Origin of the sequence: Tessaracoccus lubricantis (assembly GCF_039544535.1) — a bacterium.
Classification (GTDB): Bacteria; Actinomycetota; Actinomycetes; order Propionibacteriales; family Propionibacteriaceae; genus Arachnia; species Arachnia lubricantis.
This window is the reverse complement of the sequence record NZ_BAABLV010000031.1, coordinates 55,354-113,024: the sequence shown is the minus strand read 5'-3', so window position 1 is coordinate 113,024 and position 57,671 is coordinate 55,354. Positions and strand designations below refer to the sequence as shown.

Genomic DNA, 57,671 nt, shown 5'->3' with positions numbered 1-57,671 from the left:
CCTCACCGTCGGGCAGGCAGTCGTCCGATTCGTCGTCAACCAGTTCTCGGAATCCGACGGTCAGGAGCGCCGCCTGATCGCCGGCGCGTTCGGCATCTTCGGTCACGGCAACGTGGCCGGCCTGGGCCAGGCGATGCTGCAGAACGACCTCGACCCCGAGCCCGACGGCGGCGAGCTGCCCTACATCATGCCCCGCAACGAGCAGGGCATGGTCAACGCGGCTGCGGCGTTCGCGAAGTCGACCAACCGGACGCAGACGTGGATGTGCACCTCGTCCATCGGCCCCGGAGCGCTCAACATGGTCACCGGTGCCGCCGTCGCCACCACCAATCGGCTGCCGGTGCTGCTGTTCCCCTCGGACCAGTTCGCCACCCGCACGCCCGACCCGGTGCTGCAACAGGTGGAGGACCCCACCTCGCCGCTGACCGCCGCCACCGACGCGTTCCGCCCGGTGTCGCGGTTCTTCGACCGCATCGAGCGCCCCGAGCAGCTCATCCCCTCTCTGATGCAGGCCATGCGCGTGCTGACCGACCCCGCCGACACCGGCGCGGTCACCATCGCGCTGCCGCAGGACGTGCAGGCCGAGGCGTACGACTTCCCGGTGGAGTTCTTCGCCAGGCGCGTGTGGCGCATCCGTCGGCCCGCGCCCGAGGCGGCGGCGATCGAGCGGGCAGCGGGGATGATCCGCGGCGCCAAGCGGCCGTTGATCGTCTCCGGCGGCGGCACCATCTACTCCGGGGCCAGCGAAGCGCTGCGCCGGTTCGCGTCGGCCACCGGCATCCCCGTGTCCGACACTCAGGCCGGCAAGGGCGCGGTCGACGCCGACCACGAGTGCGCCGTCGGTGGCGTCGGCTCGACCGGCGCGGAGTCGGCCAACGCCCTGGCGCGCGAGGCCGACGTCGTCATCGGCATCGGCACCCGCTACTCCGACTTCACCACCGCGTCGCACACCGCGTTCCGCAACCCGGACGTGCGCTTCGTCAACATCAACGTCGGCGCGTTCGACGCGGCCAAGCACGCGGCCGAGATGGTCGTGGCCGACGCACGCGAGGCGCTGGTCGCGCTCGGTGCGGCGCTCGAGGGGTACCGCGTCGACGACGCGTACTCCGCCGAGATCACCCGCCTGCGCGACGAGTGGGCCCGGGTCACCGACGAGTGCTACCACGTCGGCAACGAGCCCAAGCCCGCGCAGATCGAGGTCTTCGGAGCGCTGAACGAGCTCATGGGCGAGAACGACGTCGTGATCAACGCGGCTGGTTCGATGCCGGGCGACCTGCAGTCGCTGTGGCGCGCGAAGACGCCGGTGCAGTACCACGTGGAATACGCGTTCAGCTGCATGGGCTACGAGATCCCGGCGGCGATGGGCGTGAAGTTGGCGCTGCCCGACAGCGAGGTGGTGGCCATCGTCGGCGACGGCACGTACCAGATGCTGCCGATGGAACTGGCCACGATCGTGCAGGAGGGGCTCAAGGTCATCTTCGTGCTGCTGCAGAACCACGGCTTCGCCTCCATCGGCGCGCTGTCGGAGTCGCACGGCTCGCAGCGCTTCGGCACGCGCTACCGCAAGGGCTCCGTCCCGCACAACCAGGACGGGGACCTGCTCCCAGTCGACATCGCCGCCAACGCGGAGAGCTGGGGCCTCACGGTGCTGCGCGTCAGCACGATGGAGGAGTTCCGGCAGGCCTACCGCCAGGCCGAGGCGATGGACCGCGCCGTCATGATCCACATCGAGACGGCGCTCATCGGCCCCAACCCGCCCAGCAGCAGCTGGTGGGACGTGCCGATCGCCGAGGTGTCGCGCATCTCGTCGACGCAGGAGGCCCGCGCCCGCTACGACGAGAAGAAGAAGGCGCAGCGTCACTACCTCTGACGCGACGACCACCCGCCCTTCGACCAGCCGCCGGGGGCGGCTGGCTCAGGGAACGAACAACCAACGACAAGGAAAAAACCATGAAGATCGCCGGTGCGCCCATCAGCTGGGGCGTGTGCGAAGTCCCCGGCTGGGGCTACCAGATGAGCCCCGAGCGGGTGCTCACCGAGATGAAGGAGATCGGCCTCACGGCCACCGAGTTCGGCCCGCAGGGCTGGCTGCCGATCGATGCCGAGGAGCGCGCCGCCGCCGTGCGCGAGTTCGACCTCAAGCCCGTCGGCTCGTTCTTCCTTGCGGTCATGCACGACCCCGGGTTCGACCCCATCCCGCAGGTGGAGAAGGAACTCGAGGCCTTCGAGGCCGCCGGCGGCGACTTCCTCATCCTCGCCGCCGACTCCGGCCGCGACGGCTACGACGACCGCCCGGTGCTCGATGAGGCAGGGTGGCAGACGCTGTTCACCAACCTGTCGCGCATCACGGAGGTGTGCGCCGCCCGCGGCGTGACCGCCTGCATCCACCCCCACTGGGGCACCATGGTGCAGAACCTCGACGAGGTGGAGCGCGTGCTCGACAACTCGACGGTGGGCCTGTGCCTCGACACCGGCCACCTCAGCGCCGGCGGTGCCGACGTCGTCGACCTGGTGCGCAAGTACGCCAGCCGGGTCGACATCGTGCACGCCAAGGACATCCGCAAGGACCTCACCGACAAGCTGCTCACCGGTGAGCTGAACTGGAGCGAGGGCATCAAGGCCGGCATGTTCACGCCGATCGGCCAGGGCGACATCGACTTCGCCACCATCGTGAAGCTGCTCGACGACGCGGGCTTCGACGGGTACTACGTGCTCGAGCAGGACATCATGCTCGACGAGGAGCCCCCGGCCGACGGCGGCCCGGTCGCCAACGCGAAGGCCTCGCTGGACGCACTCTCGGCGCTCGCGTGACGATTGTCCGTCCATGAAACCGCTGGGGCAACGCTCACTGAGTGTTGCCCCAGTTCGTTCCCGATGTTATTGTTAGAACAAATAGCGACGTGGCTACGAAATGGAAGGTTGAGCCATGACTGAGACCATCACCCACTGGATCGGCGGTGCTCCGTACGAGGGCTCGCCCACCCATCGCATCCCGGTCGAGAACCCCGCCAGCGGCAAGGTGACCGGCGAACTGCTGGCCGCCTCGCGCGAGGACATCGACCACGCCGTCGAGGTGGCCCGCGCAGCGCAGAAGGAGTGGGCCGCGACGTCGCTGGCCAAGCGCACCGCGATCATGTTCAAGATGCGTGAGCTCGTGCTCGCCAACCAGGACGAGCTGGCCAAGGCCATCGTCAACGAGCACGGCAAGGACTACGGCGACGCGATCGGCGAGATCCAGCGCGGCCGCGAGACGCTCGACTTCGCCTGCGGCATCAACACCGCGCTCAAGGGCGACCACAGTTACGACATCTCCTCCGGCGTCGACATCCACACCATCCGCCAGCCCGTCGGCGTCGTCGCCGGCGTGTGCCCCTTCAACTTCCCGGTCATGGTGCCGATGTGGATGCACCCCATCGCCATCGCCACCGGCAACGCGTTCATCCTGAAGCCCGCCACGCCCACGCCCACCGCGTCGCTGATCATCGCGCGGCTCTACAAGGAGGCGGGCCTGCCCGACGGCATCTTCAACGTCGTCGCGGGCGACGTCGAGACCGTCACCGGCCTGCTCGAGCACCCCGGCATCAACGCCATCTCGTTCGTCGGCTCCACCCCCGTCGCGCACATCATCCAGGAGAAGGCGACCCTGGCCGGCAAGCGCGTCCAGGCGCTCGGCGGTGCCAACAACCACGCCATCGTGATGCCCGATGCCGACCTCGAGTTCGCCGCGCAGCACATCGCCGCCGCCGCATTCGGTGCCGCGGGAGAGCGCTGCATGGCGCTGCCGGTCGTCGTCGCCGTCGGAGGCGTCCAGGACAAGCTCGCCGAACTGGTCAAGGCCAACGGCGCCAGGATCAAGGTGGGCTACGGGCTCGACGAGGGCGTCCAGATGGGCCCGGTCATCACCCGCGCCGCGCAGGAGCGCATCAAGGGCCTCATCACCGACGCCGAGGAGCGCGGTGCCGAGGTCGTCCTCGACGGCCGCGACCTCACCGTCGAGGGCTACGACGAGGGCTTCTGGGTGGGCCCCACCGTCCTCAAGAACGTCCCGCTCGACGCGCCCGCCTACCACCAGGAGATCTTCGGCCCCGTGCTGACGATCGTGACGGCCGACAGCTACCACGAGGCCATCGACATCGTGAACGCCTCGCCGTTCGGCAACGGTGCCGCCGTCTTCACCAACGACGGTGGCGTCGCCCGCCGCTTCGAGCTCGACGTGCAGGCGGGCATGGTCGGCATCAACGTGCCGATCCCCACCCCGGTGGCGTACTACTCGTTCGGCGGCTGGAAGGACTCGCTGCTCGGCGACCACCACATCCACGGCCCCGAGGGCGTCAGCTTCTACACGCGCCTGAAGGCGATCACGAGCCGCTGGCCCTCCGAGCGCACCTTCGAGGCGACCATGTCGTTCAAGCGCGAAGAGTGACGCTGGTCCACCACAGATGAGGCGAGAGCCCGGTCCGCTGGCCCGGGCTCTCGTGCTGAAGAATCCCACCACCGACATCAAGGAGGATGTCCATGACCATTTCCGTAGCGGTCATCGGGGCAGGCATGGCCGGCAAGGCCCATGCGGCCGCGTATCGCGTGGCGCCGACCCTGTACCAGTCGACGCTGCCACCGATGAGGTACAAGGCGATCGCCGACATCAATGCCGAACTCGGCGCCGCCACCGCGCGTCGCTACGGCTACGAGGAGGCGGTCACCGACTGGCGCGCCATCGCCGAGGATCCAGACATCGACGTGGTGAGCGTCGTGATCGCCAACAGCCTCCACCTCGAGGTCGTCCGCGGGCTGCTCGACGCCGGCAAGCACGTGCTCTGCGAGAAGCCCCTCAGCGACACCCTCGAGGCAGGTCGCGAGATGGCTCGGCTGGCCCGCGAGGCCAGCACCGTCGCCCGGATCGGGCTGACCTACCGGCGCACCCCCGGCGTCGCGGCCATCCAGCGGTGGATCGCCGACGGCACCCTGGGCCGGCCCCTGCACTTCAGCGGCCGTTACTGGTGCGACTACGCCTGCTCGCCCGATGCGTCCATGACGTGGCGCTACAGGGGCCCGATGGGCTCGGGGGCGCTCGCCGACGTCGGCAGCCACCTGACCTACATCGCCGAGTTCCTGGGCGGGCCGGTCAAGGCCGTGTCCGGTGGCGCGATGAGCACGGTCATCCCCGAGCGCCCGCTCCCGCTGGGAGCCACCGTCGGCCACGAGCGCGCCGCCGTCTCCGAGGAGACCGCGCGCGTCGAGAACGACGACTACGCCAAGTTCACCGCGCACCTGCGCGACTGCGACGCCAGCCTCGAGGTCTCGAGGGTGGCGGCCGGGTATCCGAACGGCCTCAACTTCGAGGTGTTCTGCGAGAACGGGGCCGCCAGCTTCCACCAGGACACGCCGTCGCAGGTCAGGCTGTACCTGCACGACGACCACCCGGCCACCAACGGGTACCGCACCGTGAACCTGGGCTCCGACCACCCCTACGTCCAGGGCGGCCTCCCCATGGACGTCGCAGGTGTCGGCTTCGGCCAGAACGAGGGCTTCGCCTACCAGGCGCGCGCCTTCCTCGAGGAGGTGGCGGGCTTCCCCGAGGAGGACTCGCTGCCCCGCAACGCCACGTTCGACGACGGCCTCCGCAACATGGAGATCCTCGAGGCCGTGGCCCGCTCCGCCGAGTTCAACGGGAAGAAGGTGACGCCGTGAAGCTCGGTGTCTACAACGCCATCCTGCACGACCGTCCGCTCCGCGCCGCGCTCGACGTGATCGCGTCCTGCGGCCTGGAGGGGATCGAGGTGAACTCCGGCGGCTTCCTGCCCCCGGTGCACATCCCCGACATCGCCGAGATCGCCGTCGACCGGGACGCCGCCCGCCGCTACCTCGCTCAGTTCGACGGCACCGGCGTCACGCTGGCCGGCCTCAACTGCAACGGCAACCCGCTGCACCCCAACCCCGTGATCGGGGAGAAGCACGCCGAGGACATCCGCACGTCGATCCGGGCCGCGGAGGCGTTGGGCCAGAATCGCGTCGTGACCATGTCGGGCCTGCCCGGCGGCGAACCGGGCGCCACGCGACCCAACTGGATCGTCAACGCGTGGAACTCGGCGGCGCTGGACGTGCTCGACCACCAGTGGGAGGTCGCGGCGCCGTTCTGGGCCGAGATCGACGCGCTCGCCGGCAACCATGGCGTGAAGGTGGCGCTGGAACTGCACCCGCAGAACCTGGTGTTCAACGCACGCGACGTGCGCAAGCTCGTCGACCTGATCGGCGCGAGGAACATCGGCGTCGAACTCGACGCGTCGCACCTGTTCTGGCAGCAGGCCGACCCCATCGCGGTGGCGCGTGACCTCGGCCCGCTGGTCTACCACGCGGCTGCGAAGGACGTCCGGATCAACCACGAGCACGCCCGCCTCAACGGCGTGCTCGACAACGGCTTCCGGCGCCTGCGCGAGGACGAGGACCGGACGAACCTGGGCGGCGACGAGTGGGCCAACGAGTGGCCCAAGGACTCGTCCTGGGACTTCGTGGCGCTCGGCAAGGGCCACGACGTCGACTACTGGGCCGAGTTCATCGCGGCGCTGCAGGATATCGATCCCGACATGTGGCTCAACATCGAGCACGAGGACGTCGAACTGGGCCGCGTCGAGGGCTTGGAGATCGCCGCCGAGGTGCTCCTCGAGGCGAACGCCCGCAACGGCCGCTGAACCGGAGCACCAAGAAGGGCCGCCCCACGCGGGGCGGCCCTTCTTCGTGGTCGACGTCAGCGGTTCTTGCGCTCGTCGATGATGATCGCGATCACGATGATCGCGCCCTTGACCACCATCTGCATGAACGGCGAGACGTTCATCAGGTCGAGGCCGTTGTTGATGACGCCGATGATCAGCGCACCCACGATCACGCCCCAGACGGTGCCGACGCCGCCGGAGAACGACGTGCCGCCGATGACGGTGGCCGTGATGGCGTCCAGCTCGATCGAGGTGCCCAGCTGCGGGTTGCCCGAGCCGATGCGGGCCGCGAGGATCAGGCCGGCCAGGCCGGACAGCGTGCCGATGAGCGCGTAGATGTAGAACTGCGCCTTGTCGATGTTGATGCCGGAGACGCGCGCGGCCTGGTCGTTGCCGCCGATGGCGTAGACGTGGCGGCCGAAGCGGGTGCGGTTCAGGATCACCCAGATGATGCCTGCGCACAGCAGGAGCAGGTACACGGGGATCGGGATGCCGAGGAAGTCACCCTGGCCGAGCCAGTTGAACCCGGGGGCCAACTGGGAGATCGGGCGCCCGCCGGTGTAGATGAGCGCGACGCCGCGCGCCGCGGTCATCATGCCGAGGGTGGCGATGAACGGCGGGATCCGGAAGATCGCCACCAGGCCGCCGGTGATGGCGCCCACCAGGGTGCCGACGACGAGCCCCACCAGGATCGGGATGATGACGGGCAGCGCGGGCAGGTTCTCGAAGAACGGCAGCGCCGCGGTGCGCTCCTGCGCCAGCGACGCGGCGATGACGGCCGACAGGCCGACGATCGCGCCGACGGACAGGTCGATGCCCTTGGTGATGATCGCGAACATCATGCCCAGCGCGATGATGCCGATGGGCGCCACCTGGACGACGACGTTGAGGAGGTTGTCGACACGCATGAACCTGCCACTGGTGATGATGGCGAGCACGGTCACGAATCCGACGAGGATCAGGAGGATCGCGTACGTGTTGAGGAATCCCTTGGCGTCGAACGTGCGCTTCGACGTGGATACTTCTGAGGACATGCTCAAGGGTCCTTTCTAGGCGGCTGCGTTGCCGCCGGTGGCGAGGTGCATGATGGATTCTTGGGTTGCCTCGTCGCGGCTCAGTTCGCCGGAGAGACGGCCCTCGTGCATGACGAGGATTCGATCGCTCATCCCGAGGATCTCGGGCAGCTCGGACGAGACCATGATCACTGCCTTGCCCTGCTGCGCGAGCAGCGACATGAGGCGGTGGATCTCGCTCTTGGCACCAACGTCGATGCCCCGGGTGGGTTCGTCGATCATGAGGATGTCGGGCTGCGTCAGCAGCCAGCGCGAGATCAGCGCCTTCTGCTGGTTGCCGCCCGACAGGTTCTGGATCTTCTGGTTCAGCGACGGCGTCTTCACCGCCAGCTTCTCGCGTTGCTCCTGGCACGCCTTCTGCAGCCGGCCCACCTGGATGAAGCCGTTGGGGGAGAAGGTCTTCAGCGCGGCGACGGCCATGTTGTCGCGCACGGACAGGACGCCCATGATGCCGTTGAGCTTGCGGTCCTCCGTGAGGAGGCCGATGTTGGCCCGGATGGCGTCCTCGGGCTGGCGGATGCGTACCGGCTTGCCGTGGACGAGGATCTCGCCGCTCTCGGCGGGGTCGATGCCGAAGATGGTCTCCAGCACCTCGGTGCGGCCGGCGCCCATGAGCCCCGCGATGCCGAGGATCTCGCCGCGCCGCAGCTCGAACGAGACGTCGCGCACCAGGTGGCCGCGGTTCAGGTTGCGCACCTCGAGGACCACTTCGCCGACGTCGCTGTCGAGCTTGGGGAAGAGGTTCGTCAGTTCGCGGCCCACCATCATCGTGATCAGCTGGTCGCGGTCGAGGTCGGAGGCGGCCCTGGTCGCGACGTGCTTGCCGTCGCGGAAGACCGTGATGTCGTCGGAGATCTTGAAGACCTCGTCCATCTTGTGCGTGATGTAGATGATCGCGACGCCGGATGCCCGCAGGCGGTTGATCATGCCGTGGAGGTGCTCGACCTCACGTTCCGGGATGGCCGAGGTGGGCTCGTCCATGATGATGATCTGGGCGTCGTAGCTGATCGCCTTGGCGATCTCCACCATCTGCTGCCGGGCGACGGTCAGCTTCTTCATGCGCGTGGTCGGCGGGATCGCGATGTCCCACTCGTCGAACAGCGCCTGCGTCTGGCGCACCATCTGCTTCGGGTCCACCAGGCCCAGCTTGTTGCGGGGCTCGCGCCCCAGCCAGATGTTCTCCGCGACCGTCATCTCGGGCACCGGCGAGAGTTCCTGGTGGATCATGGAGATGCCGTTGGCCAGCCCGTCGCGGGTGGAGCCGAACTCCTTGGGCTCGCCGTCGATCTTCACGGTGCCGGCGTCACGCTGGTACATGCCGATGAGCACCTTCATCAGGGTGGACTTGCCAGCACCGTTCTCGCCCATCAGGGAATGGACGGTGCCGCGGCGTACCACCAGGCCCACGTCGTCGAGTGCGACGACACCCGGGAACGTCTTGCGGATGCCCTCCATCTCGAGGATCACGTCATTGGTCATTTCTTGTCCTGCCCTCGTTGGCTTGTGGGGGAATGGAGGTGGGGGCCGCCGATGCCGACGTCCCCCACCATCTCGAGATCACTTGAACTCGTCGATGTTCTCCGGAGTCACGAGGAGGTACGGCACGTCGATGACCGACGGCACGGGGTCGCCGTTGTGGAGCTTGATCGCGGTGTCCACGCCGCCGGCGCCCTGGCCCTTGGCGTCCTGGAAGACGGTCACCTCGAGTTCGCCGGCCTCCATCGCGACGAGCGCGTCGCTGGTCGCGTCGACGCCGCCGATGAGGACGTCCTCGAGCTGCCCCGCGGCCTTGAGGGCCTGGATCGCGCCCAGCGCCATCTCGTCGTTGTTCGAGCAGATGATGTCGATCTTGTCACCGGACTGGATCCAGTTCTCGGTGATGGCCAGGCCGCGGTCGCGGTACCAGTTGCCGGCCTGCTCGCGGATGAGGTTGAGGCCCTCGTGCTCCTCGATGATGTCCTTGCAGCCCTGGGTGCGCATCTGGGCCGCCTCCTGCGACGGGTCGCCCTGGAGGATGGCCACGTTGCCCTCCCAGCCCGCGAGTTCACCGAGGGCCTCCATCTGGAGGTGGCCGGCGATCAGCGAGTCCGAGCCCACGTACGGGACCTCCGGCGGCAGGGCCGCCGGACGACGGTTGACGTAGACCAGCGGGATGTCGGCGGCGGTCACGGCCGACGTGATGGGGTCGGTGGCGTCGGTGTCCTGGGGCAGGACGATGATGGCGTCCATGCCCTGGCTGATGAAGTTCTCGATCTGGCTCAACTGGACGTCGGCGCGTTCCTGGGCCGACACGACGACGAGCTCGACGCCGGCCTCGTCGGCACGGGCCTGCATGCCGTCGGCGACGGTCTGGAGGAACTGGTCGAGGATGGGGAACGCCGCACCGATCTTCAGCTTCTTGCCGTCCTTGGGGGTGACGACGTCGCCGGGCTCGTATTCCTCGGTGGCGCCGGCTGCCGGCGCTTCGCTGCCGCCGGCCTGGGTGGTGGTGCCGCCGTCGGCGGGGGTTTCCTCGGGGGTGCCGGCGGTCGTACCGCAGGCGGTCAGGGTGAACGCCACAGCGGCGGCGATGCCCACCTTGAGAAGTCGCGTCATTGCTCTCCTACTTTCGCTCGGGACGCTTCGTTGCGCCCGGACCTGGTGTGCCACGAGCTGTGTCGTGGCCTGGATGTAAGCCTGCTTGACTGAAAACTTTTTGTCAAGACAATTATGATGGTTGTTATGAACAAGTGATGAAAAGGAGGCTTCAGCCGGGGAACTCGGCCTCGAGGCGCTCACGCATCCGGACGTGGATGGCGTCGGCGTCCTCCTCCCAGCCGAACACGCACACCGACAGCGCATCGTCGTAGCCCATGTCGCGCAGGTGGCCGAAGGCGTCGTCCCAGGGGACCTCGCCGTTGCCGATCTCGTTGTGCTGGTGGATGCGGGCGTCGACGCCCGGCGGGTTCACGATGTACCGGTTGCCCACGTTGGCCCTGTGGTTGAACACGTCGGCGACGTGCACGTGGCCCAGCTTGTCGCCGGCGTAGTCCAGCATCGGTCGCACGTCGGTGGCCCCGCCGCCCAGGTGGAACATGTGGGCGAAGCAGAACTGGTAGGTGAACCAGGGCTTGTTCACCCCGCGCACCACCTGGACCGCACGGTCGTTGGTCTCGACGAAGTCGTAGGGATGGGCCTCCACGGAGCACTGCAGGCCCCGCTTCTCGAAGAAGGGGACGAGTTCCTCCATCGAACGGTAGAACTGGCCCTCGCTGATGACCGGCTGGTTGGGGTCGCCAGAGAACTCGGTGGCGATCAGCGGCACCTCGAGTTCCTCGGCGATCTCGAGCAGCCGCTTCCAGTTGCGCACCTGGTGCTGGCGTTCCATCTCGTTGGGGGAGGCCCAGTTGAACACCGGGTTGAACGACCAGATCTGCACGCCGGTCTCCTTCATGGCCGACTTCACCCGGGCGATCTCCGCGTCGTCGACCTTCGGGTAGTGGTGCCACTCGTGGAAGTCGGCGCGGGGCGACAGCTCGAGGTACTGGTAGCCCAGGTCTGCCGCCTTGCGGAGCTCCTCCGCGACGGTGAGCTGGGGGTGGTACATCGACGGGTCGAGCAGGATCTTCACCATGGACGCCTCCTCAGGCGTAGAACTCGGGCTTGGGCATCATCTCGACGGCGACCTCACCGTCGGCGGTGAGCGCCTGCACGCCGGCGTCGCACACCACTGCTGCGGCGTAGCCGTCCCAGCTGGTGGAGCCGGTGTGACGGTCGTTGGCCACGGCGGTGATCCACTCCTGGACCTCCGTGGTGAACGCGGCGCCGAAGCGCTGGTTGTGGTCCATCGTCAGGCGGTTGCGCCGCCCGTGAGCGTCGGCCCGCTGCACCAGTTCCTGGTCGCCCAGGCGCACGACGCCGGTCTCGCCGACGAGTTCGCACTGGATGTCGTAGCCGTACTGGCAGTTCACGAACACCTCGTCGTCGACGCGCACGCCGGATTCCGTGGTGAGGATCAACACCAGAGGGTCCTGGAGGTGTTCGAAGCGCAGCGAGGTCTTCCTGGGCTTGTCCACGCGGACGGAGACGAACTCCTCGCCCAGCAGCCACCGCATGGTGTCGATCTCGTGGATCGCCGTGTCGTTGATGGCCATGTCCCACGTGTAGAAGTCGGGCACCGTGGGGTTGCGGTGCGCGCAGTGGACCATCAGGGCCTCGCCCACCTCACCGTCGTCGAGGATCCGCTTCATCTCTCGGTAGGAGGCGTCGAAGCGGCGCATGAAGCCCACCGTGACCAGCTTCTTGCCTGCCTCCTGCTCCGCCTGCATGATCTCGACGCACTCGTCTGCAGTGGGGGCCAGGGGCTTCTCGCAGAAGACGTACTTGCCCGCGCGGATGGCCGCGATCACGTCCGGCTTGTGGGCCGGGCCGTGGCTGGTGATCATCACCGCGTCGACGTCGGGGGAGTCGATCAGCTCCTGGGACGAGGCGTGGGCGGTGCCGCTGATCTGGTCTGCGACCGCCCTGGCGTTGTCCGCGTTGACGTCGGAGACGGCGACGACCCTGCCGCCCGAGATGACGGAGTGGATGCGCTCGATGTGGGCCCGGCCCATGCCGCCGGGGCCGATCATGCCGATGCGTACGGTCATGTCAGTCTCACTTCTGGCCGAGGCCGATGGAGGCCAGGTACTCGCGCACCTTGATGGCGTTGGGCAGGGGATAGGCGGGATCGCAGCCGTACATGTCCTGTTCGCAGATCACGTACAGCTCCTTGTCGAGGTCTGCCAGCGCCTCGACGAGGGTGGGCATGTCGGGCTCGCCCTCGGGCGGGGGCACGGAGCACCCGGCCTTGACGGCCTTGACGAAGGGCCAGTCCTCGTCGTGGGCCTGCTTCACGATCTTCGGGTCCATGGCCTTGATGTGCACGTACTGGATGCGGTCGGGGTAGGTCCTGATGAGGTCGATGTTGTCGGCCATGCCGTAGACGACGTGGCCGGTGTCGAGGCAGAAGCCGACGTAGGCGGGGTCGGTGGCCTGGAAGATGCGGTCGATGTCCTCGCGCGTCTCGATGTGCGAGTCGCCGTGGGGGTGCAGCACCATCTTCAGGCCGTAGTCCTCCTTCATGATGCGGCCGAGGCGGTTGGCGTTGGTGACGTACAGGTCCCACGCCGCGCCGTCGAGGTGGCGCACGTCGGTGAACGCGCCGGTGTGCTCGTCACGGAACATCGGGGGCAGGTGCACCACGTACTCGGCGCCCACGGCGGCGTGGGTCTCGCCGATGGCGCGGAACGTCGCCTCGGTGTCCTTCCACGCCTCCTCCTGGTGGAGGATGCCCCACCCGGTGCCGGCGACCACCTTGAAGCCGCGCTTGCCCATCTCGTCGGCGAGGCGCTTGGGGTCGGTGGGGAAGTAGCCGAACGGGCCGGTCTCCATGATCGAGAACCCGGCCTCGGCCATCTCGTCGAGGGCCTTCTCCCATGGGATCTGAAGCGGGTCCTCGGGGAACCAGACGCCCCACTGGTCGGGGCACACGCCGATGGCGAGCTTGGAGTATCGGGGGTCGGTGTTGCGGGCCTTGGATTGCGTTTCCACGGCGGTCCTTTCGGGGGCGGCACTACATTGGGCTCACCGTCACCCTAAAGAACTTCCTATGTACTGTCAATAACGACCAGCACGGAATTGCCGTGGGCCCTTTGCGCTCGCTCACTGCCCTGATATGTTACGACAACACGCGGATTGCCCCGCTCTGGGGCACGTTTGAGAGAGGGCGAGCCAATGACGGATCGCAACATCGGTGTCGGCGTCGTCAGCCTCGGGTGGATGGGGCGGCTCCACGCCCGCAGCTACCGGGCGTTGGCGGAGAAGTTCCCGGACCTGGGTGCGACGGTGCGCCTGGTCAGCGCATGTGACCCACAGCCCGAGACCCGCGCGGCCGCCGTGGCCGCCATGGGCTTCGAGCGCGCGGTGGAGGACTTCCGCGAGCTGATCGCCGACCCCGAGGTGGACGTCGTGTCCATCTGTTCCCCCAACTTCCTGCACCGGGAGGTGGCGCTGGCGGCCGCGGAGGCGGGCAAGCCGTTCTGGATCGAGAAGCCCATGGGGACGCACGTGGGCCAGTCGCGCGACATCGCCGCGGCCGCGCGAGCCGCGGGCGTGGTCACCGCCGTCGGGTTCAACTACCGCCACACCCCGGCCGTCGAACGTGCCCGCGACCTCGTCCGCAGCGGCCGGCTGGGGCGCATCACCAACGTGCGCTGCTGGCTGATCGCGGACTACGCGTCCTCGCCGGACGGGCCGCTCACGTGGCGCGACAGCCGCGAGCGCGGGGGCAGCGGCGTGATCGGCGACCTGATGAGCCACGGGGCCGACCTGGTGCAGTACCTGACCGGCCGCATCGAGTCGGTCACGGCGGCGACCGGCCAGTTCATCACCGAGCGGCCCATCCCCCTGCGGAGCGGTGTCGGGCACAGCGGGTGGGAGGTCTCCGACGAGAAGGGCCCGGTGGAGAACGAGGACTGGATCGCGATGATCGCCCGCCTCGAGGGCGGGGCCTTTGCCACGCTCGAGGCCAGTAGGGTCGCGACGGGGCCGCGTGCCGAGTACGTCGTCGAGGTGTACGGCTCCGAGGGTTCCGTCCGGTGGAACTTCGAACACTTCAACCATCTCCAGGTGGCAGTCGGCCGCGGCAACGAGTTCGCCGGGTACACGCAGGTGATGGCCGGTCACGACTTCCCGCGCTTCTCGAACTTCCAGCCGAGCCCCGGCACGTCGATGGGTTTCGACGACATGAAGGTGGTCGAGGCGGCGCAGTTCATCGAGTCGGTGCTCACCGGCCGGCAGTTGGCGCCCTCGGTGTTCGACGGACTCTCGGCCGCCGAGATCGACGAGGCCGCCATGGCGTCGGCCGCCGACGGCCGGTGGCACGACGTGCCCACTGTCGAGGGCGTCACGTACGACGACTGAGCGCACGACGCGCTCGAACCCCACAGCGCTGGCGGCCTGGAGACGGGCCGCCAGCGCTGTGTGTTGCCCTCTGTTGCACGGAGGGCTCACTTCCCCCTGGCACAACCCATGTGCATACATTAAAATTCGCGCGCCCGACGACCCACATCGCGTCGAATCGCGCTGACAAGGCCCATCACGTTCTGAGAGCGTTAACTATTTTGTCTTGACCTACGTTAACATTGAACTTACAATTGAGAACCGAGGGGTGCCAGGGTCAACGCAGGCCTGCACGAAGCCCCCCCAACCCATTCAAAGGAGAAGGGCTTAACTCATGAACATTCGCCGAGCCACTGCCATCGCGGCCACCGCCGCGCTCGCTCTGGGGCTCGCCGCCTGCGGCGGCGATTCCGGAAGCGCCGAGGGGGACGCGGGCGACCGCGCCAACCAGATGTACACCTGGGTGTCGAACGAGTCCGACCGCGAACAGTGGGAGACCTTCATCGCCGGCGTCCAGGAGGGCGGCGAGGGCGACTTCGACATCACGCTCGACGGCCCGTCGTTCCAGGAGTACTGGACCCTGGTCAAGACCCGCATGGCCGCGTCCGACGCGCCGTGCATCATCACCACCCAGGCGGCACGCGCCCAGGAGCTCGGCAGCCTGCTCGCCCCGCTGGACGACCTCGCCGCCGACGCCGGCCTGGACCTCGGCCAGTACAACGAGGCGATGATGCAGGGCCTCACCGTCGACGGCACGGTCCGCGCCATCCCCTACGACGCAGAGCCCATGCTGCTGTTCTACAACAAGGAACTCTTCGAGGCCGCCGGCCTGGAACTGCCCGGCGCGAACTACTCGCGTGACCAGTTCCTCTCCGACGCCAAGGCCCTCACCACCGACGGCAAGTACGGCTTCGCCGTGTCCTCCGACATCGGCTACCCGCCCCTGGCGCTGAGCTTCGCCAACGGCGTCGTCCCCACCGAGGGTGCCGAGCTCAACCTCACCAACCCGGCGCTGGTCGAGGACATCCAGTGGACCTTCGACCTGGTCAACAAGGAGCAGGTGGCCGCCGCCCCCAACCCGGGTGACACCGACGAGGTCGGCCGCCAGGCGTTCATGGCTGGCAACGTGGCCATGTTCATCGACGGCCCCTGGTTCTACTCCACCTACCAGGACGGCTCCGACTTCGAGGTCGGCATCGCCGCACCCCCGTCGAACGACGGCACCCCCGGCGGCATGATCCAGGGCTCTGGCTTCGGCATCGCCGATTCCTGCCCCGACAAGGCCGCCGCCTTCGCCAACATCGTCAAGATGACCACCCCCGAGGTGGTCGCCTACGTCGGTCAGCACCGCGGCACCGTCCCGTCCATCGACTCCGCCATCGACGGCTGGGCCGAGGGCAAGCCCGAGGCCGACGTCGAGGTCGTCAAGGCCCTCCTCGACTCCGGCCAGCCGCTGGTCACCACCCCCACCTGGAACCAGGTCGTGACGCAGTTCTCGCAGTACTCGTCCGACGGCTACCGTGGCAACAAGACCGCTGAGGACATCCTCACCCAGATCTCCCAGGGCGTCGGCTGATCATGGTCTCCTCGGCAGCTTCGACCGAAGCGCGCCCGGCCGTGGACGTGGAGAGGGTCGGCAAGCCCGGCTTCAACCAGCGCTTGCTGGCCCTCATCCACCTCACCCCCGGGATGGCGGGCTTCTTCATCTTCATCGTGGTGCCGCTGATCGCCTCCCTGGTGATCAGTCTCTACAACTGGCCTCTCTACGGCGAGCGTGAGTTCGTGGGCCTGCAGAACTACGTGCAGCTTCTGTCGGGCGCCGACCCCGTGTTCTTCAAGGTCCTGGGCAACACCGCGATCTTCGCGATCGGGTACACCATCGCCAACCTGGTCATCTGCACCGGCATCGCGGTGTGGCTCCACTCGCTGCCCGAATGGGGCGGCTTCTTCCGCATCCTGTTCTTCATCCCCGTCGTCACGCCGATGGTGGCCAACGCACTCGTGTGGCGCCTCATGCTGCAGGACAACGGCCTGGTCAACACCCTGCTGGGCGGCGTCGGCATCACCGGCCCGTCGTGGCTGGGCGACGGCAACTGGGCGCTGGTCTCGCTGGTCATGATGTCGCTGTGGCAGGGCGTCGGCTACAACATCGTGGTGCTGGCCGCGGGCCTCAACAACATCAACCCGTCCGTGATGGAGGCGGCCCGGATCGACGGCACCAACGCGTGGAACCGCTTCTGGCGGGTCACGTTCCCGATGCTGTCGCCGTCGCTGTTCTTCGCCTCGGTCATGACCGTCATCGGCGGCTTCAAGGTGTTCACGCAGCCCTACATGCTCACCAAGGGTGGGCCGGGCGACTCCACCAACACCATCGTCCTGTACCTGTACCGGGCCGGTTTCTCCTACGACCGCCTCGGCTTCGCGTCGTCGATGGCCTGGATCCTGTTCGTGATCATCATGCTGTTCACCGCCCTGCAGTTCCTCGGCCAGAAGAAGTGGGTGAGCTACGATGCCTGACACCCTGACAAGGCAGTCGGCCCGGTCGCGGGTCCGTCCCGCCAGGATCATCAGCAAGGTCCTGCTGGCGCTGTTCGGGTTCGTCTTCTTCGTCCCGTTCATCTGGATGTTCGTCAGCTCCATCAAGCCCAGCCAGGAGGTGCTGCTCAGCGGTGCCGACATCGTCGGGTCCGAGGTGCGCTGGAGCAACTACGCCGAGGTGTTCACCGCCATCCCGTTCGGCCGGATCCTGCTCAACACGTTCTTCATCGCAGGCATGGGCGCACTCATCGCCGTGACGGTGTCGGTGCTCAGCGCCTACGCGTTCGCGCGACTGGAGTTCCCCGGCCGCAACAAGCTGTTCGCCGTGTTCATCGCCACGCTGATGTTGCCCATCGAGGTGCTGGTCATCCCGCTGTTCATCGGCGCCAACGAGTTCGGCGCGGTCAACACCTACTCGATGGTCATCCTGCCGTTCGCCTTCGGCGCCTTCGGCACGTTCCTGCTGCGCCAGTTCCTGCTGTCGCTGCCGCCCGACTACGAGGAGGCGGCCCGCATCGACGGCGCCGGCCAGCTCAAGCTGCTGTGGCACGTGATCGTGCCGCTGTTGCGCGGCCCCATCGCGATCGTCGCCGCGTTCGCGTTCATCGACTACTGGAACGCGTTCCTGTGGCCGCTGATCATCATCACGGACCCGGCCAAGGCGCCCCTGCAGCTCGGCCTGTCCATGTTCTCGGGCGAGCGCGGCACCGACTGGGGGCCGCTGATGGCGGCCTGTTCGGTGGCCGTCGCGTTCTCACTCATCATCGTCGTCCTGATGCAGCGCCAGCTGTCGCGGGGCATGAATATCGGAGGTTTCGGTGGTCGATGACCAGCAGCGCTGGGAGGCGCTCAACGCACGAGGCACGCCGGAGTGGTTCCGGCGCGCCAAGCTCGGCTTCTTCATCCACTGGGGGCCCTACTCGGTGCCGGCCTGGGCCGAACCGACGGCGGAGCTCGGCACCGTCGAATCGGCCACCGAGTGGTACACGCACAACCCCTACTCGGAGTGGTACTACAACACCATCCGGCTCGAGGGCAGCCAGGCGTGGCAGCACCAGCGCGACGTGTACGGCGGCCGCCCCTACGACGACTTCATCGACCAGTGGAGGGCCGAGCACTTCGACGCCTCCGCGCTGGTCGGCGAGTTGGCGGAGGCCGGCGCCGACTACCTCGTGCTGACCACCAAGCACCACGACGGCGTCTGCCTGTGGGACGCGCCGGGCACGGACCGCAACACGGTCGCGCGCGGCCCGCACCAGGACCTGGTCGGTGCCTATGCCGACGCGTGCCGCGAGCACGGCGTCCGCTTCGGGGCCTACTACTCGGGCGGCCTGGACTGGCACGAGCGGCCGTTCCCGCCGATCGGCGAGGCCGACACCTGGTCGTGGGACGGCCTGCGTCCGCTGGACGAGGGGTACGCGTCGTACGCGGCAGACCACGTGCGTGACCTGGTGCGGCGCTACCAGCCCGACGTGCTCTGGAACGACATCGAGTGGCCGGACGCCGGCAAGAACTTCGAGCCGCACGGCATCGGCTCGGTGTTCGAGGAGTACTACGCGGCCAAGCCCGACGGCGTGGTCAACGACCGCTGGAACGTGCCGCACGCCGACTACGTCACCAGCGAGTACCAGCACATGCTGGACAACGAGGACGCCCGCATGTGGGAGAACTGCCGCGGCGTCGGCCTGTCGTTCGCGTACAACCAGGAGGAGGACCTGTCGCACGCGTTGGCGGGGCCGATGGCGATCCGCCACCTGGTCGACGTGGTGACCCGCGGTGGCCGGCTCCTGTTCGGCGTCGGCCCCATGGCCGATGGCCGGCTGCCCGAGTGGCAGTCGCAGGTGGTGGCCTCCGTCGGCCGGTGGGTCCGCCCCGCGGGGGAGTTCCTGCAGGTCACGCCGACGGACCGGGAGTTGGACCTCGGCCCGGACGTGTGGGTACGTCTCGGCCGGGCCGAGGACGGCTCGACGTTGGCGTTCATCGACGCCGACACCCCCGTCGAGGTGGCCGGCGATCTGCTGACGCCCGAGTGGGGGATGCTGCTCGACGGCGTGCTGACGCTGGCCCCGGACCGCCCGGGTGCCGCGGTGGTGCGCCTGTCGTAGCCGGCGCCCCGGCGCCGATGGAAGACAGGTGCGGGTTGCGCAACGGCTACGGTGCGCAACCCGCATCTGTCTTGTGCCGGCCTGGGCCGGCCAGGAAGTCAGGAGACGGCGACTGCCGGTTGCGCGGCGCGCTTCGACGAGTCCAGCACGCGCAGCAGTGGGGCGTAGTGGCGCTCGACGGCGGCCCGGTACTCCTCGAGGTCGCCGGCGAGGGCGGCATCGAGCATGGCGCGGTGGGCGTCGACGGTGTCGTCCAGGTCGCGGGGGGTTGGGACGCCGAGCCGGGGCGCGATCAGCGTGTGGACGTCCCAGAAGGCCGCCACCAGCTGCGCGTACAACTCGTTGCTCAGCACCTCTGCCAGGTTGAGGTGGAAGAGCCGGTCCTCGGTGGCGAAGCTCTCTCCCGCGGCCTTCTTCTCCGTCATCTTGTCGCACAGGGCGGCGAGCTCGGATGACTGCCCACCGCTCATTCGCTCAACGACACCCGGCGCGAGCGACTGGTCGAGAGCCATGCGGACCTCGACGATCTGGCGCAGCGTCTCGAAGTCCTCGCCGGGCAGGACGACGCCCTTGAAGGCGAGGCCCTCGACGAGTGGGCGCAGCGACATCTTGCCGACGAACATGCCCGTGCCGTGGCGCACCTCGAGGATGTCCAGCGTGACAAGGGTGCGGATCGCTTCGCGCAGGTTGGAGCGGGAGACGCCGAGGGCTTCGATGAGCTGCACTTCAGTGGGCATGGGGTCACCGGGCTTGAGCTTTTCGCGCAGGATGTGCTCCTTGACCGCCTGGGTGGTCTGGCGGAGTCGCTGCGGTTCGTGGCTGTTGATCACAATCCTCTTACTTTCAGAAGGCTGAGCACTTTTTGTGAGCGTGTGCAGTCTAACGCCCTGTATCATGCAATACTGACGCATGTCAGACATCGGATGTCCGATAAGTAGGAGAGTTTTCAATGACGAACCCCATGGGCGCGAACACCTCGCGCCGCAACCTGTTCAAGCTCGCTGGGTCGTTCGGCGCAGCAGCGGCGCTCGCCGGTGGCCTCGCCGCCTGCAGCCCCGCTGATTCGCAGCCGACGCCGGGCAGCACCACCACCGCCGCCGGCACCGACACGACCCCCGCGTCGCCGGCCCCGGCCGCGACCGACGGCAAGATCACCGCTGCCATCTCGTACGAGCTGGGCACCAACGGCTACGACCCCATGAGCACGACGGCCGCCCTCACCCTGGCCGCCAACTGGCACACCATGGAGGGCCTCACCGAGCTGCACCCGGCCACCCGCGAGATCTACGCCGCGCTGGGCGCCGACCTGCCGCAGCAGGTCGACGAGACCACGTGGGAAGTCACGCTGCGTGACGGTGCCGTATTCCACGACGGCACCCCGGTGACCACCGACGACGTCGTCTTCTCGTTCGAGCGCGTGCTGAACCCGGACAACGCCTCGCTCTACGCCTCGTTCATCCCCTTCATCGACACGGTGACCGCCAAGGACGACAAGGCCGTCACCATCAAGACGAAGTACCCCTTCTCGCTGGTCCCCGAGCGCCTCGCGGTCGTCAAGATCGTCCCGAAGGCCCTCGTCGAGGCCGACCAGAAGGCCTTCGACCTGGCCCCCGTCGGCACCGGCCCCTACAAGCTCACCGACAACGGTGCCGCCTCGCAGGTGCTGAAGTTCGAGCGCTTCGACGAGTACACCGGCCCGCAGCCGGCCCGCGCCGCCACCATGGAATGGCAGATCATCCCCGATGACTCCACCCGTACCAACGCGCTGAGCTCCGACTCGGTCCAGGCCATCGACTCCGTGCCCGCCGCCAACCTGGCGCAGCTGGCCGAGAGCAAGTCCGTCGCCGCCGAGCAGGGCTTCGGTCTGCTCTTCCTGATGTTCAACTGTGGCTCCGCCCCGATGGACGACGTGCGCAACCGTCAGGCCGTCCTCTACGCCCTCGACTACGACCGCATCTGCAAGGTCGGCATGTCGGACCTGGCCTCCCCGGCCAAGTCCTTCGTGCACGAGGCGCACCCCGCCTTCAAGGAGGCCAAGGTGCAGTACGCCGGCAACACGGAGAAGGCCAAGGAGCTCCTCGCGGAGACCGGCCTCAAGGAAGTGCGTCTGCTCTCGTCCGACCACGGCTGGTTCGCCGCCGTGCGCCCGATGGTCAAGGAGTCGCTCGAGGCCGCCGGCCTGACCGTCACCTACGAGGAGAAGAAGTCGGCCGACGTCTACGGCACCATCGACGGCAACGCCGGTGCGTTCGACATCGTCATGGCCCCCGGCGACCCGTCGGTCTTCGGTGACGACGCCGACCTCCTGATCCGCTGGTGGTACGCCGGCGACGTCTGGACCGACTCGCGCATGCACTGGAAGGGCCAGGACTCCTACAACCAGGTCCAGGACCTGCTGGAGACCGCCGCCACCTCCACCGGCGACGAGCAGCTGGGCGCATGGCACAGCATCTTCGACATCGTGTCGGAGAACGCCCCGCTGTACCCGATCTTCCACCGCAAGTCCCCGACCGCCTTCGACCCCGAGACCCTGCAGGACTTCAAGCCGATCGCAGTGACCGGCCTGTCCTTCGTCGGCGTGGGCTCGACCAAGTAGCACCCTCCCGCCGGGCCCCTGGCACTCTCCGGGGCCCGGCCTCCCAACCGCCGTCGGTCATCTCCACGCGGTTCCCATGTCTCCGGCCGGGGCCCCTCACAAGGGGCCCCGCGCGGAGACATCCCCTCTGACGCACCCATATGGGCGGACAACCCGCCCGCAAGGAGCGACGACACTGTGTCCAATCTGATCCGGCTACTTGGTCGGCGCCTCATCGCGCTGCCGATCATGGTGCTGGGCGTCACGCTGCTGGTCTTCATCGTGATGTCTTTCTCCAGCGCTGACCCCGCACGTCTGGCGCTCGGCGAGAGCGCATCGCTGCAGGCGCTCAACAACTACCGCGAGGCCAACGGGCTCAACGACCCCACCGTGGTGCGGTTCTTCCGCTACCTCGGCGGCCTCGTCCAGGGTGACCTCGGCCAGTCATTCACCGGCGTGCCGATCTCGCAGATGGTGGGGGAGAACTTCCCCCTCACCCTGCAGCTCACCTTCATCGGCCTCGCCATCGCCGTCGTGATGTCGCTCGTGCTGGGCGTGCTCGCGGCGCTCTACCGCGACCGCTGGCCCGACCAGGCGATCCGCGTGTTCTCCATCGCGAGCCTGGCCACCCCGTCGTTCTGGCTGGCGCTGCTGCTGATCCAGGGCTTCGGCAACATCCCCGGCGGCCTCGGCTGGTTCCCCGCAGTGGTCAACTGGATCCCGTTCACGCAGGACCCTGCCGGCTACGCCAACATGATCTTCCTGCCGGCGTTCGCGCTGGCCGTCCCCGTCGCCGGCTCGTTGACGCGTGTCGTGCGCACCGCCATGGTCGAGGAACTCGACCGTGACTACGTGCGCACCGCCATCGGCGCCGGCATCCCGAAGAGCGTCGTCATCAGCCGCAACGTGCTGCGCAACGCGCTGATCACCCCGCTCACCGTGCTCGGCCTGCGCGTCGGCTACCTCATGGGTGGCGCCGTCGTCATCGAGATGATCTTCAACATCCAGGGCATGGGCCAGCTCATCTTCCAGGGCATCACCCGCAACGACGTCAACATCGTCCAGGGCGTCACCATCACGGTGGCGATCGCCTTCATCATCATCAACCTGATCGTGGACCTGCTCTACGTCATGGTCAACCCGCGGATCAGGAGCATCTGATGCTGTCACTGTCTGCCGAAGCCAAGAAGAAGCTCACCCAGCCCGGGCTGCGTTTCCAGAGCCTCAAGGCGCTTCCCCTCAGCTCGAAGATCGCCATCGGCGTCCTCGTCATCATGGCGCTGCTGGCAGTGTTCGCGCCGCTGATCGCCCCGTACTCCCCGAACGCCTCCGGCCTCGTCCCCGAGGACATGGTCGTGCTGCAGGAGGTCACCATCGAGGGCGTCGGGACGCAGGTGATCCCCGACAACTCGGTGGCCCCCAACTCCACGTTCCTGTTCGGCACCGACGACGCGGGCCGCGACATCCTCTCGCGCGTCATCCATGGCACCCGGGTCTCCCTGCTGGTGGGCCTCGCCGCCACGGGCCTGGCGCTGGCCGTCGCCGCGGTGCTCGGCTCGATCGCCGCGACGGCGGGCAAGGTCGTCGCCGAGGTGCTGATGCGCATCCTCGACATCATCATGAGCTTCCCCGGCATCGCGCTGGCCGCGGTGCTGGTCACGGCGATGGCGTCACGCCTGCCGATCCTGCCCGTGGTGATCATCTCGATCGCGTTCCTCTACGTGCCGCAGCTGACCCGCGTCGTGCGTGCCAACGTCCTGGCCCAGTTCGGCGAGGACTACGTGTCCGCGTCGAAGGTCATGGGCGCCCGCACCTGGTGGATCCTCATCAAGCACGTCGCCCGCAACTGCCTGGCCCCGATCATGGTGTTCGCCACCGTGCTCGTGGCAGACGCCATCGTCTTCGAGGCCTCGCTGTCCTTCATCGGCACCGGCATCACGTCGGTCAACGCCGCCACGTGGGGCAACATCCTCTCCGAGGGCAAGGCCCTGCTGCTGTCGGGCCACTGGTGGGTCACGTTCTTCCCGGGCGTGTTCATCCTGATCACCACGCTGAGCCTCAACATCCTCTCCGAGGGCCTCACCGACGCCCTGGCGTCGCCGAAGATCAAGAGCCGCGTCAACGTCCAGGCCGAGGAGGACGCCATGGCCGGCACCTCCGTCGCCGACGGCATCGCCCACGCCAACGCCACCCAGCGCGAATCGCTCGACGGGCGCCTGCAGGCGCTGATGGCGGCCGAACTGGCGCGCACCGACCGGTTGGTGCTCGACAACCCCGACGCCGAGCCGCTGCTCGTCGTCGAGAACCTGTCGATCTCGTTCCCGAGCGCGCACGGCGACGTCGAGATCGTCGACAACGTCTCGTTCACCGTCCGCCCCGGCGAGACGATGGGCCTGGTCGGCGAGTCCGGCTGTGGCAAGTCGATCACCTCGATGGCGATCATGGGCCTGCTGCCCGACACCGCCAAGATCGAGGGCTCGGTCCGGTTCGCCGGTCAGGAACTGCTCACCATGTCGCCGAAGGAGCGCAACGCGCTGCGCGGCCACGAGATGAGCATGGTCTACCAGGACGCGCTCAGCTCGCTGAACCCGTCGATGCTGATCCGCAGCCAGATGGCGCAGCTCACCAGGCGTGGCGGTCAGCGCACCGCCGAGGAACTCCTCGAACTGGTGGGCCTCGACCCGGTGCGCACGCTGAAGTCCTACCCGCACGAACTCTCGGGCGGCCAGCGCCAGCGCGTGCTCATCGCCATGGCGCTGACCCGCAACCCGCGCCTCGTGATCGCCGACGAGCCCACCACGGCCCTCGACGTCACCGTCCAGGCGCAGGTCGTCGACCTGCTCAACGAACTGCGCGAGAAGCTCGGCTTCGCAATGGTCTTCGTCAGCCACGACCTCGCCCTCGTGGCCCAGGTCGCGCACCGCATCACGGTGATGTACGCCGGCCAGGTCGTCGAACAGGCAGGCACCCGGGAACTGCTCAGCAACCCGATCCACGAGTACACCCGCGGCCTGCTGGGCGCGGTCCTCTCGATCGAACAGGGCGGCGGACGGCTCCACCAGGTGCCGGGCGTCGTGCCCTCGCCGCGCGAGTTCGTCGCCGGCGACCGCTTCGCGCCCCGCTCGGCCTACCCGACGATCGGCCTGGACGAGAAGCCCACCCTGCGGCCGGTGCCCGGCAAGGACCACCTGTACGCCCGCACCGATGCACTCGAAGCCCTGCTGGAGAAGGAGGCGGTCCGATGAGCACCACGCCAGTGATCCAACTCGAGGACGTCCACGTCATCCACAAGGCCCGCACCGGCAAGCTGTTCCGCCCCGACCGGGTGCACGCCGTCAACGGCGTCACCGCCTCCGTCAGCAAGGGCGAGACGCTCGGCCTGGTGGGCGAGTCCGGCTGTGGCAAGTCCACCCTCGCCCGCGTGATGGTCGGCCTGCAGCCGGTCACCAGCGGCACGGTGCGCTACTTCGGCGAGGAGATGAAGCTCAACGCCGACGGCCGCAAGAAGCTGGGCCGCGCCGTGTCGGTCGTGTTCCAGGACCCGGCCACCGCGCTGAACCCCCGCATGCTCGTGCGCGACGCACTGCTGGACCCGTTCAAGGTGCACGGCGTCGGCACGCCGAAGGAGCGCGAGCAGCGCGTCAAGAAGCTGCTCGACCTCGTCGGCCTGCCCCAGTCGGCGCTCGACGTCCTGCCCCGGCAGATCTCCGGCGGCCAGCGCCAGCGCGTCGCGATCGCCCGGGCCCTCGCGCTCGAGCCCGACGTGATCATCGCCGACGAGCCCACCTCTGCCCTCGACGTGTCGGTGCGGGCCCAGGTGCTCAACCTGCTCACCGACCTCAAGGACGAACTCGGCCTCGGGCTGGTCTTCATCAGCCACGACATCAACACCGTGCGGTTCATCTCCGACCGCATGGCGGTGATGCTCGCCGGCCAGATCGTCGAGACCGGCCCCGCCGACGAGATCTTCGCCAACCCGCAGCACGCCTACACCCGGACCCTCCTGGGTGCCGTGCCCTCACTCCTCTGACCCATCTCCACCGAAAGAGAAACAGCAATCATCATGCAGAAACTGCGTGGCATCGTCCCCCCTGTAGTCACCCCGATGAACGAAGACGGCACCGTCGACTTCGAAAGCCTGGACAAGGTCGTCGACCACCTCATCGACGGCGGCATGGCCGGCCTGTTCGTCCTCGGCTCGTCCGGCCAGGTCGCCTACCTGACCGACGAGGAGCGTGACCAGGTCATCAAGCGCACCGTCGAGCGCACCGCCGGCCGCGTGCCGGTGCTCGTCGGCACGCCCGACCTCACCGCCCGTCGCATGGTCGAGTGCGCCCGCCGCGCCGTCGCCCTCGGCGCCGACGCCGTCGTCGTGACCTCCCCGCTCTACGCCCTCAACGACATGGCCGAGATCGAGGAGCACTTCCGCATCGTCGCCGCCGGCGTCGACGTGCCGGTCTACGCCTACAACGTGCCCGTCCGCGTCCACAACTACCTCGCCGTCGACATGCTCGTGCGCCTCGGCAAGGAAGGCGTCATCGCTGGCGTCAAGGACTCCTCCGGCGACGACGTCGGCTTCCGCCGCCTCGTCCAGGCCAACAAGGCCGCGGGCTCCCCGCTGGAACTGCTGACCGGCCACGAGGTCATGGTCGACGGCATGCTGCTGCTCGGCGCCGACGGCGCCGTCCCCGGCCTCGCCAACGTCGACCCCGCCGGCTACGCCCGCATGTGGGAGGCCGCCGAGGCAGGCGACTGGGTCAGCGTGCGCGACGAGCAGGACCGCATCACCAAGCTGTTCGAGATCGCCTTCGTGCCCAAGGGCATGTCCGGCGACGCCGGCGGCATCGGTGCGTTCAAGCAGGCCATGGCCAGCCTCGGCGTCATCGCCTCCGGCGCCATGCCCGCCCCCATCCGCCCGCTCGACGACTCCTGCAAGCCCGCCATCGAGGGCATCCTGCGAGAGGTCGGCCTGCTGGCATGAGCTACGCGGTAGGGGTCGATCTCGGCGGCACGAAGACCGCCGTTGCGCTGGTGTCCTCCGAAGGGGTGCTGGGCGACGTCGTGACCGCCCCGACCCCTGCCGCGGACGGCGGTGACGCCGTGCTCGACGTCGTCGCCGACCTGGTCCGCCAGGTCGCCACCGACGACGTCGTGGGCATCGGCGTCGGCACCGCGGGAGTCGTCGACTCACGCACCGGCCGCATCATCTCGTCGACCGACACGTTCTGCAGCTGGGTGGGCACCGACGTGCCCGCCGGGCTGCGGGCCCGCCTCGGCTGGGCACCCGGCCGACGCGTCGTCGCGCTCAACGACGTCGACGCCCACGCCATGGGCGAATACCGCTTCGGGGCGGCGCGCGGCCTGGACTCACTGTTCATGGTCGCCGTCGGCACCGGCGTCGGCGGCGCGCTCGTGCTCGACGGGAAACTCCGCAACGGGCACCACCACGTCGCCGGCGAGATGGGGCACATCCCCACCCCCGGCGCCGAGTCGATGCGCTGCCCCTGCGGCCGCCTCGGCCACCTCGAGGCCATCGCCGCCGGCCCGGCGATCGAGCGGCGCTACGCGTCGTTCGGCAACGAACGCGCCTCCGGCCGCGAGATCATGTCGCGCGCCACCGGGTATGACGACGACGCGCGCACCGTCGTGCGTGACGCCGCCGTCGCACTCGGCAGGGCCATCGCAGGGATCGTCACCGTCGTGGACCCGGCCGCCGTCGTCATCGGCGGGGGAGTCGCCGACGCGGGCCCCGTCTGGTGGCAGCCGCTGACCGACACCATCCGCAGCGAGGTCATCTCCGTCCTCGCGGAGCTACCCGTGCTGAAGGCCGAACTGGGATCGTCGGCCGCCCTGGTCGGTGCCGCCGCCCAGGTCTTCGTCACCGAGGAGAAGTCATGAACGCAGTCATCCAGCAGCTCAAGGGGAAGCTGATCGTCTCGTGCCAGGCGTACCCGGGCGAGCCGATGCTCGACCCGAACACGATGGCCCAGGTCGCCGAGTCGGCCGTCCGGGGCGGCGCCGCCGCCATCCGGGCCAAGGGCCTGGCGGACCTGCGCGCCATCCGGCAGCGGGTCGACGTGCCGCTGATCGGGCTGGTGAAGGTGGGCGACACGGGCGTGTACATCACCCCGACGCTGAAGGACTGCATCGAGGTGGCGGAGACGGGCTGCGAGATCATCGCGATCGACGGCACCCGCCGCGAGCGCCCGGACGGCCGGACGTTGGCCGAGACCATCGCCGAGTTCAAGGCGCAGTTCCCCGAGGTGCTGGTCATGGCCGACTGCGGCTCCGAGGGTGACGCAGTCGCCGCGGAGCAGGCAGGTGCCGACATCATCGGCACCACGCTCGTCGGCTACAGCGGCGAGCGCCCCAAGACGACGGGAGTCGACTGGGAGGCCGTCGACCAGATCGTGGCCGCGGTTGAGCGCCCGGTGCTCGTCGAGGGCCGCGTGCACACGCCGCAGGTCGCCGCCGAGGCGATGCAGCGCGGTGCCTGGAGCGTCGTCGTCGGCACGGCCATCACGCACCCCGCTACCATCACCGGCTGGTTCGCCGACGCCGTCCACAACGCTGGTTGAGCCCCGCCACGCTGGTTGAGCGGCGCAACGCCGGTTGAGCCGCGCAACGCTGGTTGAGCCGCGCCAGCGACGAAGGAGCCAGCGCGGTCGAAACCCGCCAGGCGTACATGACGTCCGCAACTCCAGCTCGGATCGCCGCGGTCACAGGGGCGCCCTCCTCGCCCGTGGGGGACCCCCGCCCGTCCGGTCGTGTGGTCGGTGGCCCGAGCAGGCGGCGGACGGGCACCCCCAATGCCCGACCTACCGCGTCGGGCGCCCCTGTGCCCACGGCAAAATCCCTACGGCGCCGGGGGTTGCTCTGGGCGCCTGTGGCTGGGCATCGCGGGTCGCTGGGGGCCTGGGCTCGAGAAGTAGGAAAGGACCGACATGATCACCCTCGCCAAGACCGGTGAGCCCCTCGAGGGCTCGGCCTTCGACGCACCCTGTTACCGGATCCCCGCCCTGGCGGTCACGGCGACCGGTCGGGTCATCGCGGCCTGGGACGTGCGGGCCGATTGGCGCGACCTCCCCGGCCCCTTCGACCTCGTCCACCGCACCTCCGACGACAGCGGCCAGACCTGGTCGGACGTCAAGGTGCTGCGCCGCCGCACGGACGCCGGCGGTTTCGGCGACGCCAGCTTCCTGGTGAGCGCCTCCGGCGCCCTCCACTGCTGGTACGTCGGCTCGACGGGACGCTCGTTCTTCACCGCCGATGCCGGGCCGGACGGTGAGGGGCTGAGGCTCTGGCTCGCCACCTCGATCGACGACGGCGACACCTGGACACACCGCGACCTCACCGCGGAACTCAAGCCCGCCGACGTCACCGGCATGTTCGCCTCCTCCGGCCACGGCGCCACCCTCAGCACGGGCCGACTGCTCCAGCCCTTCGTACTGCGCACGCTCGCAGGCGAGCACTTCGTGGCCATGGCGTACTCGGATGACCACGGCGACACCTGGCAGCTCGGCGAGCGCATCGGCCCCGACTGCGACGAGAACAAGGTGGTCGAGCTGCCCGACGGCCGCGTGCTGCTGCACGCCCGCACCCGGCCCCGCCGACGCTGGGCCATCTCCACCGACGGTGGCATCAGCTTCTCCCAGCCCGTGCCGCACGAGCAGCTCGTCGACCCCGCCTGCAACGGCGGCCTCGCCCGCTGGGCCGACGACCTCGTGTGCACGCTCCTCGACGACCCCCGCGAACGCCGACGCCTCGCGCTGCGCGTCAGCCACGACGGTGGCACCACCTGGGGCGACTCCGTGATGATCGACAACGGCGCGTGCGCCTACTCGGTGGCGGCGGAGCTGCCCGACGGCCGGCTGGGCGTGCTCTGGGAGGCCGGTGACTACGCCGCCCTCAACTTCGCGGCCATCGCCCGCAGCGAGGTGGGCCTCGACGGGGGAGTGGTCACCCTCACCGCCATCGAGAGCGATGGCGGCAGCGCCGCTCCGCCGGAGGTCGCCCCCGACGACTCCTGAGCCAGCGGCGAAGGGCCCGAACTTATCGCTACGCAAACAGAGTGGCCGATGTGGATAATCCACATCGGTCACTCTGATTCGGTAGGGAAAAGCTCAGCGCACCGAAATGTGCACGTGGTCGTAGTGGTTCGCCGACACCGAACCCCGGTCCGACATCCCGCGCCAGCCGTCACCGGCGCGCTGAGTGGTCCAGATCTGCTGTTCGTAGATGACCTCGATGATCCCCAGCGCGCTCGCGTTGGCCCGCGCCCACCGGGCGACCTCCCAGCCGTACTCGCCGCTGACCATCACGTCGATGGCCTGGCCGCTGCCGTGGTAACTGTCGTTGTCACCGGGGCGGTAGCCGCCGTACGAGTCGACCGCCGGGAACTCGGCGCACACCGCCCGCAGCACGCCGACCGTGCGGTCCGTCAGGTTGCGCTCCAGCCCGGCGGCCTTCTCGCACGCGGCGGTGGAGAACCCCGACGACGACTCTGCCGCCGCTGCGACCGCGGGCTTGCTTTCGGCCAGGAAGGACGCCTTGACCCACCCGGCGGCGTCGTCCACCGACACCTGCCGCCAGCCGTCCGCCTCCCACGCGGTCACCGCCACCTCGGCGCCAGCGGCCAGCGAGTCGAGCACCTCGAAATCGGTGCCGGGGCCGGTGCGCACGTTGACCGATGCCGACGCGAACAGGCTGCCGGCCGCATCGCTGAGCGCCGAGTAGTCGACGGCGGGCTCAGCCGGCGCCTCCACCGCGGCCTCGGCCGAGCCTTCGGCCTCCGCAGCGACGCCTCCGGCGGCCGCGACCTCGCCCGACGCGGCCGTGCCCGACACCGCAGAGGCCTGCTCGGGCGCGGGGGAGGCCGGGGTGGCGGGCGCACTCGGCGACACCGTCGGCTCGGGCGTCACCACCTCGGGGTTGGCCGCCTTGGCCGCCTCCAGGTCGAGGGGCTCTTGGCTGGGGCTCGCCGACGGCGACAGCGCGGGCCGCGCCTGGCTGCGCGAGACGCCGAGGTCTGCCACCGCCCGAGGCGCCTGCACGGCCTCCGTGGTCTCCGTGCCTGCCGGCCCGAGCCAGAGCACGCCGGCGGCCAAGCCTCCCACCGACAAGACCGCCAGCGGCGCCACCACGAGGCGCACCATCCGTCCGCGCCGTGTCGTGGCGCCCAGCGCCCGACGGGCAGGGTTCACGATTCCGAGCTCGGCCGCATCGTCCACCGCTGCTGCCCGTCGAGGTTCTGACATACCTTCGCCTTTCCTGAGAATGCCCTAAGGTTTTCTCAGGATAGGTCGTGGTCAGGCGGAATCCAAGTTGAGGACGGCCCCGTTTCCTGTGAATCAGGTAAGGGAGTTACGCTCCTCGACGATCCGCCGCTCCAGCGCGATGAACGACGTGCACCGCTCGCGCAGCTGCGACAGCGACCCGCCGTCGAAAGCATCCCCCAGCAGCGTGTGGTCGATCCCGACGGCGGGTGCACCCGCCTTGAACCACTCGCCGGCCGCGTACGCGCCGATGCCGCCCAGCGGGATGACCCGGTCGGCCAGCCCCAGCTCCCGGAGGCGGGCGGCCATCGCGTGGCCCACGACGTCGGCCGGGTGGAGGAGCGCGCCGTTGGACAGCTGCAGGGCACCGCGCACCTCACGAGGGGTCATCGCCGACCCGAAGCACTCGACCCCACGCTCGTCTGCCGCATCGGCGACGTCGCTGTCCGCCACGTCCGAGAACACGAAGGCCGCGCCCGCGTCGGCGGCGAGGTGCACGTGCGTGCTCGACGAGACCCGCAGCGCGCCGAACGTCGCCCGGGAGCCGAAGATCGTGGTGACGTCGCGCAATGCCTCGGCGGTGGCGGGCAGCGCGAACCGGGTGAACCCCTCCTGGATGAGCACCTCGACGACGCCGACATAGTCGTCGAGCGACGCATCGGGCAGGCACACCACAATTCCACGCACAGTCATGGGGACAATCTTGCCGCACGCGCACCCACATCGGCGCGGGCGGGTCTGTCGCGCGGACCGGCTTGCGCCTAGGCTTCCGCGCATGAGCCTCAACCTCACCCGCGCGCAGCGCCTCGACGAGCTGCCCTACACCCGCAAGCACAACAAGCTGCTCCTGGGCTCAGGCCTCGGCTGGGCGCTGGACGCCATGGACATCGGGCTCATCTCGTTCATCATGGCCGCGCTCGCCGCCGAGTGGGGCCTGGGCTCGGGCGAGTTGTCGCTGCTGGGTTCCATCGGGTTCGTCGGCATGGCCATCGGCGCCTCGCTCGGCGGGCTGCTGGCCGACAAGATCGGCCGCCGCCAGGTCTTCGCGCTCACGCTGCTCATCTACGGCATCGCGACGGGGGTCTCGGCCCTGTCCACGGGCCTGGCGATGCTGGTCGTGCTGCGCTTCATCGTCGGCCTGGGCCTCGGCGCGGAGCTGCCCGTGGCCTCGACGCTCGTGAGCGAGTACGCGCCGCGCCGGATCCGCGGACGTGTCGTGGTCGCGCTCGAGTCGTTCTGGGCCGTGGGCTGGCTGGCCGCCGCCACCATCGGCTTCTTCGTCGTGCCCAACGAGAACGGGTGGCGCTGGGCGCTGGCGTTGGGAGCCATCCCCGCGGCCTACGCGCTGTTCGTCCGGTTCGGGCTGCCGGAATCGGTCCGCTTCCTGGAGTCGCGCGGCCGCCACGCCGAGGCCGAGGAGGCGGTGCGCGAGTTCGAGGACGCGGCCGGCGTCACCGTCGACGACCGTGACAAGGCCCCCGACGGCGAGGTCGCCGCCGCGGCCAAGGTCACCCGTCGCGAGCTCTTCGGTGAGCGTTTCCGCACCCGCACCATCGCGCTGTGGCTGGTGTGGTTCGGCATCAACTTCTCCTACTACGGCGCGTTCATCTGGCTGCCCACCCTCCTGTTCGAGGGCGGCATGACGCTGGTGCGCTCGTTCGAGTTCACCCTCTACATGACGCTCGCCCAGCTGCCGGGCTACCTGGTGGCCGCCATCCTGATCGAGGTCTGGGGCCGCCGACCCACGCTGGTGACGTTCCTGGGCGGCTCCGTCGTCGGCGCGCTCGCGTTCGGCATGGCGCCAGGCATCGCCGAATCGCTGGCACCCGGCAACGCCTCCGCGGCCTTCGCCATCACGCTGGCGGCCGGCTGCACGCTGAGTTTCTTCAACCTGGGCGCCTGGGGCGCGCTGTACGCCATCACGCCCGAGGTCTACCCGACGGCGGTGCGGGCCAGCGGGGCGGGCGCGGCCACGGCGTTCGGCCGCATCGCCGCCATGGCGGCCCCGCTCCTGGTGCCCGTGATCGTCGGGGCGGCCGGTCGGCCCACGCTGTTCGTGGTCCTCGGCCTGATGTTCGCGTTGGCGATGGTGGCGGCCTGGTTCCTCCCGGAGTACACCGACAAGGCCCTCGAGGAGGCCTGAGCGCTCACTCGTCGGGGTCGACCTGCGGCAGCGCCGAGTAGTCGTCGGCGCCGTAGCTCGCGAAGTACTGCGCCATGGTGTCGGTCTGCAGCGCCTTCGCGAGCATCTCCAGCCGGCCCACGTCGACCACGTCGACCGACTGCCCCTGGATGGTCGCGAACCCGCGGATGGGGGCCTGCAGCATCCGTACGCCGTCGGCGCCGAAGATCCGCAGCTGCATGCCCAGCTCGGTGACGTAGCCGTTGGTCATCTGGTCGTCGACGGTGAGGGTGTCGGCGACCTGCCCGACGACCTCGTTGAACCGCGCCGGGTTGGTGACCGTCTCGGGCGTGGCGAGCTTGCCGATGATGGCCTTGACGACGGTGCGCTGCCGGTAGGCGCGGTCGAGGTCGCCGTTGGGCAGGCCGTAGCGCTCACGGACGTAGGTCAGGGCACGCTCGCCCTCCAACGTGACCTCGCCCTCCTCGAAGCGGTTCGCGCCACTGCCGGAGGCCCACGGGTTGTGCACCGTGACCCCGCCGACGGCGCCGGTGAGTTGAATGAACCCCTCGAAGTCGATGCCCACGGTGTGGTCCATCCGCACCCCGAGCAGGCTCTCGAGCGTGCGCACCGTGAGCGGCGCGCCGCCCCACGCGTAGGCGGCGTTGATCTTGGCCTCGCCGTGCTCGGGGACCTCCACCCACATGTCGCGGGGGAACGAGATGAGGTAGACGTGCTGGCGGTCGCCCGAGACGTGGGCCACCATCAGCGAATCCGAGCGGCCGCGTTCACCGTCGCGGCTGTCCGAGCCCATCAGCACGAAGTTGACGGGGGCCCTCGCCTCCGGCGCGTCACCCTTGGGCGCCGCGGGCTTGGGGCGGCCGACGTACTCGACGGGGGTCAGGCCCGGGTCGCGGTCGATGCTGTCGAGCGCCAGCCAGCCGCGGCCCACGTAGAACGCCAGCACCAGGGCGGGCAGCAGCAGCACCAGCACGCACACCATGAACAGCACGAACAGCGGGCCGCGGCGCCTGCGCGCACGAGGCACCTCGTCGCCCTCGTCGGGGCCGTCGTACCGGTCGTCGTCGAGGAGGGCTCGCTTCATGGCCTCATTCTCACCCGGGGCGCGTCCGGTGACCAATCGGCGCGCAACCGGTGTCCGCCCCGATCGGCGCAGGCGCCGACGGCGCTCTAGGCTGGGGGGCATGAACACTCCGGTTGACGCCACCTCCACCGAAGCCTGGGCAGATCTCCGCACGCTCAGGGACGCCCTCGTCCCCGACCTGCGCCACTGGTTCGAGGCTGACCCCCACCGCGCGGACGAATTCACGTTCGACCTGGCCGACCTCCGCGTCGACCTCTCCAAGAACCTCATCACCGACGACGTGCTCGGCGCGCTCGTCCGGCTCGCCGAGCAGGTCAACCTGCCCGAGCGGCGCGAGGCGATGTTCAACGGCGAGCGCATCAACGTCACGGAGAACCGTTCCGTGCTCCACACGGCGCTGCGGCTCCCGCGCGACGCCGAGCTCACCGTCGACGGGCAGGACGTCGTCGCCGATGTGCACGAGGTGCTCGACCGCATGTACGCCTTCGCCGACAAGGTGCGCTCGGGCGAGTGGACCGGCGTCACCGGCAAGCGCATCGAGACGGTGGTCAACATCGGCATCGGCGGCTCGGACCTCGGCCCCGTGATGGTCTACGAGGCCCTCCTGCCGTACAAGCAGGACGGCCTGGAGTGCCGCTTCATCTCCAACATCGACCCCAACGACTGCTACGAGAAGGTCAAGGACCTCGACCCCACCACGACGCTGTTCATCGTGGCCTCGAAGACCTTCACCACGCTCGAGACCCTCACCAATGCCCGCATGGCCCGCGACTGGTTCCTGGGCGCGCTGGCCGAGGCCGGCGCGGTCGACGACTCGGACGATGCCCGCACCGACGCCATCGCCAAGCACTTCGTCGCCGTGTCGACCGCGCTGGACAAGGTCGCCGACTTCGGCATCGACCCGGCCAACGCGTTCGGCTTCTGGGACTGGGTGGGTGGCCGCTACTCGGTGGACTCGGCCGTCGGCCTGCCAGTGGCCATCGCCATCGGCCCCGACGGCTTCCGCGACTTCCTCGCGGGGTTCCACGCCGTCGACACCCACTTCCGCACCGAGCCCGCGGAGCGCAACGTGCCGCTCCTGATGGGCCTGATCAACGTCTGGTACGTCAACTTCTTCGACGCCCACAGCCACGCCGTGCTGCCGTACGCGCAGTACCTGCACCGCTTCGCCGCCTACCTGCAGCAGCTCACGATGGAGTCCAACGGCAAGTCCGTGCGCTGGGACGGCACCCCGGTCACCACCGAGACCGGCGAGATCTTCTGGGGCGAGCCGGGCACCAACGGCCAGCACGCGTTCTACCAGCTGATCCACCAGGGCACCCGCATCATCCCGGCAGACTTCATCGCGGTCGCCAACCCGGCCCACCCGGTCACGGACGGCGACACCGACGTGCACGGCCTGTTCCTGGCCAACTTCTTCGCCCAGACCGCCGCGCTGGCGTTCGGCAAGACCGCCGAGGAGGTGCGCGCCGAGGGCACTGCGGAGGAGATCGTCCCCGCGCGGGTCTTCGAGGGCAACAGGCCCACCACGTCGATCATGGCGCCGGCCCTCACCCCGTCGGTGGTCGGTCAGCTCATCGCGCTGTACGAGCACATCACGTTCGTGCAGGGCGTCGTGTGGGGCATCGACTCGTTCGACCAGTGGGGCGTCGAACTCGGCAAGAAGCTCGCCCTCGAGATCGCCCCGGCGGTCTTCGGCGACGCCGAGGCCCTGGCCAAGCAGGACCCCTCCACCCAGTCGCTGGTGAGCTGGTACCTGCGCAACCGTGACTGAGGCAGCGCCGGGCAGGGCTCCCCGACGGTGGCGCAGGGCGCTGGTCGCCGTCGGGGTGGCAGCCGTGCTGGGCGTGCTGCCCGTGGCGCTGAGCGCCGGGCGCGTGGCCTGGCTGTCGTCGGGCCGCACCTACGGCGTGCAGCAGGCACCCGAGCGCGCCGTCGGCATGGTGCTGGGCGCCAAGGCCGACCCCTCCGGGCCGTCGGCCTTCCTGGCGGCCCGGCTCGACGTCGCCGCCAGGTTGTACGAGGCCGGCAGGATCCGCGCCATCCTCGTCACGGGCGACGGCGGCGCGGAGTCCAACGACGAGCCGATGGTCATGCGCACCTACCTCGAGCGGCGCGGGGTGCCGGCAGACCGGATCGTCGAGGACCCGGCCGGGTTCGACACCTACGACTCCTGCGTCCGGGCCCGCGACGTGTACGGCGTCTCGGAGATGACCGTGATCACGCAGGACTACCACCTCGGGCGGGCGATCGCGATCTGCCGTGAGGTGGGCATCGACGCCGTCGGCGTCGGCGACACCACCATGCTGGGGCGGTTCCCCTACAACTGGGTGAAGGGCTGGCTGCGCGAGTTCCCGGCCAACCTCAAGATGGAGTGGGACCTGCTCACTCGGCGCCAGCCCCAACCCGGCGCCCCGGACCCGTCGCTGCTGGCGGCGGCCGAGTCCTGAAACGGGCCGGGCAGCGCGCCGCTGGCAAGCAGTGTCCCCGCGCGGTGTTACCGTCTGTAGCGCAAGCCGCCCCACTTCTTCCCCGGAAGGTGCACCCCGTGAAGAGACTGTTCGCCCTGATGTTCATCGCCGCCGTCACGCTGGCGGGGCTGGTCGCCCAGCCGGCCGCCGCAGACGAGGCGTCGCAGAAGGCCAACGTCGTGGACATCGCCGCCATGGTGGACGCGCACAACGCGATCCGCGCGTCCAAGGACCTCAAGCCCCTCAAGTTCGTGCCGAAGGTGGCCGCCACCATCGCGCAGGAGTGGGCCATCTCCATGCAGAAGGCCGGCAAGATCTCCCACAACGACGACTTCCGCTGGAACGGCGCGCTCGCCTGGGGCGAGAACGTCGGCTGGAACGTGGGCTACGCCAATCCGGTGCAGACCATGATGGACGACTGGATGGCCTCGGAGAGCCACCGCGCGAACATCCTTGAGGCGTCCTACACCCACATCGCCGTCGGCCTGGTGCGCGTCGAATCCGAGATCTACGCCGCGGTGAACTTCTACCGCGAGCCGCTCGTCGACGCGGGCACGGCCTACGAGTCGGGCGCCCAGTGGCAGACGGCGGTGCAGCAGAACATCCAGGCCGTGAACCCGGCCAAGGCCGACGATGTCTACTCCAAGGACGGCACCTACGCCTACAACAACCGCCTCTGGAAGGTGGCCTGCGAGCCGTACTCGCGCACCGAGCGCTGCCGCACCGACATCTGGGCCACCGTCATCTCCTACAAGTCCGGCAACTACCAGCGCAGCACCGGCTGGGCCTTCAACAACCTCACCTACCAGCCGTCGGCCCGCAGCCTGTGGGTGGGCAACCCGCTGGCCACCAAGGGAGACCACGTGATCAACGGCCGCAAGTGGCGCACCGAGTGCGACACCGCGGCCACCGGCCGCAATGGCTGCCGCTCCTACATCCAGACCCCGGTCATCTCCGCCACCCCGAAGGCGGGCGGCGGCTACACGTTCACCGCCAAGACCGACTACGTGTTCAACAACATCGTGCGGTTCAGCTGAACCTGCCCATGGTGGGGTGACCCGCAGAGGACTAGTGTGTCGCCGTGCTCGATGCTCTTCGGCGGCTCTCCCCGGTGCGGGCCATCTTCGTCGCCTTCACGACGGCGGCCTGGGGTGGGATAGGCCTCCTCATGCTGCCGATCGCCAAGCGCGGCGAGGGCGGCGCCTCGCTCATGGAGGCGATCTTCACCGCCACGTCCGCGATCTGCGTCACGGGCCTCAACATCGTGGACCCTGGGTCCTACTGGACGCCGTTCGGCCAGACGGTCATCCTCGCGTTGATGCAGGTGGGTGGCTACGGGGTCATGACGCTGGCCACGCTGATCGGCTTCAGCGTGCTGGGCAAGATGTCGCTGCGTTCCAGGCTCACGGCCGCCACGGAGGCGCACACCGAGGGCCCGGGCGGCGTGCAGCACGTGCTGGGCGGCATCGTGAAGACCACGCTCGTCATCGAGGCCGTCACCGCGCTGCTGCTGACGCTGCGGTTCTGGCTCGGCCACGGCTTCAGCCTCCCCGACGCGGCGTGGCGCGGCCTGTTCCACGCGGTGTCGTCGTTCAACAACGCGGGCTTCGCGCTCTTCCCCGACAACATGATGGGCTTCGTCGACGATCCGTGGATCAGCCTGCCGATGGCCGGTGCCACCATCCTGGGCGGCCTGGGCTTCCCCGTCCTGCAGCAGTTGTGGCGCCACCACGGCAACCTGCTGGCCTGGAGCATGAACACGCGCATCGTGATCGTGATGACCATCGTCCTGCTGGTGGGCGGCACCGTGTTCATCACCGCCCTTGAGTGGACCAACCCCGGCACGCTCGGGCCGCTGGCGTGGCAGGACAAGCTGCTCGCCGGGTTCTTCCACTCGGTGCAGACCCGCACCGCCGGGTTCAACTCCATCGACATCGGGGCGCTGCACGAGGTGACGCTGCTGGGGATGGACGTGATGATGTTCATCGGTACCGGCCCCGCAGGCACCGGCGGCGGCATCAAGGTGACCACGTTCGCCGTGTTGTTCTTCATCATCTGGACCGAGGTGCGCGGTGACACCGCCGTGCACGTGTTCGGCAAGCGGCTGTCGCGCGCCGTGCACCGCCAGGCCATCTCGGTGGCCCTGCTCGCCGTCGCCCTGGTGGTGCTGGCCACCATGGCCCTGATGGTGTTGAGCCCCTTCGACCTCGACCCCGTGCTGTTCGAGGTAATCTCCGCCTTTGCGACGGTGGGCCTGTCCACCGGCATCACCGCAGACCTCGACGTGCTCTCGCAGCTGATCCTCTGCGTGCTCATGTACCTGGGCCGTCTCGGCCCCATCACGTTCGCCTCCGCGCTGGCCCTGCGCCACCGCAAGAGGCTGTACGAACTCCCCAAGGAAAGGCCGATCATTGGTTAACCTGCGCCCCCTCAAGAAGCCCGGCCATGCGTCGCTCGTCGACAGCATCGTCATCATTGGCCTCGGCCGGTTCGGGCAGTCGCTCGCCCTGGAGCTCATGGCCGACGGCGCCGACGTGCTGGCCATCGACCGCAACGAGGAACTCGTCCAACAGTTCAACGGCAAGATCACCCACGCCGTCCAAGCCGACGCCACCAACGAGGAGGTGCTGCGGCAGCTGGGCGTGCACGAGGCCACGCACGCCGTCGTGGCCATCGGCGACTCCATCGAGGGCAGCCTGCTCACCAGCTCGCTGCTGATGGGCTTCGGCGTGCGGCACGTGTGGGCCAAGGCCGTCTCCGATGCGCACGGCCGCATCCTGAGCCAGATCGGGGTCCACCACGTCGTCCACCCGGAGCGGGAGAGCGGCGTGCGGGTGGCGCACCAGGTGCGCGCCCAGCTGAAGGACTACATCGACCTGGGCGGTGGCTATGCCCTGGTGCGCACCACCCCGCCGGCCTCCGTGCTCGGGCAGCCGCTGCGCGAGGTGCACGTGCGTTCCAAGTTCGGAGTGACCGTCATCGCCTCGAAGCGTCCCGACGGACGCTGGGTCGACGTGTCAGGCGATTCGATCCTGTCGGCAGACGACGAGATCCTCGTCACCGGCCCGATCGAGAAGGCGGAGCGCTTCCACCTGGGCTGACCCGTCGTCGGGTCACCAGGCGGACACGCCCCGGCCCATGCCGTAGTACGTCCAGCCCGCGTCGGCCCACTCGTGCGGGTCGAGCACGTTGCGGCCGTCGATCACGTTGGGGGAGTTCACCAGCGAGATGAGCGACGACGGGTCGAGGCGCACGTACTCGCGCCACGGGGTCAGCAGCATGACGACGTCGGCGCCCGTGACGGCCTCCTCGACGGTCTCGGGCACGTTGAGGTCCGGCCGGCGTTCGCGGAGCGTGTGGGAGGCGGCGGGGTCGACGATTGCCAGTTCGGCGCCGCGGGCCCAGAGGCGGCCGGCGATGTCGAGCGCGGGGGAGTCGCGCAGGTCGTCGGTGTCGGGCTTGAACGTGATGCCCAGCACCGCGATCTTCTTCCCGACGAGCCGCCCGCCGACGGCCTCCTCGGCGAGGTTGACGGCGTGGTCGCGGCGGCGCAGGTTGATGGTGTCGACCTCCCGCAGGAACGTCAGGGCCTCGTCGACGCCGAGCTCGCCCGCGCGGGCCATGAACGCCCGGATGTCCTTGGGCAGGCAGCCGCCCCCGAAGCCGATGCCGGCCTGCAGGAACTTGCGGCCGATGCGGTCGTCGTGGCCGATGGCCTCAGCCAGGCGCGTGACGTCGCCGCCGGTGGCGTCGCACAGCTCCGCCATGGCGTTGATGAACGAGATCTTCGTGGCGAGGAAGCTGTTGGCGGCCACCTTCACCAACTCGGCCGTGGGGTAGTTCGCGAGGATCAGCGGCGTGTCGGCCGCCAGCTGCGTGGCGTAGCACTCGTCCAGCAGCTCCTTGGCCCGGTTGCCGACGGCCCGGTCCTCGCAGAGGCCGTACACGATGCGGTCCGGCGTGAGGGTGTCGCCGACTGCGTAGCCTTCCCGCAGGAACTCGGGGTTCCACGCCAGGATGATGTCCCTGCCGGACTCGGCGAGCCGGGCGGCGATGCCCTCGGCGGTGCCCACCGGCACCGTCGACTTGCCGGCCACCAGCACGGGGCGGCCGTCCTGGGGGGCGACGGCGTGCTCGAGGATGGTGTCGACGGCCTGGTGGACGTAGGTCATGTCGGCCCCGAGGCGCCCCTGCAGCTGGGGGGTGCCCACGCCGATGAAGTGGATCTGCGCGTCGGCGATCTGCGTGGGGTCCGTGGTGAAGCGCAGCCGGCCGGAGGCTACGTGCCTGGCGAGCAGTTCCGGCAGGCCGGGCTCGTGGAACGGCGCGACGCCCTGTGACAGCTTGCGGACCTTCGCCTCGTCGACGTCGAGGCCCACCACGTCGTGGCCCAGTTCGGCCATGCAGGCCGCGTGCACCGCTCCGAGGTAACCGCAGCCGATCACAGAAATGCGCATGGCTCACAGATTAGCCACACATCGAAGCCGTGCCCGAGTTGGGCGCCCAAGTTTCGGGTAGTTTCGAACGCAGGATGGATTTTAACGTTTCAATGCCACGCGTTATCCAATCGTTATGTTTCGCCAATAGGGGCCTGTGAGCGTGAAATTCTGTTCCCTGCATGAAATTCGAAAGCACGCGGCTTTCCCTTCCTTTCGACGGGTTTCACGTTCGTCCGGCCCGTCTTAGGCTGTGCCGTAGTGGGAGATCCAACGACGGAGCTCCTGTGGTGTCGATGGAGATGCGGACATGGTGCGGCCGGACGAAGCAGAGCGGCGGGAGTCCATCCACCGCGCTCTCGAGCGTCTCGGCAGGGCCACGGTGGCCGACCTGGCACGAGAGTTCGGGGTGTCCACCGTGACCATTCGCAAGGACCTCGACGCGCTCGAACGAAGAGGGTTGCTCACCCGGATCCACGGTGGCGCGACGCGCACCACGTTGAAGGATGAAGGCTCTTTCCCGTTCCGGCTCATGGACGCTGCCGAGCACAAGCGAGACATCGCCCGGCGGGCGGCGCGCTTGGTTCACAGTGGCGACACCATCGCGCTGGACTCCTCGTCGACCTGCCACTACTTGGCCCGGGAACTCCTGGAACTCCGTGACCTGACGGTGATCACCTACTCGTTGGCCACCGCCAGTCTCCTGCTCGACGGATCGTCAGCGACCGTCTTCCTTCTCGGAGGGCAGCTGCGGCGGTCTTCGAGGGCGACGACCCTGATCCACGTCGATGGTGTCAACGATCGCATCGACATGGGTTTCTTCGGCGCCCACGGTGCCAGCTACGAGGAAGGGCTCGCTGAGATCTCCATGGAGGAGGCCGATTCGAAGCGGGCGCTCACCCCGCGCTGCAACAGGCTGTACGCACTGGTGGATTCGTCGAAGTTCGGCGCCACCTCGTACCACGTCTGGTTACCCGCACAGCGGGTGACCGGTCTGATCACCGACGGCGAGGCCCCGGCCGCGCAAGTCGAACGATGGCGAGACCTCGGTGTCTATGTTGACACCGGGAGTTGGCCGTCCAGTCCCCGTTCCAACGACTGACCCACCCACCCATCCCAACCAAGGAGAATCATGTCCAAGGTATTCAAGAGCTTGATTGCGGCAGCAGCCGCGTCCACGCTCCTGTTCGCCAGCGCGTGCACCACGCGCAATGCAGAAACCCCAGAAGACACCGCGGCGCCTGCCACGTCCGCCGCTGCCGGCGACGAGACGACCGCTGCAGGCGGCGAGGAGGGCGCGGAATTCACCGTCGCCTTCGTCCCCAAGATCCAGGGCATCCCGTACTTCGAGGCGATGAACACCGGGGGCAAGGCCGCCGAGGCGGACATCCCCGGGCTCACCTGGGAGTACCAGGGACCGACGACGGCAGATCCCGCAGCGCAGGCCGACATCGTGCGCTCGATGATCCAGAAGAAGGTCGACGTGCTCATCGTCGCCCCGAACGATCCTGACTCCTTGGCCCCCATCCTCCAGGAGGCCAAGGACGCAGGCATCAAGGTCGGCACCTCGGATACCGATGCACCGAACTCGGTGCGTGAGGTCTTCGTGGAGCAGGCGACCGGGCAGGGCATCGGCGAGTACACCGCAGACACGCTGGCCGCGGCCATGGGCGAAGCGGGCAAGGCAGTCATCGTCTCCTGCGGCGAGACCGCGGAGAACCTCAACTCGTGGATCAAGATCGAGGAGGAGACGTTCAAGACGAAGTACCCGGAGATCGAACTGCTGCCGACCGTCTACGCGGGCGAGGACCAGAACCGCGCCGCACAGATGGCCACGGATCTGATGAACGCGAATCCCGACCTCAAGGGCATCATCGGCCAGTGCACGACCTCGGCCCCCGGCGTTGCCCAGGCCGTTCGTGACGCCGGCAAGATCGGCGAGGTCTTCACCGTCGGCGTGGGTACCCCGCAGGCGATGCTGCCTTACCTCGAGGACGGCTCTTCCTCCGGCTCCATCCTGTGGGACGTCGAGAACCTCGGCTACCTGACCGCATGGGCCGGCGCGCAGCTGTTCCAGGGCAAGCCCTTCGAGGCCGTCAACCAGGTCAGTGACGACATCAAGGACGTCGAGTTCCGCGAGGACACGAAGGAACTCATCCTCGGGCCGCCGCTCGTGCTGACCAAGGACAACGCAGGCCAGTTCGACTACTGATCTGCAGGCCATCTGGTCCTGGGGCGCAGCGCTGCGCCCCAGGACCAGCACTAGCCAGGAGGAGGACTGATGGCAGCAGCATTGCCACCGCAACGAACGGTGGAAGGCACACCGCGCCTTTCGTTGACCGGCGTGTCCAAGCGTTACGGGGGCGTTCGCGCCATCCGGAGTGCTGATTTCACCCTCATGCCGGGTGAGGTCCACGCGGTGGTCGGAGAGAACGGCGCCGGGAAGTCGACGATGATCAAGATCATCGCCGGCGCCGAATATGCCGATACGGGCACCTTCGAGATGGATGGAGAACCGGTCCAGGTCCGATCGGCGGCAGAGGCCTTGAACATGGGCATCGCCACCGTCTACCAGGAAGCGCAACTGTTCGGACAGCTCACGGTCGGGGAGAACATCTTCCTTGGCAGGGAGAAGACGCAGGGCGCCCGCATCGACTGGGCAGCCCAGAAGAAGGAAGTCGTCGATCTCCTGGCCGCCTTCGGCCTGCCCGAGAGCTTCGTCACGCGCAAGGTCGAGGAACTGTCAGCGGCCGAGCAGCAGCAGGTCTCGATCGCGAAGGCCTTGGCCGAAGAGGCCAAGATCCTGATCCTCGACGAGCCCTCGGCGATCCTCACTGACGCGGAGATCGACAACCTCTTCACCGCGGTGCGTCGGCTGGCCGCTGAAGGCGTGTCCATCATCTACATCACCCACCGACTCGACGAACTGTTCGAGATCTGCGACGTCGTCACCGTCATGCGCGATGGCGAGACCCTGGGCACGTTCGACATCGAGCACCTCAGCGTCGGGGCCCTTGCCGACCTCATGGTGGGAGGTGAGTTCGCCGGTTCGGCATCGACGCGCGACGCCGACTCGACCGGCGAGGTCAAACTCGCCCTCCACCACCTGGGATCGGGGAGACGATTCCACGATGTGTCGTTCGAGGTCCGCGGAGGCGAGGTCGTTGTCCTCTACGGCCTGGTGGGATCCGGCGTCGCGGAGATCGCGGGCGCCACCTACGGCATGCAGTCCGTCACCTCCGGCTCGATGGAACTGCTCGGTAGACGCTTCCGTCCCCGTTCTGCCTCGGAGGCGCAAAGGGCGGGCCTGGCGATGCTGCCCGCGAACCGCAAGAAGGAGGGCATGTTCTCCTTCCAACCGATCAACTTCAACATCTCCGTTGGATCCCTGCACCTGTTCCGCAGCCTCGGGGTCATGATGAACCGCGCCAAGGAGAGGACGACCGCCGACAACCTGATCAAGGCCTTGTCCATCAAGACACCAAGTCAGGAGCAGAAGATCTCCGCGTTGTCCGGTGGCAATGCCCAGAAGGTCGTCCTCGCCCGACAGTTGGTGAACCGGCCCGAGGTCCTGGTGCTCGCCGAACCAAGCCAGGGCGTCGACATCGGCGCGAAGGATGAGATCCACAAGCTCATTGACGAGGTGTGCGACGAGGGCACCGCGGTGCTGGTCGCCACCTCAGACCTGATGGAAGCCCTCCGGATCGCCGACAGGCTCATCGTGATCCGTAACGGCACGACATTCACCGAGTTCTCCCGTGGGGTGAGCCAAGCGAGGGTCCTCGCCGCAGCCTCCGGCGAACTCAGCGCAGAGGACCAAGCAGAACTAGCTGAGGGGACACATTCATGACGGCCACTGCGACAGCTACTGCCTCGCGTGCGCGCAGCCGCGAGCGGGTCCTTCCCCCGGCCATCACGGGGCAGGAGTTCATCCTCATCGGCGTCATCGCGCTGTTGTGGATCATCCTGGCCTTCGCGACGCCCGGGTTCCTGGAGCCGTACAGCATCCAGTCGCTGCTGTGGCGGCTGGCGCCGGTCGGGATCATGGCCATCGGGATGACCATCATCATGGTGACGGCGGGCATCGACATCTCAATCGCCGCCATCCTGATGGTCTGCAGCGTCACCCTCGGAAAACTGATTGCCGAGGCCGGGATGAACTTCTGGCTGGCGCTCCTGGTCTCCATGGGGTTGGGCGCGGTACTCGGTGCCGTCAACGGGCTGCTCATCAGCTACGGAAGAGTGCCCGCCATCATCATCACGTTCGGCACCGCCAACCTCTTCCAATTCGTCGGACTGAAGATCTTCGATTCGAAGACGGTCAACGGGCTCCCGGCGAGTCGCGGGATCCTCGGCCCCGGTGCCGAAGGACGGATCGCGGGGGTACCCATTGCATTCATCATCATGCTGGTGCTGGTGACGCTGGCTTGGATCTACCTGCGGCACTGGCCCGGTGGACGCCACTTCTACGCGATCGGCGATGACCCGCATGCCGCTTCGCTGGCCGGTGTCAATGTGCGTTGGCGGATGTTCATCGCCTACGTGGTGATGGGCCTGCTTGTCGGCCTGGCCGCGGGCATCACCATCGCCGGTGGTACGTCGACGCTTGACCAGAGCGTCGGCAGGGGGCAGGAACTCATGACGATCGCGGCGACGGTCATCGGAGGCACCTCCGTCATGGGTGGCCGGGGCTCCGTCTTCGGAGCGGTGCTGGGAGCACTGCTGGTACAGACGGTGGCGACGGGTGTGACGCAGCTTGGCTGGCCGTCGCAGTTGTCCAACCTCTTCGTCGGCATCTTCATCATCATTGCGGTCGGCGCTGACCTGATCCGCGAACGGCGCAGGAAGGCACGGCTATGAGCACTGCAACTGAAACGAGGACGACCCCAAGGGTTGACTTCGTGCGCCTCCTTCTGACCAATCGCACGGTGCTGCTGTTGGTGCTGCTCGTGCTGGTGGTCGGGATCTTCACCGCGCTCAGCGCCACGGGGGTCATACCCGAGGGCTACAACTCCGACTACCTGGCGTCGTCGATGATCAACCTCGTGCCGCTCACGATGCTGGCGCTGGCGCAGCTGTTGGTCATCGTGTCCGGCAACGGTGGTATCGATCTCAGCGTAGGTGCCATCGTGTCACTGGCGGGGATGTTGTTCGGCTTCATGTACGGCATCTGGGGTTGGCCGCTGCTGGTTTCGATACTGGCCACGGTGGTGTGTGGGGCGTTGTTCGGCATGTTCAACGGTTTCCTGGTGGCCTACCTGGGCTACCCGCCGCTGATTGTGACGCTCGCGACCTATTACGCGATGTGGTCGATCTCCCTGGTCATCAACAACCAGCAGCCCATCAACACCCCGCCACTGCAGGACCTGTACGGGCTCTCCCGCGCTGTGGAACTACCACTGATCGGTCAGTACCTGCCGTTGGTACCACTGGGAGTGTTCCTGTTCATGATCCCGACGGTGCTCATCGTGTGGTTCGTCACTGCGAAGACCACCTACGGACGTGAGCTGTACGCCATCGGCACCAACGACACCGCCGCAATGTGGGCGGGCATCAACACCAAGCTCGTGCGCATGCTGGCCTACGTCGGAGCAGGCGCCATATCCGGGCTGGTGGCAGTGGTGACGGCGTCCCAGTTCGCCTCGGCACGCCCGGACCAGGGCGTCTCCGGCAATGGCATGGCACTGCCGGCCATCACCATGGCAGTGCTCGGCGGTGTCGCGATCATGGGCGGCATCGGCACCGTGATGGGTGTCTTACTCGCAGCACTTCTCATCACTTGGCTGAATGCAGGCATCCTGCTCGCCTTCAGCGGCAATGCCGGTTCCCAGCTGCAGCTGTTCGCCCTCGGCGCGGTCCTCGTCGGAGCCGCGCTCCTCAACGGCATCACCACCCGACGCTACAGCGGATCAAACAACTAGCCGAAAGGGCTTCAACAATGAAGATTGGCATTCACTCCATGGTGTGGGTCGGCGACTGGAACGCCGACGCCGCCCGCGAAGCGATCTCGAAGTCGGCCGAGACCGGCTACGACCTCATCGAGCTGTCCGCGATCGCCCCCGAGACCTTCGACACCGCCCTCACCGCAAAGCTCCTCGAGGAGTACGGCCTCGAGTGTTCGGCGTCGCTGGGCCTGGGCCCGGACACCGACATCTCATCCGAGGACGACGACGCCGTCGCACGGGGACGCGAGCGGCTGCACCTGGCACTCAATCTCGTGCGTGACTGCGGCGGCACCATGCTCTGTGGCGTGATCTACGGCGCGCTGATGAAGTACTCGCACCCCGCCACCGAACGCGGGTTGGACAACTCCCGTCGGGTGTTGGCGGAACTGGCAGACAAGGCCAAGGAGTCCAACATCTCCCTGGGGCTCGAGTTCTGCAACCGCTATGAGACCAACGTGATGAACACGACGGCACAGACCCTCGAGTTCATCAAGAGCATTGGCAGGGACAACATCACTGCCCATCTCGACACCTACCACATGAACATCGAGGAGCACTCGATAGCGGGCGCGATCAGGCAGGCCGCCGCAGCCGGGAAACTAGGCTACGTACACGTGGGTGAGTCTCACCGCGGCCAGTTGGGTACCGGCTCCATCAACTGGACGGAGTTCCTGGGCGCACTCAAGGAGGTCGAGTACGACGGCATCGTGACGTTCGAGTCGTTCTCCAGCAAGGTCGTCCATTCCACCTTCAGCAACGACCTCGCCATCTGGCGCAACCTGTGGGATGACAACGTGGAGCTCGCAAAGGGTGCACGGCAGTTCATCCGCGAGCACCTCGGCGCCTGACACCCGACGACCCCGCGTTCCCTGCCCACTGGGAACGCGGGGTTGTGTCAGCTTTCGACGCGCGGAGCCCGCGCCACGCGGCATCATGGAGAGACACCTACAGGAGGACATTGTGGTTCAGGACATCGCACAGGCATCGTTGGGGATCGAGTTGGGCTCGACCAGGATCAAGGCGGTGCTGATCGGCGATGATCTACAGCCGATCGCGACAGGTGGGCACGAGTGGCGGTCGTCGCTGGTGGACGGTATCTGGACTTACGGCCTCGATGACGTCTGGTCTGGCATCCAGGCGGCTTTTGCGGATCTTGCGGCGGAGGTGCGTGCGAGGTACGACATCGAGCTGCGCAGGGTCCGCGCGCTGGGCGTGTCGGCGATGATGCACGGCTACCTGGCCTTCGACGCCGACGGTGAGCAGCTCGTCGGCTTCCGCACCTGGCAGAACACCATGACGCAGGACGCTGCGGCAGAGCTGACGCAGCTGTTCCAGCACAACATCCCGCAGCGCTGGAGCGTGGCGCACCTGCACCAGGCGATCCTGCGCGGTGAGGACCACGTCGGCTCCATCGACTTCCTGACGACGCTGGCCGGCTACGTGCACTGGAAGCTGACCGGCCAGCGGGTGCTGGGCGTAGGTGACGCGAGCGGCATGTTCCCGATCGACATCGCCACCGGCACGTACGACGAGAAGATGCTCGGCCAGTACGACGACCTCGTGGCCGGGCACGGGTTCGGCTGGAAGGTGCGCGACATCCTGCCGTCGGTGCTGAGCGCCGGCCAGGACGCGGGTTCGCTGACCGACGAGGGCGCGAGGCTGCTCGACCCGACCGGCACGCTGGAGGCGGGCAGCCCCATGGCCCCGCCCGAGGGCGACGCGGGCACGGGCATGGTGGCCACCAACGCCGTCGCCCGGCGCACGGCGAACGTGTCGGCGGGCACGTCGATCTTCGCGATGGTGGTGCTGGAGCGCGAGCTGAAGGAGCTGCACGAGGAGATCGACCTCGTCACCACTCCGGCGGGCGACCTCGTGGCCATGGCGCACTGCAACAACGGCACCCTGGACCTCTCGGCGTGGGTGCAGCTGTTCGGCGAGGCGCTCTCGGCGTTCGGGGTGGAGGTCGACACCACCACGCTGTTCGAGACGCTGTACCGCTCCGCGCTGGACGGCACGCCCGACGGTGGCGGGATGCTGGCGTACAACTTCGTCGCAGGCGAGCACGTCGTCGGCATGGAGGAGGGCCGCCCGCTGTTCGTGCGGCACCCGTCCAGCGCGTTCACGCTGGCCAACTTCATGCGCACGCACCTGTTCGCGTCGCTCGGCGCGCTGCGCGTCGGCATGGACGTGTTGGGCGACGAGGGCGTCGAGGTGGACTCGATGTTCGCGCACGGTGGGCTGTTCAAGACGGCCGGGGTGGCGCAGGGCTTCCTGGCCGCGGCCATGAACACGCCGGTGTCGGTCGGCGAGGTGGCGGGCGAGGGCGGCGCGTGGGGCATGGCGTTGCTGGCTGCCTACCTGGGCTCCGAGGAGTCGCTGCCCGACTGGTTGGCCACCGAGGTCTTCGCGGACGCCGAGGTCTCGACCATGGACCCCGACCCCCGAGACGTCGAGGGCTTCAACCAGTTCATGGAGCGCTTCCGTCGGGGCCTGGCCATCGAGCGTGCCGCCATCGCCGCCACCTGAGCCGCCGCGCGTGCGAGGAACGAGCACCGTGACCCGACGAATGGGGCACGGGCCCGCGTTGGTCCTGGAACAGCCCCGGTGCGCCGTGGGGGAGGGGGCGGGTTCCTTCCGCCTGCTGGGGGTTGCGCCCGGCTGCTGTGGCCACCCAGGCGTTGAAGGAGTGGCCGGCGGCGGGGGTGTGCAAGTGCGTGAGGCGGACCCGGCCCCCGCTCAGGTAACTGTTGCCCGGACTCCTCGATCAGCCGCGGACACACCCCGTCGTCGGACGCTCCGGCAACCAGGCCGCGCAAGGTTTCGGATGAAACCAAGTCGCGTGCGCGGCATCGAAGCGGAGGACGGGTGATGAAGGGCGCGAGTTCAGGGTCCACGCCGTGAAGCGACGACCGAACGTCGCCCGCCGCCGCAAGGTGAACACTCGCGCCCTTCTTCACCCGACCTCCGCGGATCCGGGTCAAGGGCTGAACTGCCCCTCCAGTGGCACAGAGGACCTTGCGGTTGGGACTGTCTCGCGGCAGGTGGAACAATGGCCCCCATGCAGTCTCTCCCCGCGCTCCTGGACGCCCGCCTCCGTGAGGTCACCGGCGTCGACCCCGAGATGCGTCCCGCCACCAAGCCGCAGTTCGGTCACTTCCAGTCCAACGTCGCGTTGCGCCTGGCGAAGGAGCAGGGCCGCCCACCGCGCGAGGTGGCAGCCGACGTCGTGGCCAAGCTCGACGTCGACGACCTGTGCGAGCCGCTGGAGATCGCCGGGCCCGGGTTCATCAACTTCCGGATGCGTTCCGACGTGCTCGCGGGGGCCGTGTCGGCGCTGCTGGAGGACCCGCACGGCGGCATCAACCCCGCCAACCACCCGCAGCGCGTGGTGATCGACTACTCCGCGCCGAACGTGGCCAAGACGATGCACGTCGGGCACCTGCGCACCACGATCATCGGCGACTGCTTCAACCGCGTGCTGTCCGCGCTCGGCCACACGGTGATCCCGCAGAACCACATCGGCGACTGGGGCACCCAGTTCGGCATGCTCATCGAGGAGGTCCTCGACGAGGGCCTCGACGTCAGCACGCTCAGCCTCGACGAGGCCGACGCCCTCTACAAGCGTGCGGCGGCCCGGTTCAAGGAGGACACCGAGTTTGCCACGCGTGCCCGGGCCCGCGTCGCCCGCTTCCAGGGCGGCGACGAGCAGTCGCTCGGCATCTGGCAGCAGCTCGTCGACATCTCGAAGCCCGCGTTCAACGAGGCCTACCGCCGGCTCAACGTGAAGCTCACCGACGACGACCTCGCCGGCGAGTCCACCTACAACGCCGACCTCCCCGTCCTGGTCAAGGAGCTGGAGGACAGCGGCGTCGCGGTCGTCGACGACGGCGCGCTGTGCGTGTTCGTCGAGGGCTTCGAGGCGCCGTTGATCGTGCGCAAGTCCGACGGCGGCTACGGCTACGCCACCACTGACCTGGCCGCCATCCGTCGCCGTGTGCGCGAACTGCACGCCGACCGCATCATCTACGTCACCGACCTGCGCCAGGCCGGCCACTTCGCGCAGGTGTTCGCGGCCGCGCGCAAGGCGGGCTTCCTGCCGGGCGACGTCACGGCGCAGCACGTGGGCTACGGCATGGTGCTGGGCACCGACGGCCGCCCGTTCAAGACCCGTGACGGCTCGGCCGCCACCCTCGGCTCGCTGCTGGACGCGGCGGAGGAGGTGGCCGCGCCGAACATCGCGCTGGCGGCCATCAAGTACGCCGACCTCTCCAACGGCCTGCAGAAGGACTACACCTTCGACGCGGAGCGCATGGTGCAGACCACCGGCGACACCGGCCCCTACCTGCAGTACGCCCACGCCCGCGTCAACCAGATCCTGCGCAAGGCCGAGGCCGAGGGCATCCACTGGGGATCCGTCACGGTGCTGGAGGAGCCGGCCGAGCAGCAGCTCGCCCTGCTGCTGAGCGGGTTCGGCGAGGTCGTCGACGACGTGGCGCACCACCTGCAGCCCCACAAGCTCTGCGGCTACCTCTACGACCTTGCGGGCGCGCTCGCCTCGTTCTACGAGGCGTGCCCGGTGCTGAAGTCGGAGGGCGACGTCCGCGCCTCGCGCCTCGCGCTGTGCGCGGCCACCAAGCAGGTGTTGGCGAAGGGCCTCGACCTCCTGGGCATCGACGCGCCAGAGCGCATGTGACGCCAAGCGGCTCGACGCACCACTGCGCCAGCCCCTTCACCTGACTTGCACGGCATGTTAGGTTCGCCAACGTGAATTCACGCACAGCGGCGAAACGACACACGTTCGGGCACGTCCTCGGCAACACCGCAGCGGCCATGTTGGGCACCGCGTTCATCTGGTTCGGCATCACGTTCTGGGCCTACCTCGAGACACGGTCGGTGCTCGCCACGTCGTTCCTCGGCGGCGCCTACATGCTGGGCATGGCGGTCATGGGCGTGCCGTTCGGCACGTTGGTGGACAGGCACCACAAGCACCACGTGATGGTGGCCTCGGCGGTGGGCACCGCCGCGCTGTTCCTGATGGCCCTCGCCATCTACCTGACGGTCCCGCCGGACCAGCTCACGGATCTGGCCAAGCCCTGGTTCTGGATCTTCTGCGGGCTGATCCTGGGCGGCGCGCTGCTGGCCAGCGCACGCTCCATCGCGCTGTCGACCTGCGTGACCATCCTCGTGCCGTCGGAGAAGCGCGCCAACGCCAACGGGCTCGTCGGCACCGTCAACGGCATGACGATGATGGTCACCGGCATCTTCTCCGGCCTGGCCATCGGCCAGTTGGGCCTGTTCTGGACGCTCATCATCTCGCTGGCCATCGTGCTCCTGTCGCTGGTGCACCTGCTGCCCCTGCGGATCCCGGAGCCCGAGATCGTGCACGCCGAGGGCGCGCCCAAGGGGGTCGACTTCAAGGGCGCCTGGCTGGCCATCGCCGCCGTCCCGGGGCTGATCGGGCTGATCCTGTTCACCACGTTCAACAACTTCCTCGGCGGCGTCTTCATGGGGCTGCTGGACCCGTACGGCCTGGAACTGGTCTCGGTGGAGTGGTGGGGCATCCTCTTCGGCCTGTCCGGGTTCGGGTTCCTCATCGGTGGCGCCATCATCGCCAGGAAGGGCCTGGGCCGGCTGCCGCTCCGGTCGCTCCTGCTCGCCTGCATGGGCATGTGGGTCGTCGGTGGCGCGTTCACCATCCGCGACTCCGTCGTGCTCTTGGTGGCCGGCATGGTGGTCTACATGGCCCTCATGCCGTTCATCGAGGGCGCGGAGCAGACGCTGCTGCAACAGTTGGTGCCCCTGGCGAAGCAGGGCCGGGTCTTCGGCTTCGCGCAGGCCGTGGAGGTCTCGGCGGCCCCCATCAGCGCGTTCGTGATCGGGCCCCTGGCCGAGTTCTGGCTGATCCCCTACGCGGAGTCGCCGGCCGGTCGTCGGCAATGGGGGTGGCTGCTGGGTGACGGCGACGCCCGCGGCATCGCCCTGGTGTTCGTGCTGGTGAGCTTGGGGGGCATCGTCATCACCGCGCTGGCGTTCCTCACCCGCACCTACCGCAGGCTCAACGCGGCCTACGAGGCTGGCGACGTCAACCGCGACATCGCCAGCGCGCAGCAGGCGTCAGACCCCATCCCCGGCCCGGATCCGTTGGGCAAGGGCCACACCGAGTCCTAGGGCTCAGTGGGGCTGGGCCAGCAGGTCCGGGTTCTCGACGGCGTCCTGCGCCGCGATGGCCGCGCCGATGATGCCGGCGCGGTTGCGCAGCTTCGCGGGGATGATCTCGGTGTTGAGCTTGAGCAGCGTCCCGAACTTGTCCCAGTCGCGGCTCACGCCGCCGCCCACGACGAACAGGTCGGGGGACAGCAGCATCTCGAGGCGAGAGTAGTACGGCTGCAGCCGTTCCTCGGCCCACACCTCGTAGGACAGGCCTTCCTTGTCCTTGATCGATGACGCGGCCTGGGTCTCGGCGTCCTTGCCCATCATCTCGATGTGGCCGAGTTCGGCGTTGGGGATGAGCACGCCCCGGTAGATGATCGCGGTGCCGATGCCCGTGCCGAGCGTGGTCAGGATGACCAGGCCCGGGTGGCCCTTGGCGGCGCCGAAGTGCACTTCCGCAAGGCCGGCGGCGTCGGCGTCGTTGACCAGCGTGATCTTGCGGCCGAGCTTGTCCTCGAGGTACTCGTCGGCCTTGAGGCCCGCCCACTTCTGGTCGAGGTTGGCGATGAACGGGATGCGTCCGTGCACCACGGGGGCCGGGATGGTGATGCCCACGGGGCCGTCACCGATCTGGCCCTTGAACTCCTCGATGATCTCCGCCATCACGGCGGCGACGTTCTTCGGAGTGGACTTCTCCGGGGTGGGGATGCGCTTGCGGTCCACCAGGAAGTCGCCTGCTGCGAGGTCGACGGGGGCGCCCTTGATGCCGGAGCCGCCGACGTCGATGCCGAGGATGATGCTCATGGGGCCCAAGCGTAGCGGAGCTTGGCACGATCAAATACGGGGGATCGGGGAAACGTGGCGGGGCTCAGCCGGCGGCGCGGGCGGCCCGGGCCCGGGCCAGCTGCTCCTCGAAGACGCGGCGCGCGTCCGCCTCGTCCAGGTGGTGGAGCCGCTGGTTCACCGGGCCGTCGGTGGTGTGCACGTTGATGCGCGCGAGCCCCAGCCGCCGCTGCAGCGGGCCCTGGTGGATGCTCGCCGACTGCATCCGGCGGTGCGGCACGATCGTGACCACGCGCTCGATGAGCCCGTGCTGGGTGACGACGACGTGCTCGCCGATGCCCCACGTGTGCGAGCTGAAGTTGAACGGCGTGAGCCAGCGGGCCCGGGCCGGCTGCGGGTGCGGCTCCACCTCGGCGAGGTCGACCTCGGGCCAGATGGCGCCCAGGACGGTGAGCACCTCGGCCCACGTGCCGTAGGGCAGGACGACGGCGTTGGTCTGGCGGTTCTCGTCCCCGGTGGGGTCGCCGTAGCCCAGCACCGTGACCGTCATCTGGTAGAGCCCGGTGGCCCGCTGCAGGAGGTCCTGCCTGATGGCCACGCCCTGGATGCGGCCGGGCCGCAGCCCCTGCGTGGTGGTGCTGAGGAGGCCGCGCGTCATGCGCAGGGCGCCGTCGCTGCGCGTCATGCGGAAGTTCCAGTTGCGTCCCGTCTGGTTCCAGACCCACCCGCCGATGGCCACCGCGGCCGCCAGCATGGTCACGGGCGTCTGCGCGACGATGGCGATGATCACCAGGACGGCGCCGCCGATCATCGCGCCCGCGGTGCCGAGCGAGACGAGCGCACCGAGCAGCAGGTTCGCGGTGGGCACGGCCACCACCAGCTCCTCCTCCGCAGGCGGCGCCGGCTGCGGGGGTACGTCGGCGACGGGGCCACCGTCGGCGGTGGGCGCGGGCACGGGCGTGCGGGCGTGGCGCATGCGGGTGACGAGGTGCTCGCGCATCGACTCGGCACGCGTCTGTGAGAGGAAGGCCAGGTCGACGCCGCCCGCACCGCCGACGTCGATGTGCACCTTCGCCAGCCCCATGAGCCGTGCGATGAGCGGCTGGGAGACCTCGACCGACTGCACCTTGGTGTAGTCGACCTTGGTGGAGGTCTGGGACAGGAACCGTCTCTCGACGCGGAACTCGTCGTCGTCGGCGATGAACGTCGTGGTGCGCCACGTGAAGATGCCCGAGATGCCCGCGACCAGCGCCACGAGGAGGAGGATGCCGCCGATGAACAGGGCGCTGCTGCTGAAGTTCGACGTGCCCTCGATGACCTCGCGGACGATGAAGTAGCCGCCGGCGACGAGCGCGATGCCGCCGCGCGCCAGGCCCGTGAGGGGGTGGGGCCGTTCGATGACCTTCTGGGCGGGGGCCTCCGGCGCGTCGAGGGGCTCGCCCCACTGGCCCGCAGGGCTCAGCAGTCCGGGGTCCGGGTCCTCGACCGGCGGAGCCGCCGCGGGGACGCGTTCCGCCGGGTCAGGCGGTGGCATGGGCGGCAGGAAGTCGGGCCCGTGGGTCATCAGATCCCGGCCTGCTGCTGCTCGCCCCGGGCAATCAGCCGGTCGCGCAGCGCTGCCGCGTCAGCCGCGGGGAGGCCCGGGATGGTCACGGTGCCGCTGGTCGACGAGGTGATCATCTGGACGGTCGCCAGCCCGAACAGGCGGTCGAGCGGCCCCGACTGCACCTGCACCAGCTGCATCCGGCCGTAGGGCACGCACTGCAGGCTGCGGATCCACAGGCCGTGGGTGAGGTAGACGTCCTCGTCGCGCTCGGCATAGCCCCACCGTCGGAACACCCGTGGCGCGCGCAGCATCCGCCACGCGACGGTCACGACCGCCACCGCCACCAGCGCCCACTTCATCCACGGGAAGCCCCACAGGAACACGGGCACCGCGAGCAGGCCGAAGAAGAACATCCACCCCAGCGGGATCAGGATGAGCTTCTGGCGCAGGTAGTTGGGGGACAGCCGCTGCCAGGGGACGCCGGGCGGGGCGAACAGGATGTCGGTCAACGCGTGAACCTCTGGTACTTGCGCAGGCGGGAGGTGTCGGGGCCGAGCACCTTGACCTCGCCCATGATGAACGTGCCCACCAGGCGAACCCTGATGCCGTCGGGATGGTGGACGGTGCCGTCGACCTTCGACTCGCCCATCACCATGTTCAGCCGGGACACGTCGACGGCGACCCCCTCCGGCACGCGGATGTTGATCTCGCCCATCAGGCCGCCGACGTTGATGGTGGTGTCGCGGCTCTCGAACGCGGCGCCCACCAGGTCGATCCGGGCCTCGCCGAGCCAGGCGTTGATCGTCACGTTGGAGGCGACGGTGTGCAGTTGGCCCGGCCGGAACGTCGACAGCACGGCGTTGCCGCCGGTGAAGGCGTCGATCCCCGGCACCGCGGGCGGTGCGGCGAACTGGGCCGGCACCGGCATGGGGCTGGGCGACGGCGCGGGCGTCGGAGCGGAGTATGGCTCGACGACGGGCTGCGGCTGCGGCGCGACGAGGTCGGTGGTGAGGGGGTTGAGGTCGCCGAACGTCTTGGCGTCGTAGGCCTTGGCGATGCGGTCTGCGTGTTCGTCGAACGTGAGGCGCCCGTCGGCGTAGGCGTTGTTGAGCAGCTGCGCCACCAGCTCGCGGTCCTGGTCCGCGCACCGCAGTTCGTGCAGGCGGTTCTGTTCGATCGACATGACACCACTGTAGGTGCTCGGCCCGCGGTTGCCGTGCCGGGTGGGCCGCGTCCCGGGTCGGCTCAGGGATGCCACGGATGCCGGGGGCACGGCGTCGAACCTGCCACCTCGCCGCCCGTGCCCCTCTAGGGTGGGCACATGAAGCGCATCGGCATTCTGACGGCAGGCGGCGACCCACCGGGGCTCAACGCGGCCATCCGCGGCTTCGGCAAGGCGGCGATCGGGCACCACGGGATGGAACTGCTCGGGTTCCGCTCCGGGCTCAAGGGCCTCGTCGAGAACAACTTCCAGGTGCTCGACTCCGACACCCTGTCCGGCATCCTCACCGTCGGCGGGACCATCCTGGGCACCTCGCGCGACAAGCCGCACAAGATGGTGGTCGACGGCGAGGTGCGCGACATGACGCCCGCGATCGTCGAGAACTACGAGAAGAACGAGCTCGACGCCATCGTGTGCATCGGCGGCGGAGGCACCGCCAAGAACGCCAAGCGGCTGGCCGACGCCGGGCTCAACGTCATCCACCTGCCCAAGACCATCGACAACGACATCGCGCACACCGACACCAGCTTCGGCTTCTCCACGGCGCTGGGCATCGCGACGGAGGCGGTGGACCGCCTGCACTCGACGGCCCACTCCCACCACCGCGTGATCGTCGTGGAGATCATGGGCCACAAGGCCGGCTGGCTGGCGCTCGGCGCTGGCATCGCGGGTGGTGCCGACGTGATCCTCATCCCGG

49 protein-coding genes (2 of these 49 only partly in view) are annotated in these 57,671 nt (G+C 68.5%); 34 read left to right on the top strand and 15 right to left on the bottom strand.

All coding sequences use genetic code 11. The annotated features are described in order from the left end of the window. From iolD to ABEA30_RS09920, 5 genes are all read left to right on the top strand, one after another. On the top strand, positions 1-1,870 hold the 3' portion of the coding sequence (iolD, locus tag ABEA30_RS09940; protein WP_345582371.1) for a 3D-(3,5/4)-trihydroxycyclohexane-1,2-dione acylhydrolase (decyclizing). It extends 17 nt beyond the left edge of the window; 1,870 of the gene's 1,887 nt are visible here — the last part of the coding sequence; its start codon lies off the left edge, out of view; it ends in the stop codon at positions 1,868-1,870. Positions 1,871-1,950: 80 nt separating this feature from the next. Next, the gene (locus ABEA30_RS09935; RefSeq protein ID WP_345582369.1) at positions 1,951-2,811 is read left to right on the top strand and encodes a sugar phosphate isomerase/epimerase family protein; all 861 of its coding nucleotides are present in this window, start codon (positions 1,951-1,953) and stop codon (positions 2,809-2,811) included. A 115-nt stretch (positions 2,812-2,926) separates the two neighbouring features. Continuing rightward, a complete protein-coding gene (locus tag ABEA30_RS09930) occupies positions 2,927-4,423 on the top strand; it encodes a CoA-acylating methylmalonate-semialdehyde dehydrogenase (RefSeq protein ID WP_345582367.1) in 1,497 nt (498 codons plus the stop codon). A 92-nt stretch (positions 4,424-4,515) separates the two neighbouring features. Then, positions 4,516-5,688: a Gfo/Idh/MocA family protein gene (locus ABEA30_RS09925; RefSeq protein ID WP_345582365.1), complete on the top strand. Its 1,173-nt coding sequence runs from the start codon at positions 4,516-4,518 to the stop codon at positions 5,686-5,688. Then, positions 5,685-6,686 carry a sugar phosphate isomerase/epimerase family protein gene (locus tag ABEA30_RS09920; protein WP_345582363.1) on the top strand — a complete coding sequence of 334 codons (1,002 nt, stop codon included), beginning with the start codon at positions 5,685-5,687 and terminating at the stop codon, positions 6,684-6,686. The genes ABEA30_RS09925 and ABEA30_RS09920 overlap by 4 nt, the downstream gene beginning before the upstream one ends. A 56-nt stretch (positions 6,687-6,742) precedes the next feature. On the opposite strand, the gene ABEA30_RS09915 is transcribed toward ABEA30_RS09920, so the two are convergent. The 6 genes from ABEA30_RS09915 to ABEA30_RS09890 form a co-directional block, all read right to left on the bottom strand. Continuing rightward, entirely contained in the window at positions 6,743-7,741 is a 999-nt protein-coding gene (locus tag ABEA30_RS09915) for an ABC transporter permease (RefSeq protein WP_345582361.1), read from the bottom strand. Between the two features lie 15 nt (positions 7,742-7,756). Further along, on the bottom strand, positions 7,757-9,259 hold the full coding sequence (locus tag ABEA30_RS09910) for a sugar ABC transporter ATP-binding protein (RefSeq protein WP_345582359.1): 1,503 nt from the start codon (positions 9,257-9,259) through the stop codon (positions 7,757-7,759). Positions 9,260-9,337: 78 nt separating this feature from the next. Next, complete coding sequence (locus ABEA30_RS09905) at positions 9,338-10,375, bottom strand: sugar ABC transporter substrate-binding protein (protein ID WP_345582357.1); 1,038 nt, start codon at positions 10,373-10,375, stop codon at positions 9,338-9,340. Between the two features lie 151 nt (positions 10,376-10,526). Then, positions 10,527-11,393, bottom strand: a complete 867-nt coding sequence (locus ABEA30_RS09900) for a sugar phosphate isomerase/epimerase family protein (RefSeq protein WP_345582355.1) — start codon at positions 11,391-11,393, stop codon at positions 10,527-10,529. Positions 11,394-11,403: 10 nt separating this feature from the next. Further along, positions 11,404-12,408, bottom strand: a complete 1,005-nt coding sequence (locus ABEA30_RS09895; RefSeq protein ID WP_345582353.1) for a Gfo/Idh/MocA family protein — start codon at positions 12,406-12,408, stop codon at positions 11,404-11,406. A gap of 7 nt (positions 12,409-12,415) precedes the next feature. Further along, positions 12,416-13,351, bottom strand: a complete 936-nt coding sequence (locus ABEA30_RS09890) for a TIM barrel protein (protein ID WP_345582351.1) — start codon at positions 13,349-13,351, stop codon at positions 12,416-12,418. A 183-nt stretch (positions 13,352-13,534) separates the two neighbouring features. On the opposite strand from ABEA30_RS09890, the gene ABEA30_RS09885 reads away from it, so the two are divergent. From ABEA30_RS09885 to ABEA30_RS09865, 5 genes are all read left to right on the top strand, one after another. Continuing rightward, complete coding sequence (locus ABEA30_RS09885; protein ID WP_345582349.1) at positions 13,535-14,722, top strand: Gfo/Idh/MocA family protein; 1,188 nt, start codon at positions 13,535-13,537, stop codon at positions 14,720-14,722. 313 nt (positions 14,723-15,035) lie between these two features. Next, a complete protein-coding gene (locus ABEA30_RS09880; RefSeq protein ID WP_345582347.1) occupies positions 15,036-16,277 on the top strand; it encodes an ABC transporter substrate-binding protein in 1,242 nt (413 codons plus the stop codon). 41 nt (positions 16,278-16,318) lie between these two features. After that, positions 16,319-17,218, top strand: coding sequence for a carbohydrate ABC transporter permease (locus tag ABEA30_RS09875; RefSeq protein WP_345582345.1), 900 nt, complete (start codon positions 16,319-16,321; stop codon positions 17,216-17,218). Next, positions 17,211-18,068 carry a carbohydrate ABC transporter permease gene (locus tag ABEA30_RS09870; protein WP_345582343.1) on the top strand — a complete coding sequence of 286 codons (858 nt, stop codon included), beginning with the start codon at positions 17,211-17,213 and terminating at the stop codon, positions 18,066-18,068. The genes ABEA30_RS09875 and ABEA30_RS09870 overlap by 8 nt, the downstream gene beginning before the upstream one ends. Beyond that, positions 18,058-19,344, top strand: a complete 1,287-nt coding sequence (locus tag ABEA30_RS09865; protein ID WP_345582341.1) for an alpha-L-fucosidase — start codon at positions 18,058-18,060, stop codon at positions 19,342-19,344. The genes ABEA30_RS09870 and ABEA30_RS09865 overlap by 11 nt, the downstream gene beginning before the upstream one ends. 98 nt (positions 19,345-19,442) lie before the next feature. Here the strand turns inward: ABEA30_RS09865 and ABEA30_RS09860 are convergent, their stop codons facing one another. After that, the gene (locus ABEA30_RS09860) at positions 19,443-20,174 is read right to left on the bottom strand and encodes a FadR/GntR family transcriptional regulator (protein ID WP_345582339.1); all 732 of its coding nucleotides are present in this window, start codon (positions 20,172-20,174) and stop codon (positions 19,443-19,445) included. 119 nt (positions 20,175-20,293) lie between these two features. On the opposite strand from ABEA30_RS09860, the gene ABEA30_RS09855 reads away from it, so the two are divergent. The 8 genes from ABEA30_RS09855 to ABEA30_RS09820 all read left to right on the top strand — a co-directional run bounded on the left by ABEA30_RS09855 (position 20,294) and on the right by ABEA30_RS09820 (position 29,949). Beyond that, a complete protein-coding gene (locus tag ABEA30_RS09855) occupies positions 20,294-21,940 on the top strand; it encodes an ABC transporter substrate-binding protein (RefSeq protein WP_345582337.1) in 1,647 nt (548 codons plus the stop codon). Positions 21,941-22,117: 177 nt separating this feature from the next. Further along, positions 22,118-23,080, top strand: a complete 963-nt coding sequence (locus ABEA30_RS09850; RefSeq protein ID WP_345582335.1) for an ABC transporter permease — start codon at positions 22,118-22,120, stop codon at positions 23,078-23,080. Continuing rightward, the gene (locus ABEA30_RS09845; protein ID WP_345582333.1) at positions 23,080-25,164 is read left to right on the top strand and encodes a dipeptide/oligopeptide/nickel ABC transporter permease/ATP-binding protein; all 2,085 of its coding nucleotides are present in this window, start codon (positions 23,080-23,082) and stop codon (positions 25,162-25,164) included. The genes ABEA30_RS09850 and ABEA30_RS09845 overlap by 1 nt, the downstream gene beginning before the upstream one ends. Then, complete coding sequence (locus ABEA30_RS09840; protein WP_345582331.1) at positions 25,161-25,949, top strand: ATP-binding cassette domain-containing protein; 789 nt, start codon at positions 25,161-25,163, stop codon at positions 25,947-25,949. The genes ABEA30_RS09845 and ABEA30_RS09840 overlap by 4 nt, the downstream gene beginning before the upstream one ends. Before the next feature lie 33 nt (positions 25,950-25,982). Then, entirely contained in the window at positions 25,983-26,900 is a 918-nt protein-coding gene (locus ABEA30_RS09835; RefSeq protein WP_345582329.1) for a dihydrodipicolinate synthase family protein, read from the top strand. Further along, complete coding sequence (locus ABEA30_RS09830) at positions 26,897-27,817, top strand: ROK family protein (protein ID WP_345582327.1); 921 nt, start codon at positions 26,897-26,899, stop codon at positions 27,815-27,817. Before ABEA30_RS09835 ends, ABEA30_RS09830 begins: the two co-directional genes overlap by 4 nt. Beyond that, positions 27,814-28,497, top strand: a complete 684-nt coding sequence (locus ABEA30_RS09825; protein WP_345582325.1) for an N-acetylmannosamine-6-phosphate 2-epimerase — start codon at positions 27,814-27,816, stop codon at positions 28,495-28,497. The genes ABEA30_RS09830 and ABEA30_RS09825 overlap by 4 nt, the downstream gene beginning before the upstream one ends. Positions 28,498-28,863: 366 nt before the next feature. Beyond that, positions 28,864-29,949 (top strand): sialidase family protein, encoded by a 1,086-nt coding sequence (locus ABEA30_RS09820; RefSeq protein WP_345582323.1) that lies wholly within the window; start codon positions 28,864-28,866, stop codon positions 29,947-29,949. Between the two features lie 93 nt (positions 29,950-30,042). On the opposite strand, the gene ABEA30_RS09815 is transcribed toward ABEA30_RS09820, so the two are convergent. Together ABEA30_RS09815 and ABEA30_RS09810 are read right to left on the bottom strand one after the other, a co-directional pair. Then, positions 30,043-31,176, bottom strand: coding sequence for an SH3 domain-containing protein (locus tag ABEA30_RS09815; RefSeq protein WP_345582321.1), 1,134 nt, complete (start codon positions 31,174-31,176; stop codon positions 30,043-30,045). Between the two features lie 93 nt (positions 31,177-31,269). After that, positions 31,270-31,887 carry a hypothetical protein gene (locus ABEA30_RS09810; protein ID WP_345582320.1) on the bottom strand — a complete coding sequence of 206 codons (618 nt, stop codon included), beginning with the start codon at positions 31,885-31,887 and terminating at the stop codon, positions 31,270-31,272. 82 nt (positions 31,888-31,969) lie between these two features. Here ABEA30_RS09810 and ABEA30_RS09805 point away from each other — a divergent pair, with 82 nt between their 5' ends. Next, complete coding sequence (locus tag ABEA30_RS09805; protein ID WP_345582318.1) at positions 31,970-33,337, top strand: MFS transporter; 1,368 nt, start codon at positions 31,970-31,972, stop codon at positions 33,335-33,337. A gap of 4 nt (positions 33,338-33,341) precedes the next feature. On the opposite strand, the gene ABEA30_RS09800 is transcribed toward ABEA30_RS09805, so the two are convergent. Further along, positions 33,342-34,421 (bottom strand): LCP family protein, encoded by a 1,080-nt coding sequence (locus ABEA30_RS09800; RefSeq protein WP_345582316.1) that lies wholly within the window; start codon positions 34,419-34,421, stop codon positions 33,342-33,344. Positions 34,422-34,521: 100 nt separating this feature from the next. Between ABEA30_RS09800 and pgi the strand changes: the two genes are divergently transcribed. The 5 genes from pgi (at position 34,522) to ABEA30_RS09775 (ending at position 39,993) form a co-directional block, all read left to right on the top strand. Beyond that, complete coding sequence (pgi, locus tag ABEA30_RS09795) at positions 34,522-36,195, top strand: glucose-6-phosphate isomerase (RefSeq protein WP_345582314.1); 1,674 nt, start codon at positions 34,522-34,524, stop codon at positions 36,193-36,195. Next, positions 36,188-36,871: a SanA/YdcF family protein gene (locus ABEA30_RS09790; RefSeq protein WP_345582312.1), complete on the top strand. Its 684-nt coding sequence runs from the start codon at positions 36,188-36,190 to the stop codon at positions 36,869-36,871. Before pgi ends, ABEA30_RS09790 begins: the two co-directional genes overlap by 8 nt. Positions 36,872-36,969: 98 nt before the next feature. After that, positions 36,970-37,929 (top strand): CAP domain-containing protein, encoded by a 960-nt coding sequence (locus ABEA30_RS09785; RefSeq protein WP_345582310.1) that lies wholly within the window; start codon positions 36,970-36,972, stop codon positions 37,927-37,929. A 44-nt stretch (positions 37,930-37,973) separates the two neighbouring features. Beyond that, entirely contained in the window at positions 37,974-39,311 is a 1,338-nt protein-coding gene (locus tag ABEA30_RS09780) for a TrkH family potassium uptake protein (protein WP_345582308.1), read from the top strand. Continuing rightward, positions 39,304-39,993, top strand: a complete 690-nt coding sequence (locus ABEA30_RS09775) for a potassium channel family protein (protein ID WP_345582306.1) — start codon at positions 39,304-39,306, stop codon at positions 39,991-39,993. Before ABEA30_RS09780 ends, ABEA30_RS09775 begins: the two co-directional genes overlap by 8 nt. Before the next feature lie 12 nt (positions 39,994-40,005). On the opposite strand, the gene ABEA30_RS09770 is transcribed toward ABEA30_RS09775, so the two are convergent. Further along, positions 40,006-41,349: a UDP-glucose dehydrogenase family protein gene (locus tag ABEA30_RS09770; RefSeq protein WP_345582304.1), complete on the bottom strand. Its 1,344-nt coding sequence runs from the start codon at positions 41,347-41,349 to the stop codon at positions 40,006-40,008. A 289-nt stretch (positions 41,350-41,638) separates the two neighbouring features. On the opposite strand from ABEA30_RS09770, the gene ABEA30_RS09765 reads away from it, so the two are divergent. The 9 genes from ABEA30_RS09765 (at position 41,639) to ABEA30_RS09725 (ending at position 53,441) form a co-directional block, all read left to right on the top strand. After that, positions 41,639-42,430, top strand: coding sequence for a DeoR/GlpR family DNA-binding transcription regulator (locus ABEA30_RS09765; RefSeq protein ID WP_345582302.1), 792 nt, complete (start codon positions 41,639-41,641; stop codon positions 42,428-42,430). Between the two features lie 30 nt (positions 42,431-42,460). Next, complete coding sequence (locus tag ABEA30_RS09760; protein WP_345582300.1) at positions 42,461-43,540, top strand: autoinducer 2 ABC transporter substrate-binding protein; 1,080 nt, start codon at positions 42,461-42,463, stop codon at positions 43,538-43,540. Positions 43,541-43,672: 132 nt separating this feature from the next. Further along, positions 43,673-45,178 (top strand): sugar ABC transporter ATP-binding protein, encoded by a 1,506-nt coding sequence (locus tag ABEA30_RS09755; RefSeq protein WP_345582298.1) that lies wholly within the window; start codon positions 43,673-43,675, stop codon positions 45,176-45,178. Beyond that, a complete protein-coding gene (locus ABEA30_RS09750) occupies positions 45,175-46,188 on the top strand; it encodes an ABC transporter permease (RefSeq protein ID WP_345582296.1) in 1,014 nt (337 codons plus the stop codon). Before ABEA30_RS09755 ends, ABEA30_RS09750 begins: the two co-directional genes overlap by 4 nt. 41 nt (positions 46,189-46,229) lie before the next feature. Continuing rightward, positions 46,230-47,249, top strand: coding sequence for an ABC transporter permease (locus ABEA30_RS09745; protein WP_345582294.1), 1,020 nt, complete (start codon positions 46,230-46,232; stop codon positions 47,247-47,249). 17 nt (positions 47,250-47,266) lie between these two features. Further along, on the top strand, positions 47,267-48,121 hold the full coding sequence (locus ABEA30_RS09740; protein ID WP_345582292.1) for a sugar phosphate isomerase/epimerase family protein: 855 nt from the start codon (positions 47,267-47,269) through the stop codon (positions 48,119-48,121). A 112-nt stretch (positions 48,122-48,233) separates the two neighbouring features. After that, positions 48,234-49,799, top strand: a complete 1,566-nt coding sequence (locus tag ABEA30_RS09735; protein ID WP_345582290.1) for a xylulokinase — start codon at positions 48,234-48,236, stop codon at positions 49,797-49,799. A 532-nt stretch (positions 49,800-50,331) separates the two neighbouring features. Then, positions 50,332-51,966, top strand: a complete 1,635-nt coding sequence (gene argS / locus ABEA30_RS09730; protein WP_386084766.1) for an arginine--tRNA ligase — start codon at positions 50,332-50,334, stop codon at positions 51,964-51,966. A 71-nt stretch (positions 51,967-52,037) separates the two neighbouring features. Continuing rightward, the gene (locus ABEA30_RS09725; RefSeq protein ID WP_345582288.1) at positions 52,038-53,441 is read left to right on the top strand and encodes an MFS transporter; all 1,404 of its coding nucleotides are present in this window, start codon (positions 52,038-52,040) and stop codon (positions 53,439-53,441) included. A 3-nt stretch (positions 53,442-53,444) separates the two neighbouring features. On the opposite strand, the gene ppgK is transcribed toward ABEA30_RS09725, so the two are convergent. The 4 genes from ppgK to ABEA30_RS09705 form a co-directional block, all read right to left on the bottom strand. Continuing rightward, on the bottom strand, positions 53,445-54,227 hold the full coding sequence (gene ppgK, locus ABEA30_RS09720) for a polyphosphate--glucose phosphotransferase (protein ID WP_345582286.1): 783 nt from the start codon (positions 54,225-54,227) through the stop codon (positions 53,445-53,447). A gap of 64 nt (positions 54,228-54,291) precedes the next feature. Beyond that, complete coding sequence (locus ABEA30_RS09715) at positions 54,292-55,770, bottom strand: PH domain-containing protein (protein WP_345582284.1); 1,479 nt, start codon at positions 55,768-55,770, stop codon at positions 54,292-54,294. Continuing rightward, complete coding sequence (locus tag ABEA30_RS09710) at positions 55,770-56,261, bottom strand: PH domain-containing protein (protein WP_345582282.1); 492 nt, start codon at positions 56,259-56,261, stop codon at positions 55,770-55,772. Before ABEA30_RS09710 ends, ABEA30_RS09715 begins: the two co-directional genes overlap by 1 nt. Next, entirely contained in the window at positions 56,258-56,935 is a 678-nt protein-coding gene (locus tag ABEA30_RS09705) for a DUF1707 SHOCT-like domain-containing protein (RefSeq protein ID WP_345582280.1), read from the bottom strand. Before ABEA30_RS09705 ends, ABEA30_RS09710 begins: the two co-directional genes overlap by 4 nt. A 138-nt stretch (positions 56,936-57,073) precedes the next feature. Here ABEA30_RS09705 and ABEA30_RS09700 point away from each other — a divergent pair, with 138 nt between their 5' ends. After that, positions 57,074-57,671 carry the 5' portion of a 6-phosphofructokinase gene (locus ABEA30_RS09700; protein ID WP_345582278.1) on the top strand. 521 nt of this gene lie beyond the right edge of the window, so 598 of the gene's 1,119 nt are visible here — the first part of the coding sequence; it begins with the start codon at positions 57,074-57,076; its stop codon lies off the right edge, out of view.

Bases quoted from the DNA above. Each gene is read 5' to 3' on its own strand.
- ABEA30_RS09935 (WP_345582369.1), top strand. From the start codon at position 1,951: ATGAAGATCGCCGGTGCGCCCATCAGCTGGGGCGTGTGCGAAGTCCCC.
- ABEA30_RS09930 (WP_345582367.1), top strand. From the start codon at position 2,927: ATGACTGAGACCATCACCCACTGGATCGGCGGTGCTCCGTACGAGGGC.
- ABEA30_RS09925 (WP_345582365.1), top strand. From the start codon at position 4,516: ATGACCATTTCCGTAGCGGTCATCGGGGCAGGCATGGCCGGCAAGGCC.
- ABEA30_RS09915 (WP_345582361.1), bottom strand. From the start codon at position 7,741: ATGTCCTCAGAAGTATCCACGTCGAAGCGCACGTTCGACGCCAAGGGA.
- ABEA30_RS09910 (WP_345582359.1), bottom strand. From the start codon at position 9,259: ATGACCAATGACGTGATCCTCGAGATGGAGGGCATCCGCAAGACGTTC.
- ABEA30_RS09905 (WP_345582357.1), bottom strand. From the start codon at position 10,375: ATGACGCGACTTCTCAAGGTGGGCATCGCCGCCGCTGTGGCGTTCACC.
- ABEA30_RS09900 (WP_345582355.1), bottom strand. From the start codon at position 11,393: ATGGTGAAGATCCTGCTCGACCCGTCGATGTACCACCCCCAGCTCACC.
- ABEA30_RS09895 (WP_345582353.1), bottom strand. From the start codon at position 12,408: ATGACCGTACGCATCGGCATGATCGGCCCCGGCGGCATGGGCCGGGCC.
- ABEA30_RS09885 (WP_345582349.1), top strand. From the start codon at position 13,535: ATGACGGATCGCAACATCGGTGTCGGCGTCGTCAGCCTCGGGTGGATG.
- ABEA30_RS09880 (WP_345582347.1), top strand. From the start codon at position 15,036: ATGAACATTCGCCGAGCCACTGCCATCGCGGCCACCGCCGCGCTCGCT.
- ABEA30_RS09870 (WP_345582343.1), top strand. From the start codon at position 17,211: ATGCCTGACACCCTGACAAGGCAGTCGGCCCGGTCGCGGGTCCGTCCC.
- ABEA30_RS09855 (WP_345582337.1), top strand. From the start codon at position 20,294: ATGACGAACCCCATGGGCGCGAACACCTCGCGCCGCAACCTGTTCAAG.
- ABEA30_RS09845 (WP_345582333.1), top strand. From the start codon at position 23,080: ATGCTGTCACTGTCTGCCGAAGCCAAGAAGAAGCTCACCCAGCCCGGG.
- ABEA30_RS09840 (WP_345582331.1), top strand. From the start codon at position 25,161: ATGAGCACCACGCCAGTGATCCAACTCGAGGACGTCCACGTCATCCAC.
- ABEA30_RS09835 (WP_345582329.1), top strand. From the start codon at position 25,983: ATGCAGAAACTGCGTGGCATCGTCCCCCCTGTAGTCACCCCGATGAAC.
- ABEA30_RS09830 (WP_345582327.1), top strand. From the start codon at position 26,897: ATGAGCTACGCGGTAGGGGTCGATCTCGGCGGCACGAAGACCGCCGTT.
- ABEA30_RS09825 (WP_345582325.1), top strand. From the start codon at position 27,814: ATGAACGCAGTCATCCAGCAGCTCAAGGGGAAGCTGATCGTCTCGTGC.
- ABEA30_RS09820 (WP_345582323.1), top strand. From the start codon at position 28,864: ATGATCACCCTCGCCAAGACCGGTGAGCCCCTCGAGGGCTCGGCCTTC.
- ABEA30_RS09815 (WP_345582321.1), bottom strand. From the start codon at position 31,176: ATGTCAGAACCTCGACGGGCAGCAGCGGTGGACGATGCGGCCGAGCTC.
- ABEA30_RS09810 (WP_345582320.1), bottom strand. From the start codon at position 31,887: ATGACTGTGCGTGGAATTGTGGTGTGCCTGCCCGATGCGTCGCTCGAC.
- ABEA30_RS09805 (WP_345582318.1), top strand. From the start codon at position 31,970: ATGAGCCTCAACCTCACCCGCGCGCAGCGCCTCGACGAGCTGCCCTAC.
- ABEA30_RS09800 (WP_345582316.1), bottom strand. From the start codon at position 34,421: ATGAAGCGAGCCCTCCTCGACGACGACCGGTACGACGGCCCCGACGAG.
- pgi (WP_345582314.1), top strand. From the start codon at position 34,522: ATGAACACTCCGGTTGACGCCACCTCCACCGAAGCCTGGGCAGATCTC.
- ABEA30_RS09770 (WP_345582304.1), bottom strand. From the start codon at position 41,349: ATGCGCATTTCTGTGATCGGCTGCGGTTACCTCGGAGCGGTGCACGCG.
- ABEA30_RS09765 (WP_345582302.1), top strand. From the start codon at position 41,639: ATGGTGCGGCCGGACGAAGCAGAGCGGCGGGAGTCCATCCACCGCGCT.
- ABEA30_RS09760 (WP_345582300.1), top strand. From the start codon at position 42,461: ATGTCCAAGGTATTCAAGAGCTTGATTGCGGCAGCAGCCGCGTCCACG.
- ABEA30_RS09750 (WP_345582296.1), top strand. From the start codon at position 45,175: ATGACGGCCACTGCGACAGCTACTGCCTCGCGTGCGCGCAGCCGCGAG.
- ABEA30_RS09740 (WP_345582292.1), top strand. From the start codon at position 47,267: ATGAAGATTGGCATTCACTCCATGGTGTGGGTCGGCGACTGGAACGCC.
- argS (WP_386084766.1), top strand. From the start codon at position 50,332: ATGCAGTCTCTCCCCGCGCTCCTGGACGCCCGCCTCCGTGAGGTCACC.
- ppgK (WP_345582286.1), bottom strand. From the start codon at position 54,227: ATGAGCATCATCCTCGGCATCGACGTCGGCGGCTCCGGCATCAAGGGC.
- ABEA30_RS09715 (WP_345582284.1), bottom strand. From the start codon at position 55,770: ATGACCCACGGGCCCGACTTCCTGCCGCCCATGCCACCGCCTGACCCG.
- ABEA30_RS09705 (WP_345582280.1), bottom strand. From the start codon at position 56,935: ATGTCGATCGAACAGAACCGCCTGCACGAACTGCGGTGCGCGGACCAG.